The following is a 48,158-nucleotide window of genomic DNA, read 5'->3' on the forward strand; positions in this document are numbered from 1 at the left end:
CGGCCGGCAGGTCGCCGTCCGCGAAGACGTGGCCGAAGCTGACCACCGCGCCGGCCGCGTGCCCGCCGGGGCGGCCCTCAATCGTGAGGGAGCAGATGGCGCCGCCGGGCGTGGACTGCGGCGTGGGATTTGGCGTTGGAGCCGGCGCGGGCGCCTGCTCGATCGGAGCCGGGGTGGCGGGCTGGACAATGCCGGCCAGCAGCGCCTCGATCCGGTCCATGCGGCTGCCGAGCGCCTCGACGCCCGCAGCGGTGTCCTCGGCCAGCTTGCGGCTGGTGGGCTTGTACGTGGTCATGGATGTGCCCTCACGGCCTGGGACCGTGCCGGCCGCTTGGCCAGCCCGGTCAGACCTCTGTTGTTGATGTGCTGCAGGTCGGAAGGCCGCTACAGACGACGGTGGGTCAGCTTCTTCCGAGACGCGCCAAAGCCGCTTCCAGCTCGTCTACGAGCCTCTGATAAGCGGCGCGCTCGATAGGACAGGGGGTTGGTTCAGCCCCTCTACAACGCATCACTGTCAGGACCTTTGGTCCTTCCGACGCAAGGTCACTCGCCGACTGCAGGAGCGCTCGTGCCGCCTCTCGCCTACGAGCTCGCCGTTCGGGATTTTCACGCATGGAACCGACATTGCCGCGTGGAAAAACGGGCGGCCTCACAACCGTGTTCGGACTAGCGAAACCAACAACGGTCAGCTTTTCTAAATTTACGTCCTGGCCCTTTCCAGAAAGTTAATTTCGCATAATTGGCAAGAGAGACGTTAAGCCGAGGACGATGATGTGCCCTTCCTTCCCTTGCGCCGGGGAACAGGACTGGAGACAGGAACAGGACCAGCTACCCCAGTTGCTGGACGAGTTGGTCAGGCGCTTCAATCAAGGGGACCAACCACGAGCTCTGCTGCGGGACGTAGGACGCACCCTCATCCAGCACTTAGCCCCGCAAGAGACTTTTCATCTGCATTTAGCTGCCTGGAGTGCGCGGTTGGACGCGGCAGTTTGGCTGGAGGCCCAGCCCATGCACTGGGAAGGCTGGAAACGTCGAGCTTGAAGAGAGGACGACCGAATATAGGGAAGGCGCCTTGGTCCCTTAGGTTCGGGTCTACGACCAACCCCTTATGCCGTCGCGGACGGGCGTGGTCGCACAACCCCTCTTCCGGCACCCGGATCACCCACAGTCACCAGATGAGCGCCGTCCATTGGGGCGAGGACGCCTCGCTGGTTAGTCCCGTCCCTCCGCCGTGGCGAGCGCGTCGGCGAAGGCGGCGGACAGCCGTGCCCGGATCCGGCGAGCAACCTCGGGATCACCTGTTACGGGGGCCTTCGCCAAGCAGCGTTCCAGATCCGCTCGCAGGTTCAACAGGGCCCGAGCTCGGTCTTCGGGTGCGATCGAGGCAATGGTTCGCGCCACGGCGTCGCTCACCGCTCGGGCAAGGTCGATAGCCTCCTCGTCAACGTCCGAGGTGGTCGGCACAACAATCGCCTTTGTTGTCTTTAGCGTGGATAAACTGTCCATGGCGGCCCAGCCTTCGCGTCGTCGCCATCACCATCGCGCGAAATCGGCTCGCTTTCTACAACTTAGTTAAAAAATTCATAACACACGTCAGGGTTGCAGTCCTATCTTGTTGAGGTATGGACGGACAAGGAGTTCACCATGCCCCTTCGTGAAAAGGTTACGTCGCCCGGTGGGCGATCAAGTATCTCGATAGCGGATCGCGAGGTGGAGAATGAACTCTGCTCGCAGCTTGATGATCTAATCCAGCATGCACTGGGTGATCGCGGACAAGCAGCGGCCTTCCTTAAACAAGTCCGCGAGATTGTTACGCAAAACTCCTCAAATTAGAGGTCGTCCGACTACCATGATCGCCCAGGATGCATGGGCGCGCCGCTGTTGTGTTAAACACATTCAGCACTCTGGTCAATTTGGGGCCGCCACCCTGCTGAGCTGCCAGCCCCAGGCGAAGTCCTCCTGGGTTGGGTTGGCCTCCGTGATCTCAACGTAGCGGACCGACTGCTGCGCGGTGACCATCGCCACCAGCACCCGGTTGGCATCCGCCTTCCCGCGCTTCTGGATCAGAGAGGCGAGCGCCGCTCGGGTCATGGCACCACAGGCCCCGTCCACCACCAGGTCGCTGTAGAGGCTGGCCCGGCCGTTCAGGTGGTTCAGCGCGCGCTGCAGGAACCGGCCAGCAACAGCGGTCCCCATGTTCACGCCGATGTCGATCAGCTTGGCGCCGAGATCCGGCAGCACGTCATCGATCAGGTCGAAGCCGGGCTGGCGGATGTAGAACAGGGCGTAGATGTCCACCGCCGTCTGCCGCGGCATGGCGATCATTGGCCCCATGTAGCCGGCAGCGCGGGCCCGGGCGACCGTGATGCCCCACATGGTCTCCCCGCCCTTGTCGGAGGGGTGGTTCGAGTAGCGGCCCTCGCGGCCGATCACCCCGTCCGTCAGGGCTGCGATGCGAGCGGGGGTCACCGGATGCCTCCGATGACCCGGTCCAGGGTGGCCGCGCGTGCCGCGGAGCCGGCGCTGGAGCCGATGTGGTACCCGACCACGGCCGTGTTCCAGCCGATCACCGCCCCGAGGGCGATGTTGAACATGTCCCGGTTCTCGGGCGGGATCTGGATGAAGATCAGCGCCACCAGCATGAGGATGAGCAGCAGGGGCGAGACGACGGTGACGATGAGCTGCCCGATGCCCGGCCGGCCAGGAGGCACGACGGGATCGGCAGCCGGCGCAAGGGCGTCGGACATGGGATGCTCCAGATTGTCAGGGATGCCCGGCTGACCGGCCGGGCGCGGGTTTGTGGAGTGTAAGGGCGTTGAAAGGCGCAGCCGGTAGATACGACGCCGCATCAACCCGGGTTTGCCAGATGATCAACCTTCCCTCGGGATATGGTCGGGTTCTTCGCCTCGCGCCGATCATTGATTCAGGTGACGGCGTCCGACGGGTAGTAGTTGATATCGAGAGTGCCGACTGCTTCTCCATCGTCACCCTAAGTGCCGACCGCGCGGCCGAGCTTCGGCTCTACTCAGCCTTTACGGATGGCACACCAGTACCGCTTCCCATTCGATAAGCCATTGGCCACGGACGCATTGGCGGATGGCGAGACTGCTGGGAAACTTGTTGCGGGACGTGACCTACTGGCTGCGTTGCAGCTCCGGTAAGCGACCTCGATGGCGCGACCGCTGGCGCGATTGTGGCCGCGCCGGGCCTAGTCAATGTCCTTGAACACCGGCACCTCCGGCAGCGGCCGGCGGTCGCCCAGCACGATCAGCCGCTCGGCCGCGACGTGACGAATGTCCACCGCAGCCAGCACGACCTCGCTGATGAAGGTGCGGGCGTGGGCGAGCTGCCGCCGCAGCCGCCGGTTCTCCGCCTCCAGCTCCTCCTCGTCCTCCCTGTTGATGGTGTCCCGCCGAGAGCGGAGAGCACCGAAGGCGGTGAGCAGGCCGGCCAGGCCGGCGAAGAACATGGAGCCGATCGCGACGATCTGCTCCGGGGTGAGGCTAGGCATATCGGCGCCACAACCTCCACGAGAGGATGCCCGCGATCGTGGTGAGCGCGAGCAGCAGGGTGATGATGGGCGAGAACGGATCCAGGCTCATCGCGCCGACCGAGAGCGTGACGTGGAACAGGATGACGTAGCCCGCCGTCTGCACGAGCGCGCGCTGCCGCAGGCTCCCCGCCCGAAGAGCCCCGATCTGCCAGGGGAAGAGGAGGAACCCCACCCAGGGCCACAGCCACCCACCGAGGGCGTTGAGAATAGCAAGGCCCGGCCGCTCCGTCAGCGCGTCGGGCGAGAGCAGGTTGGCCACCGACCAGCTCAGCCAGGTGATGGCGAAGGTCGCCTCCAGCCATTGCGGGTAGCGGAAGGGGTCACGGAACCAGCCGGAGGTGGTCTCGGCCGCGGCCTCGGCCGCCACTCGCGCGGCGGCGCCCAGTGCGGCGTCGCTAGCGCCCGTGTTGCCCAGGGGGCGGAGGTTGGGGCTGCTGGGCATCAGAAGCCCCCCAGCCCACGGGCACCGAGGGCAGCGCGCAGGAACGCGGCCAGGGTGTCCGTCTGTTCAAGGCTGAACGGTGTCGGGAAACTCCCGACCGCCGCCACATCGCATTGCCCGAGCCGCGTGCCCGAGTAGTCGGAGCCGATCAGGAAGCTGCGCGAGGTGTTCGGCGTCGTCGTCTTGCCCACCAGCGAGAAGGCCGCCGTGGCCCCGAGCGTCTTGTCGTAGAGCCGCGCCTCCACCCCGGGGTTCCGCACGCCCACCGCCAGCCGCCAGGCCTGGATGTCCGGTACGTCGATCTGCGCGTGCTGCGCGGCCGACGGCACGGGCGTGCCAGACGAGGCGGTATTGCTGAAGGTCAGCAGGTCGAGATTGGCATGCGGCGCGCTCTGGCCGCTGGGCACCCCGTTGGTGGTGAGGTCCAGGCCGAAGTTGCCCGTGACGCTCTGCCCGGGCGAGGTGCCGAGGTTGCCGAGGAGGACGGGCTTGTCGGCATTGGCGTTCACGTTGGCCGACTTCGCCCGCGCGATCGCCCACCAGGTCCCGGCCGCGGTCTCGGCCAGCAGCGTGTCGAGGAAGGCGCTGTTGGCGGTGAAGGTCATGTAGTTGGCCGCCAGCACCGGCGAGCCCACCGGCGAGGCCGAGGTGAGCCCGATCGCCGCCAGGTTCCGGATCGAGGCCGCCATCGTGCCGCCGAGGTAGAAGATGCTCGTGGGCGCGCCGAGGCTGGCCGGCATGCGCACGCGCCGGATGTCGCGGGCCTGGGCGAAGTTCGCGCCCTGGCCCCTCAGGGTGGTTGCCATGCTGTGTCCTCTCAGGCGCGGGTGGCGGGCATGAAGAAGTGCGCGCACCAGTTGTGCAGCGGGTACGGCTTGCCGATCAGGGCCGGGATGTTGGCGCTGGCCGCCATGTGCGTGCCGGGCTTGAACACGTAGCTGTCGGCCGCCACGGTCGGGTCGCTGTCCCGCAGGCAGCCATTCCCGCCGCAGTCCACGCGCCGGCCGTAGCTGACCGACACGCTGCCGGCGAGGAGCCGGGAAGCCTTCAGGCGCACCGTGGCGTCGCCAACGATGTCCACCCCCAGGAGCCCGGCCCAGCCGCCGTCATCCCGCACCCCGAAGCCCTTGTTGGCGTAGTCGGTCGCGGTGTTCACGACATAGGGCAGGTCAAAGACCAGGGGCGGCGCCGGCACATGGAAGCCAATCAGCACCTCGTCGCCGCTCACTTCGATGGAGGTCGGGTGCAGCGGCAGCCAGGGACGGCCGAGGACGTGGGCGTGGAACAGCGCCTTGCCCATGTGGCAGCCGAGCCAGCGGTAGCCGTTGGCGTCGAGGTGCCCGCCGTAGAGGTCGGTCATCGGGTAGTCGGGCGCCGCCATCATGATCCGGTCCGGCCGCTCCAGCGCCGCCGCTAGCTGCGCCTGACCGATCCCCACCGGGTCGGAGAGGTCGTTCACGAAGTCGCCGCCGGTCTGGTAGGTCAGGATCAGCGGCGGCAGCGGCTGCGAGATGGCGGCCTGCGGTCCAGGCCCCGCGACATAGGTGGCGATGTCGTCGGAGAGCTGGAACTCGCGCCCCTTGTAGCCGGCCGAGGTCGTCGCGATCGGCACGCCGCTGTCGGCGGTGCCGCCCGAGTAGTTCGCCTCACCTTGGATCCAGGGCACGACGGAGACGCAGTAGGTGCCGGCCGCGTAGCCGTTGCTGCCGGCGTTCGCGAGGCTCTTGCCGAGAGTGGCGCAGGTGGTCAGGCGGTTGAAGAAGCCGGTGCTGGCGCCGTAGGACAGGTCCTCGATGCTCTTGCTGGACACGCCGCAGGACGAGGCGATCGGCCGGCGCCAGCTGTCGGGCTGCCCGAAATGGGCGAGCTGCATGGCGCGGAACTGGCGCCACATCGCCTCCACGGGGATGTCCCCGTCCACCCCCGTATCGGCCGGCAGGGCGTTGACCTGCGCCTCGGTTAGGATGGGCGCCTGGCCGATGCGAGCCGTGGCCACCATGGGCTGCAGCTGCGCCGTGCCGCCGGGCGTCCAGGGCGCGGTCCCGCCGGGGCTGCGCACGCTCTCGCCGATCATCAGGCAGCCGTAGAGGGGCGTGGTACCGAGGATGTAGTCGGCCGCCCCGCCCCGGGCGAGGCTCTGGCCGTAGCAGAGGCCGTGGTTGTAGTCGGCGGTCGGGCGCTGCGTCGTGGTGTGCACCTGGCGGGCGACCACGGCCGAGCGACCGAGAGCGCGGGCGTCGGTCTCGCGGATCCGGTCGGTGGTGAAGTACCCGGTCCCCGAGCCCCCGCCGCCGGCGCTGTCGGCCGCGGGCGAGATCACCCGCACGTTCCCGAAGGCGTCCTCGATGCCGAGGTCGTAATCGGTCGCGCTGTCCGTGCTGAGGGTCAGCCCGCCCACGGACACCCCACCGGCCGCGGGCAGGTCCACGAAGCTGCCGGAGCCGTCCGTGCGGGTCAGGCGCACCGTGCCGTCCGGCAGGGTGGCCGAAGTGAAGCCGGCGAACTCGACCCCCGTGCCGTCGGCGCGGATGCCGCCGATCGAGGCGCCGAAGTCATCGAAGAACTCGTGCGAGAAGTAGCCGGCGGGGTCTGCCGCCACCCCGTTCGCGCTCGTCTCGGCACTGGCTGCCGCCGCCTGCGCCAGAGCGGTCGCCAGTTGGGCGAGGATCCGCTGCGCTTCTGCCGTCGCGGCGTCCAGGGCCACCTGGGCCTGCTTGGCGGCCACGTCCTGCCGGGACTGCTCCGTCGCATCGGCGGCCGCCTTCAGGTTCTGGCCAAGGTCGGTGTCTTCCAGCCGGGCATAGCCGACGGGCGGGGTCGTCTCGGACATTCTGGCTCCGTCAGGCTGCGATGAGGAGGCCGGCCGGCGTCAGGCGCAGGTAGAGGCCGCTGTCGTCGGTGATGAAGGTCTGCGCGCGGGGCGGAGTGCCGGCGGGCAGCGCGTCGATGAAGAAGCCCTTCACGTCCACCGAGGCGGTCGGGCCGATGCAGCGGACAACCGCTTGCCAGGGGCCGACCAGCGACGGCGCGATGTAGGCGAGGTAGCGCCCCACCCCGGTCCGGATCACGAAGTCGGCCGGCGCAATGTCCGGGCTACCATCGGGTGGCAGAAGGGCGATGGAGGCACCGGTCACGTCGATCAGCGGCCCGCGGGCGCTGCCCTGGCGGAACTCGGCCAGCAGCGGCACGCTCTCATAGGCCCAGAAGCGCATGGGCCGGTTCGCGACGCCGCCGACAAACAGCGTCGTCACCACGTCCGCCGGGAGGGCGTCGGACATGCTGATCCTCCGGATTATGGGGGTGGTGAGGGCTAGAGGATCTTGATCGAGGCCACGCGCTTGGTCAGCGCGGTCAGCGAGGCCTGCAGTTCCAGGATCGCCTTACCCTGGTCCTGAATGGTCTTGGCCTGCGCCTGGATCGTCGCGACGACCAGCGGCATCAGTGCTCCGCGATCCATCGCCCACATGCGGAATTGTGGACCGCCCTGGCCGTCCACGTCGCTGTCGCCAGGCGTGACGGCCTCAGGGAATACGGCGTAGACCTCCTGGGCGAAGAAGCCGGTGGCCCGCTCGCCGTTGCTCTTCCAGCGGAAACGACGGGGACGCAGCTGGAGGAGCAGCGCCGGATCCACGTCACCGTCCTCATCCTTCAGCCGCCGGTCGGAGGTGGTGTTGTAGGAGGTCGCCGTGGCCGTGGTGGTGATGGTGCCGACGAGCGCGCCATAGCTGGTGAACAGCGCCGCGTTGCCGCCCGCGGTGAGGGCCACGTTGACGTTGAGTGGCGCGGCCGTCTTCGAGGAGAAGAAGCCCGACCCCCCCGGTATCATCGAGGCCCCCGTCTGGTCGCCGACACCCTGCGATCCCGGCGCGTCCTGGGTCGTACCCACGCGCATCACGCCGGCCACGGCCAGGCTGCCGTCCGTCTCGAAGATCGGCGTGCGGTCCGCGTGAACCGTCAGGTAGATGAAGCGCGTACCCGCCGGCCAGTTCACGGCCGAGGTGCCGTTGGACCCGCCCTTGATCTGCGCTCGGGTGATCGTGGCCGGACTTCCTGCCGTGTAGACGCCCTCCGCTTCCTCGTACATCGTTGGCGCCGTGAGGCTGTCCACCACCTCGATCATGACGCGGGAGCCAGATGCGATGCCTGCTTCCACCAAGGTGCGGAAGGTAGCCGCGGCCGCGCTGCCCGATAGCTGGTAGGTGCCCGTGCCGGTTGTCGTCGTCGTCACCAGGACGCGGTTACCGGTCCGCAGCGGCGTTCCCATTCAGAGGTCCTCCTGGAAGGTGATCTGCGCCTTGAAGACGCGGAGGTTCGGCTGCGCCGGCGCGGGCGGCGCGGTGAAGCGGCCGAACATCCCGTGGCGCAGGTCGTCGTTGAGCGGCGAGACGAAGCCCTGCCCCGTGGTGCCGAGGGCCAGTGCCACCTCATCCAGCATTAGAGCGTTCGCCGGGGTGAGCGTCGGCAGATCGAAGTTGAGGCTGCGGTAGACCGCGCCGCGCTGGGCGTTCAGCACGCCGGAGGCCGGCGCGCGCTCCACGGTCCCCGCGTCCCCGAAGCCTCGCCCCCAGCCGTAGCCGACGGCACGCGTCGTCACGAGCACATCGCCCGCCCAGATGCGGCCGAGCTGCAGGTAGGGATCGCCGGCGACCCCGCTGAAGAGGATGTTAACGTAGCGGGCTGACAGGGCCGCCGGCAGGAGGAGGCCCACGACGCCGCGGCGAAGGTCGAGAGACATCCCGCCCTGGTTCAGGATCTCGCTGTTTCCGGGGGCCACATTGCTGAGCCGGACCCGCCAGGCTGCGCCCGTCCCGGGCAGGACCCCATCCCGGGGCGCCCCCGCCGCGAAGAAGCGCAGCGGAACCTGCGCGCCGAAGTCGATGCCGACCGCATGGGTCACCGCCCCGCCTGTGTTGCTGCGCCACACCTCGCCGATCGTCGGCGTCAGGAGCGACTGCACGCCCAGGCCAGAGGCTTCCGAGGTCGCGGACAAGCTCACGCCCGCGACCTCCGCCGCGTTGCGCCACGCGATCACCGCCATACTTACCCCCAGAGATCCAGCGTGAGGCGGTCGCCGCGGGCCGAGATGCCCCGTAGGATCAGCGTCCGCCCACCGCGTAGCGCCGCGATGCCCGGCCAGGTCAGCCGGACAGGCTGGCCAGGCTCCATCACCGACCAGAAGCGCCAGGCCTGGTCCGGGCGGATCGCCACCCGCCAGGACCGCCGCGCCGTGCCGTGCAGGTCCATGAGCCGCACCGCGAAAGCCTGCGCGTCCGTCACGTCATCGAAGGCGCTGGCCACCAGCGGGCCGTCCTGTGCGCCCGGATAGACGGGCACGCTCCGTCGCCAGCGAGTGCTTGCTGTCCTTGGTGCCGGCGCGCCCCGCGGCCTGCTCCCGCAGATGGCGGATATAGGCGAGGCGGCACTCCCCGAGATCCAGGGCGCCGCGCTTGCCCTGTGGCAGGACACCGCGCTTCTGCAGCTCGCGGACGCTCCGATCGGTCAGGTCGAGGTGCTCGGCGACTTCGAGGGCCGTGGCCATGAACCGGAACCCCCTCCCGACGGCGATTATCCTGAACCGGAACCCCCGATGGCCCTTTCGGCGGCTTCGGAGCCGCTGGAACGCGCATTTGTTCCAGGAAAGACAGGCATTCCCGCCAAACCGGAACCGGAACCCCCTATAGAGACCCTGCGCCTAGAGAATGCGTGCGCTCTCGCCACCCGTATACGTTGCAGGCCCCCAGGGGCCCCGTCGGGGTGAGGGGGTCTATCCCGCCTCGACCTGCACCCACCGGCAGTCGGCGCCGCTCTCTCGCGCCACCTCGAACCACGTGGTCCGGTCATCCGGCTCCAGGTTCCAGCCGACTGCACAGACGCTGACCCCTGCTCGCAGGATCTCGCGGGCCATGGCGAAGGTGGTCAGCGTGACCAGCCATTCCTCGACGGGGTGCTGCAGCAGGCTCCGCACATGGTCCCGGGCGATCATCACCTGCCCGCGGTAGGCGACCAGCGCCTCGGCGATCAGGCTCTTCCCCGTGTCAGGGCCGCCAGCGATCACGGTCAGGACCGGCTTGATCATTGCACTCACATTTGATGACGTTGATGCAATGGCTCAAGCGCAAGCTATCGAGCCGCTCGAATTGTCGTGAGGCCAGGGACACTCCCACCAGCATGGCGAAGTACTTCTTCGACGCATTCGACGGAGTGGAGCACCACAGAGATGAATACGGATCCGAGCTCGATAGCCGCGAAGCGGCGCGTCTAAGCGCCCAAACTAGGTTGGGCGATATGTCGAACCGGGCTCTCCCGGACGGGCACAGGCGCGAGTTCATCGTAGACGTTAGGGATGCCCTCGGGATTTTAATCTACACGTGCAGACTGTCGTTTGTCGGCCGCTGGCTCGACTATACGGTCCCACCTCTGAATAACCGCGCCGGAGCAACTGAAAAATAGGTCGCCGCTGGTGTCACCGATCCTGCCACTGGCGCGCCGGCAGGCTGCCCGTGTCACGATCGGAGTGGGCCGCTTCGGCTCGGCATTGCACCTTCACCTCGAAGCGAAGATCGACGGAAATGAAAAGCCCCGCTCGGCAAACTGCCTGCGGGGCGCTGGACGCACGAATGGTGTTGCGAGAATAGGTAAGTTTTAGGCCCGCGCCCGTCAAGGCTTTTTGTCAGGGTCGAGCCGCCAATAGTCGGCCAGCTCGGCCGCGCCGTTCCGCAGCTTCTCCACCGCATTGAGGCCACCCGGGAATCGGTCACGCGCCACGTCCTCCACCACCGGGCGGACGCCCTGCGATAGATGGTCGGAGGCGTGGCAGAAGTCCGCCCAGGCCCTCGCCTGCGTGTCGGTCATCTCGCCATGGGCGCGGCCTCCGAACGACCGGCCGGTGCCCGGTGCGATGCCAGCGTGCGCATAGATCCAGGCCATCTTCTGCATCGCCTCCAGCCTCCGACCGCTGAGGATGCCCGCCCGGACGTAGTGGTCCAGCACTCCGTCGGGCACCACCACCACCGCAACCCGCTCAAGGCACGGCGCGTCGGGATCATCGAGCACGTCCACCAGCCTCTCCTCTACCTTGGGCTGCCGCGCCAGCATGGCCGGTCCCTGCGCTCCTCGGTCCGCCACCGCCTCGGGCCGGAAGTCGCCGGCAGCAGCGCGGCGCGCCTGCTCCATGGCCGCGGCCGCACGCTGCGCCCGGGCGATGGCGTTCTCCCGCTCCCAATAGCCGCCGGCGATCATGAACATCCGCTGGAGGCGCCCATACTGGCCAATCCGGTCCGCCTCCTCCTCGAATGGGTCAGGCAGGATCTTGCGGCGGTGCTCGACGGTGGCGGGCGGGAACACTGGCTCCTGCTGCGTCCGCGCCTTCCCGCTCCGGCGCGACGCACGCGGCTCCTGAATCTCGATGTGTGATCCAAGGAAGCTCACCGCTTGGTCTCCTCGGATCCCCGTTCAGCCTCGTCGTCCGGAGCGATCGGTATCGGGCGCCACTCCACCCGTTGCTGGCTCCACCCCATGCGGACGACGAACGCCTGCTCCAGAACCCCTCCTTTCCAGCGCAGATTTGGCGTGGCTTCCCAGATTTCGGTCGGCTCTCTTGGGACGAAGACCTCGTCACCCATACCGGTGACGTACCTGTCGAACACCTTCTGGGTCATGGACGGGTCATCCCGAACAGAGACCGTTCCGCCAGGACGCTGAGGAAGCACCAAGGCAGGACGGCTAGCGACCACCACAGCGAACTGCCGCCGTCACGCATAAGACCGAGCAGCAGGCCCATGGCCGCGCAGTCGAGGATGTTGATCCGGGGCCACAGGACGTAGCGAAGGATGATCATACCCGCGCCTCCGGCGGCTCGGTGAGCGCCTTTTCCATTGCCCGCATCTCGTCGCCCCACTCGCGCTTGCCGAGAAAGGCTTCAGCCTTCAGCAGCGCCAGCAGGTTCACAGCGGCGTCGGCCAGCCGTTCGTACTCCCGGCGCACGCTGTCCCGCTGAACGCGGTAGAGGAACGCGCGGGCCTCGTAGCTCTCGCGGGGTAGGTCCGTTTTGGTGGTCATGGGCGGGGCTCCGAGCAGGAAGGGGCGAAGCCGTCCTGTACAGACCGGTACCACTGGCCTGCCTTCTCCGGCTCGAACACCACGGTCATTGCGACGATGAAGAGGAGGAGGGCGAACATCTCCTTCATCGACCGGGCGTCCCCAGGCCGTTCCGCTTTTCCAGTGCCTGCAGGCGCAGCGCAGCCGCAGCTGCCATCGGGCCACCCGCCGCCACCGTCTTGCGATACTCGATGGCGAGCAGGGCCGGCGCGACATAACGAGGCGACACTGGCCGCCCTTCCGATCCCGCCTCCAGCTCTTGGCGCTGCGCCGCCATGTCCTTGCGCCACTGGGTCAGCGTTGCCGCCACCGCGTCGATCTCGCCCTGGGAGCGCGGCGTTCGGCCGGCGGGCTGCTCGGCCGCCAGCGCCACCGGCGCAGCGATCCGGTCCAGCGCGGCGATCTTTCCCCGGAGCCGCTGCTCGATCGGCTCCAGCACGGCCAGCACGTCGCCGGCGGCCGGGAAGAACCGCGTCTCCCCATAGAGCGCTCGGCGGCTCTCAGTGGTGAAGCACCCGGCCGGCAGGTGCCCGCAGTCCTGGGCGATGGCGTTGAGGCGCACCGTGAAGGCGTCCCGGTCCTGCGGGTTCCGGCAGCCCGCATTCACGGAGCCCAGCCAGGCGGCGAGCTGCGCCCGGGTGACAGGGGCGAGGAGCGCGCGGAACTGCTCGGCTGCCCACTCGGCCTCCTCCCGCTGGGCGGGGCTGACACTGCGCGGGTCGAAGTGCCGGAGGGCACGGGCCTCTCGGTCGGTGTCGGAGAGCCGGGCCACATCCAGCGCCAAGTCCCGGCTCATGAGCGGCTCGCGCAGCTCGGTGGTGGTGGCCGTCGCGATCGACAGGGCGCCGGACTGGATGGGCGCGAGATCGTTCATGCGTTGACCACCTCCTCGAAAGCGCCGGGCTGGTTCATCCAGTCCAGCGGGTTGCGCTTGCCGGCACCCGCCGGGGATCCGGAGCCGATCGGAGCGCCGCCGCGGCGCCGGCCCGCCACCTCACGGCAGCGATTGTGGAAGGTCGCGGACCAGTCGAGCTTCAGGGCCTTGGAGCCCGGCAGGGCGCACCAGAAGTCGCGGAACTCCTCCGCCACCGCGTCGGGGTCGAGGCCGAGGCTTCGGGCGAAAGCGCGATCCGCGTCGCCGGGCTGCCAGTCCGTCGGGAGGCGCGTGCCGCGCGCCGGGCTCGCCGAACGAAGTGAGGTGCTTTGTCCCTGTCCCTGTCCCTGTCCCTTGGGATCGCCCCGGGCATCCCCATGGGGATCGTTCGGGGATGCTCCGGCGATCCCCGCAGGAGCCTGCTGGGGAGGCTTCGGGGATGCTCCGGGCATCCCGTCGGCATGGGTCGCCGCATCCCCACGCGATCCCCAGCGCTTCTCATTGGCACGCTTGCTGCGTTCCCGCTGGAGAACCCGGAAGGACCACGCCTCACGCGCCTTTTCGGCGATGACGGGATGGTAGAGGCGTCCGTCGCTACACCTGACCCAGCCGCGTAGTGCGACCTCTCTCACCTTGGCCCAGCGCGTGCCGGCACCGGACAGATGGGCGAGGATCCGCGGATCATCAGGTAAACTCGCCGCCGGCACCTGCAGCCATGCTTTGCACCACAGCATGACAGCAGCTTTGAACTCCTCCCCCGTGGACAGCGCCACGAGGTCGCTATCGCCGAGACGCACCACGTCGAGAGGCATGAAGGGCAAGCCGCGCAGATCGCATTCTGCCGGCGTCATGGGGTCGGGTGGGGCCTGGCTCATGGCGCCACTGTCTCCTCTTCCCAGCCGCCGCCATCGCGTTGCGATCGGGGCAGGACGATCTTGAAGACGAAGGGGAAGGCGCGCGCCGCCACCTTCATCTTGACCTTGGCGTCATCGGTGATGATTGGCCGCGCACCCTTCACGTCCCGCATCTCCAGCACGCCGGAGGCAGGCAGGACGGCGAAGTCCACCGAGAGGTGGCAATCGTTCGCCAGACGCAGCTTGATGCCCTCGAACGACCACCACAGGACCTCGCCCGCGATGCGCTGCAGCTCGAGGTGCTGGGCGTACGAGGCCTCGGTCTTGTTCATCTCGCCGGCCGGCAGACGGCCGCGGGCCTGCATGCGCGAGACCGTCCCGACCTTCGCCTGAAGGCGAAGCAGATCAGCGGCGGACATGCGCTCCATCAGGCGGCGGTTCCAGCAGCCAGGCGCGCAGCACGGATGGCCGCAGCCCCCTCGCCCGCGACCCGCTGCACGTCCAGCATCTCGGCCTCGAGGCGCGCGCTGTCCTGTGCGCACAGGTGACCGTCAGCCAGTCCGAGCGCGGCGGCCTGCACGACCTCGGCAGCCTCTTTCGCCACCGCGGCCACGTGCTGCATTGCCTCGCCGCTCGCCACGGCGGAGAGACGCTCAATCCGGTACCCGCAGCGCCGTGCGACCTCCTCCAGCAGCTGCGGGTTGCCGGTCGCTTCGGTCAGGCAAATCAGCACGTCCAGCGGCATGAACTGGTCGTGGTTCAGGTTCTGGTAGGCGCCGAACTGCGTCTTCCCCACGCGGATCCCGTGGCAGGAGGCCGAGGCCTCCACGCCGCCGGCGTCCGCGATAAGGCCGCGGCTGAGGTGCTTCAGCTTCTTCTCGAGGTCGGAGAGCGGGCGGTCGCTCATGCGGAAGGGTTCCGGATGACGGGGGTGGAGCCGCAGGGCAGGGTCTCGGCATGGGACCCCATCGAGACAGGCACCGCGCCGGCGGCGCGACAGGAGGCCGGCGGCATCATTGCCGTGCCGGGCGCAGGCAGGCCGATCTGCTCCATCAGGCGATCCATGGCGTCGGGCCAGCGATCGGGACGGCCGTACTCAGCGGCGGTCATTCAGGCGTCCTCCTGCTGCTCGGCGCGCATGTCCGTGGTGAAGGCCCGGCGGCGATGCGCCTCGCACCAGGAGCAGGCGGGCACCGCCGGCGCGCCGCACTTCCGGGCGTCGCGCTTCGGGTCGCCATCGATCCACTGGCAGACCCGCGCGGCGGTGGCGCCGGCGACTGTGCGGGCCAGGGCGGGCATGGCCGGAGCATTGCGGAGCAGCGCGCGCTGGCCGCCCTCGAGGCGCCCGGCGGGCGTGAAGCTGGCGTGGCTCATCTACGCGGGCTCCATGGCTGCGGACCGGACGGCGGGACGCGGCAGACGGCGCACGGCGCGCGCATCGCCACGCAGGCGGGCGCGACGCACTACGGCGAGGACGGCGTTGCGCGTGACGGACATGCTGGCGGCGATCTCGCCGGCGGTGGGCTGCATCTCGCTGGCCCAGGCGTCCAGGATCGCGGCGTTCCGCGCGACGTCCTCCACCGGGAGACGATGCAGACGAAGGTGCTGGGGCCACTCGGCCTTCACTGCCGAGCGAAGGTAAGCCCGAAGTGGGGCCTGGTAGGACTGAGCGGGTGCCGACATCAGGCCGGCTCCTTCGCGGCAGCGCCGAACGCGGCAGCCAGGTCCGGACGAAGATCCGCGGCAGGTATGCCGGTCTCGTCCGCCACTGCCTGCAGGTGCTTGCTCGGCACCTCTCGCCACATGGCGACGGCGGCCCTGCTCAGGCCGAGGCGCGAGGCGACCCTCGCCATGAGGCCGCGTTTCGATCTCAGGAGGGTCATGCCGGACATGGCCCATGCTTAGCGCAACTGAGCAAACCATCTCAAGAGGATTGTTCAGTGTGACTGAGCATCCATCCTGGCACCTTCACAGGATGGAACTGAGCGACTTCGTTAGGACAGAAAGGACAAAGAAGGGTTGGACCCAGCGGCTGCTGGCCAAGACCCTCGGCGTCTCACCCAGCGCGGTCGCTCAATGGGAACTCGGGTCCACGAAGCCCAGCCCGGCCAACCTTATCGACCTCTGCAACGTGTTCGGCATCTCGGCTCAATCGTTCTTCGCGCCTGGCGCTCCGTACCACGGCCATGTTGTCCAGGACCCCGAAGAGCTCGCGTTGCTCACGGACTACCGGCGGCTTACGCCCCCGGAGCGGACGCTCTTTCGTCGGATGCTGAAGAACGCCGGGCCCGTCAGTGAGCGTGATGTGAACGAGCCGGAGCCTGCGCGGGAACGCAACTAGCTTACCCGTCCTCGCTAGCTCCCCTTCTGCCAAAACCACCCCCGAGACTCGGCCCTGTTCCTTGCATTGTGGGAGGAACGAAAAGAGAACGCCAAGGGTTTTCTAGGTCCATGGTCTTTTCCCTTTCCAGACTAGACCCGGCCTGAGCCGAAAGTCTGCTCAGCGTCGCTTAACTTTCTGCTTGCGCTCCTGCCGTTGCTCAGCATAACTGAGCAGGCAACTACGGAGCCGGGCATGCTTCCTCAGCCTACATCCCAACCTCATGGGCCCACACTCCGCGCCACCGCCATCAGCGGGCGCGAGCAGGGCTCGATCGCCTTCGGCAGTGCGCGCGATTGGCGCCGCAGCCTGACCGCCGAGGATGTCGCCCGGGCCTCCGCCGGTGCCGCCCCGATCTTCGAGGAGCGCGGCAGCTTCTGGCGCCTCGAGCTGCACCGCCCCGCCCGTCCGGCCGCCGTGCGAGACGCCGCGTGATGTGCGGGCCCTGGCCCTGGCCCCGCGGCGCGGCGCTCATCGCTGGCCTATCGGCCACCTTCTGGATCGGCTTCGCCCTTGCCGCGGCCGTGCGCAGAGAGCCGGTCCCCTCCCCCATTGAGACTCTGGAGTCCATCGCCATGGCCGCCACGCGCCCGGGCCGTGACCCTGCCGCCACGCTCGCCGCGATCGCGGAGACGGTGGGTGCCACCCAGCCGCTTTCCGACCAGGGGCGCATGCAGTTCGGCGCCGCGCTGTCCGACTTCGCCAAGATACGCGGCGGCGTCCTGCCCTACGCCGATCAGCAGGGCGCGGTGGCGCTGTTCCTGAACCGCCTCGCCGCCCACGGCCTGGTGCTGCGGGAGAAGGGCCGGTGAAGATCGCCGCCCTCATCCCCCTCGCCTGCCCCGGCATGACGGCGCTCGGCACGGACGCGCTGCCGGACAACCTGCGCCGGCGGATCCTCGTCTGCGAGGAGGTGCACCCGCGGCTGGGCTCGCCCTGCTGGATGTGGACAGGCCGGACCAACCGGAACGGCTACGGGCGCGCCTGGCATGGCGGCGCGGAGCCGGTGGCCCACCGCGCCGTCTACGAGGAGTTGGTGGGCGCGATCCCCACCGGCCTGATCCTGGATCACCTCTGCCGGTGGCGCCGCTGCTGCAATCCCGGCCACGTCGAGCCGGTGACGCCCCGCGAGAACGTCCTCCGCGGGGAGGCGATCCTCTTCGCCCCCGCCATCGCCTCCACCATCACCGAAGGAGCCCAGGCGCATGCCTGATGGGTCGATCCATGCCGAGGGCATGGCGCCGGGGGAGGTGCATGCCTCCAGCCCGCCACCGCGCGGCGCCCGGGTACTCGCCGGCCACCTCCGCGCCGCCGTGCGCGCCGCGGCGGCTGTGACCGAGCGGCGGAACACCATCCCCATCCTCGCCAACCTGCTGCTGCGCTCCGAGCGCGGCACGCTGACGGTGCGCGGCACGGACATGGAGATGTGCATCACCGCCACCGCCCCGGGGGTCGGTGACCTCGCCCAGGTGACGGCCCCGGCGCTGACCCTCGCCGCCCTCCTGGCCCGGCTGCCGGAGGCCGTGGAGGTGGACCTGGAGCCGGAGCCGGACCTCGGCGCGCTGCTGGTGAAGGCGCCCGGCCTGCGGGCCCGCCTGATCGCCCTCCCGGCCGCGGACTGGCCGCGGATGGTCGAGGCGAAAATGACCGCCAAGTTCGCCATCCCGGTCGCCTCGCTGCGGCGGCTGGTGACGCTGCCGGCGCACGCGATCTCGACGGAGGAGACCCGCTACTACCTCAACGGGATCTTCCTGGAGCGGAACCTGGACGCGGGCGGCCCCTGGCTCACCGCGGTGGCGACCGATGGCCACCGCCTCATGAAGGTGGACGAGCCGCTGCCACAGGGTGCGGAGACCCTGCCGGGCATCATCGTGCCCCGGAAGGCCGTCACCCGCCTGCGCGCGGCGCTGGAGGCCCGCGCCACCGGCGACGTGCAGGTGGAGGCTTCGGACACCCGGATGGTGTTCCGGGTGGGCACGCTGACGATCGAGACGAAGCTGATCGACGGCACCTTTCCCGACTACCGGCGAGTGATCCCACGAGAGGCCGTCGCCACCGGGAAGATGATCATCCATCAGCCTCGCGCCTTCCGCGAGGCGGTGGAGACCGCGGCCGCCATCAGCACCGAGCGCTCCCGCCCGGTGAAGTTCAGCGGAATGAAGGGGTCGATCGTCATCACCGCCGCAAGTCCTGACTTCGGCAGCGCGCAGGTGGACCTGCCGGAGGATGTGGCGAGCTGGGAGGGCCGGGACCGCGAGATTGGGTTCCAGTGCCGATACCTCGCTGCCCTCGCGAAGATCCTGCCCGAGGGCTTCACCGCCAGCATCGAGGACGGCTCCGCCCCGATGCGCATCGATTTCCCGCGCGGCATCGCCGTGCTCATGCCGATGAGGGTCTAGCCCATGCACAGCCCAGGATACCCCTTCCCCGTCGTCTCGGCCGCGCAGTCCTTCGCCGCGGAGGACCTGTCCACCGACGCCTACCTCTCCTTCCTCGCCGCGAAGGTGGTGAAGGCCGAGGACCAGGGCATCGAGATCTCGGCCGAGGCGCTGAACCCGATCCTCAAGCCCCACCAGGGCGACATCACCGGCTGGGCGGTCCGCAAGGGCCGGGCCGCCATCTTCGCCAGCTTCGGCCTGGGCAAGAGCGTCATGCAGCTGGAGTGGCTGCGCCTGGTGCTCGCCGCGGTTGGCCCCGCGGCGCGCGGGCTGATCGTCCTGCCTCTGGGCACCCGTCAGGAGCTGATCCGCGACGCCGGGATGCTCGGCATCCCCGTGAGATTCGTCCGGTCCAGCGCGGAGGTGGACGAGCCCGGGATCTACCTGACCAACTACGAGAGCGTGCGGGAGGGCAAGCTGGACCCGGCGCTCTTCGCCGCGATCAGCCTGGACGAGGCCGCCATCCTGCGCGGCTTCGGCGGCAGCAAGACCTTCCGGGAGCTGATGGCGCAGTTCGCGGTCACCCAGTACCGCCTCGTCGCCACCGCGACGCCCAGCCCGAACGACTACATCGAGCTGCTGGCCTATGCCGCCTTCCTGGCCGTTATGGAGGTGGCCGAGGCGAAGACCCGGTTCTTCAAGCGCGACAGCAGCAACGCCGACAAGCTGACCCTGCACCCGCACAAGGAGGCCGAGTTCTGGGAGTGGGTCTCGACCTGGGCGGTGTTCATCACCGAACCTGCGGACCTGGGCTACGACAACGCCGGCTACGAGCTGCCGCCGGTGGAGGTGCACTGGCACGAGGTGCAGACCGACCACGGCGAGGCCGGCGCCGAGCGCGACGGGCAGCTGAGGATGTTCCGGGAGGCGTCGATCGGCGTCAGCGAGGCGGCGTCCGAGAAGCGGTCCAGCCTGCCGGCCCGGATCGAGAAGATGACCGAGCTGCGGGCCCTGGACCCGGGGGCGCACCGGATCCTCTGGCACGACCTGGAGGACGAGCGGCGCGCCATCGAGGCCGCGGCGCCGGAGAGCACCTCCATCTATGGCTCCCAGGACCTGGACGAGCGCGAGGCCGCGGTGATCGCGTTCTCGGACGGGAAGATCCCGGAGCTGGCGGCGAAGCCCTCCATCGCCGGCACCGGCTGCAACTTCCAGCGCCACTGCGCCCACGCGATCTTCCTGGGCATCGGCCATAAATTCCACGACTTCATCCAGGCCTACCACCGGATCGTGCGCTTCGGGCAGGAGCACGACGTGCGGATCGACCTGATCTACACGGAGGCAGAGCGCGACATCCGGCGGAACCTGGAAGCGAAGTGGGCTCGGCACGTCGAGATGGTCGGGCGCATGCGCGAGATCGTCCGCCGCTACGGCCTGGCCAGCAACATCCAGCGCGAGACCCTGCAGCGATCCATGGGCGTGAGGCGGCAGGAGGCGAAGGGCGAGGCCTGGCGGCTGATCAACAACGACTGCGTGCTGGAGACGGCCGCCATGGCCGAGAACACCGTGGACCTGATCGTCACCAGCATCCCCTTCGCCACCCAGTACGAATACACGCCCACCTTCAACGACTTCGGCCACACCGACGACAACGGCCATTTCTGGCGGCAGATGGACTTCCTCTCCGCCCAGCTGCTGCGGGTCCTGCGCCCCGGGCGGGTCGCGGCGATTCACGTCAAGGACCGGATTGTCCCGGGCGGGCTGACCGGGCTCGGGTTCCAGACCCTGAGCCCATTCCACGCCGAGGCGATCTTCCACTACCAGCGCCACGGCTTCGCCTTCCTCGGCATGAAGACGATCACCACCGACGTGGTCCGGGAGAACAACCAGACCTATCGCCTGGGCTGGTCGGAGCAGTGCAAGGACGGGACCCGGATGGGCTGCGGGGTGCCGGAATACCTCCTCCTGTTCCGCAAGCCGCCCAGCGACCCCAGCCGCGGCTATGCGGACGTGCCGGTGGTGAAGGCCAAGCCCCACTGCACCGACAGCGAGGGCGTAGTCCGGCCCTTCGACAAGGAGGACAACTGGAAGCACCCGGTGCCCGGTACCGGCTACAGCCGCGCCGGCTGGCAGCTGGACGCGCACGGCTATGCCAGGTCCTCGGGGAACCGGCTCCTCTCCAGCGACGAGCTGCGGAACCTGCCGCACGAGCAGCTCTACAAGTGGTGGGAGGCGAGGCTCACCGGCGACCGGGTCTATGACTTCCGCGAGCACCTGGACCTGTCCGAGCGCCTGGACGAAATGGAGCGGCTGCCCAGCACCTTCATGCTCTGGCCGCCCCACTCCGTGCACCCTGACGTCTGGACCGACGTCACGCGCATGCGGACCCTGAACGCGGCGCAGTACCAGCGCGGCGCCGAGATGCACCTCTGCCCGCTGCAGTTCGACATCGTGGAGCGGGTCATCAACCAGTTCTCTATGCCGGGGGAGACGGTCTTCGACCCCTTCGCCGGCATCGGGACGGTGCCGCTGCTGGCGGTGCAGGCCGGGCGGAGAGGCCTCGGAACGGAGCTGTCTGCGCGGTACTGGCGCGACGCGGTGGCCTACCTCACCGCCGAGGACCAGGCCGCCGCCATCCCGGCGCTGTTCGACGCCGAGGCGCTCGCCACGCCGCACCCGGATCAGCCCCGGGCGCGCGAGATGGCTGGGGCCCAGGGCGGGGAGCGGGTGGCATGAGCCGCATCCTCTCCGCGCTCCGCCGGCGCGTCGCCGATCGCCGGCCGCCCGACTTCGTCATCGGGGGTGAGGAGCAGCCCTACCTGCGGCGCTGGTGGGTGATCCCGCGCAACCGCTTCTTCAACGTCTACCTGCACCACTTCCTGCGGTCCGACGACGATCGGGCGCTGCACGACCACCCCTGGTGGAACGTCTCCCTGCTGCTGGAGGGGAGCTACCTCGAGCACACCCCTGACGGCGTGTTCCTGCGCAAGCCGTGGGCCCTCTACTCCCGGCGTCCCGAGGCGCTCCACCGCGTGCAGCTGCTGGGGACCGCCCAGAGCGAGCGCCCGGTTTGGACGCTCTTCATCACCGGCCCGCGCGTGCGGGACTGGGGCTTCGCCTGCCCGAAGGGTTGGGTGCCCTGGCAGGTCTTCACCGCGGCCCGCGACGGGCGAAAGGGTGAACTCGGGCAGGGGTGCGGGGAATGAGGGGCCGCGAGACCCTGGCCTGGCTGGGCGCCTTCGCCGGCACCATCGCGGCGCCGCTCCTCTTCGCGGAGGTGTTCCTCAACCTGCAGGTGATCCTGCGCGCGCTGCTGCGGGGTGCCCTATGAGCGCCACCGCTACCGCGCCGCGGATCAAGAGCAACGCGGAGACCCGTGCGGACGAGATCGTGGCCGCCTACGAGCGCTGCACGAACGCCCAGCAGGTCCTCCTCACCATGGACCGGGCCGTGCGGTCCATGGACGCCCTCCGCCAGCTCGCCGACCAGACCCACTGGGAGCGCTGCGACGCCGCCCGCGCCGAGGCCTTCCGCCTGCACGTACCCCCGCCGGAGGACACCCCATGATCGGCAACGCCCGCCCGCCGGTGCCGCGTCTCCCGGTACCGAAGCGCGCCCCGGACGTGCCGGAGGTCATCCGCTGGGACGGCAAAGTCCCGGCCGAGCACCGGGGCGCCTTCGCCCACAAGATCATCACCGAGTTCGGCCAGCCGCTGGCGGCCCGCTGGAGCATCGACCAGATCTCGCCCGATGGCGGCTACTGGTGGATCGAGGGCAGGCAGACGGTGCTCTACCCCCGGCAGGTCTCGACCAACGGCTGGGCCTATGGCGGGCCGCTGCTCGATGAGCCTCACCGGGAGCTGAACGCCCGGGTGGAGCGCGAGGCCCACCAGCTCTTCCTGGCGGTGCAGGCCCTCAAGGAATCGCCGCTGGTCCGGCGCCTCATCCAGCTGCGGCGCACGCCGGAGTTCGGCGCCCTGCTCGACACCTGGATGAATACGAAGCGGGCGAAGGACGCGCGCGTGATCGCCGGGCACCCCGCCAGCGCAGAGATCGAGGAGACCTCCGGCAATGTCCGCTGACATGACCCGCGGCCTCCGGGTGTTCGGGGTGTTTCTGCCGCTGCCGGGTGGGAGGGGGTGGCTGTGATCCATCACCACGGCCTCCCCATCACGCCCCTGTCCGCGCTCTACGAACTGGCCGGACGGCACTTCTTTGTGTCGTTCGCCCGCCCGGATCAGGTCCGCCAGGCCCACAGCATCGGCCAGTCGGTCGCGCTGGACAACGGAGCCTTCAGCGCATGGAAGCGCGGCTACCAGCCCGACTGGGCAGGCTTCTACGCCTGGACCGATCAGTGGCTCGCCTACCCAACGACCTGGGCGGTCATCCCGGACGTGATCGATGCCGGCACCCAGGAGCAGGACGCGCTGCTGCGCGAGTGGCCGCACGGCAAGCGCCAAGCTGCCCCGGTCTGGCATCTGGACGAGCCGATCAGCCGCCTGCTGCGGCTCTGCGACGAGGGCTGGTCGCGGGTCTGCATGGGCAGCACCGCCGAATACGCCGACGTGCTGTCCGACGCATGGGAGCGGCGCATGGACGAGTGCTGGAACGAGATAGCCCGCACCTTCGCCCGCACGCCGCCAATTCACATGCTGCGTGGCCTACAGCTCAGCGGCAATCGGTGGCCCTTCGCGAGCGTGGACAGCACCGACATCGCCCGCAACCACAACCGGCCCGGCAACACGCCACGGGCCATGGCTGACCGCTGGGACGCCATGCAGTGCCCCGCCCGCTGGACGGTCCGTGCTGAGCAGGAGGAGTTGGTATGACCCCCGAGACAACCCCGCCCCCCACCACCCAGCCGGTTCGGCCCTCGCGCGAGGGGGTGTTCGAGCGCACCAGCGATGGTGAGATCGCGTGGGACCCCGCCTTCTTCGTGGAGGTGCGCCAAGCAATCCACGATGCGCGCTTCCTCCGTTGCGGACAGGAGCCGGCACGCATGGACAATAGCGACCAGCGATATGCCGACGCTCTGGCAAGTGCCGCCCTGGCCGTGATTGCTGAGCGTATCGCCACCCCCGCTCCGTCACAGAATCAGACGCGCGGCGCCAGTAACCTCGGATCAGCATGCCAGGGTGAATGCGCCGCGTCAGGTCAGGGAGGCGTGTCAGCAGCAGCGGTAGGCGCCTCCCTGACCGCCCCCGCTCCGCCGCTGGGCGAGGCGGCGATGCGGGCTGATGTGCTGGTGGAGGATGGTCTCGGGTCGCCTCTGAATATGGGGTCGCCCGATGCGGCAGCGCGCGATTTGGCGGAGAAGACAGCCGCCTACCGTGCACTGCGCCAGCCCATGATGGGCGATGTGAAGTCGCTCAAGAAGCGCGAGCGGCAGGAACGCGAGGCGCTGTTCCAACTTGGCGGCGCGGCCCTGCATTGGCTGTGGCACCGCGAGCACGACACCGCCCTCTCCCGCCCCAGCCCAGTCGCGCACGAGGATGGGGAGGTGGGGCGGCCATGATCCAAGCCGTGGTGAGTGAATTGCTGACACTTAAGCTGGCGACCGACGATCTGCTAATCCGCAAGGCGCAGATCGAGGCCACGCTGCGGACAGGCGAGGCAAACTACGAAACGTGTTGGGCGGCCCTTCGCAAGATCAACGCGACGCTACTCGCCCGCGCCGCCCTTCCCGGCTCCCCGTCATGACGGCGCAGAGCGAGGGTGCAGTGCTTCTGGAACTCGCCGCGCGTGTGGAGGCGCTGACGGGGGCGGATTTCGAGACTGACCGCGCAATCGACGTGGTGGTCAGGAAAGGCGGATACTGGTCGCCACCCGCCTACACCGCCAGCCTGGACGCCGCGCTGACGCTGGTGCCGGAAGACGAGCCGGTCACCCTTGGCATGCGCCAGACCAGCACGACGCTGCCCTGGGCTCGCATTGGGAAACCCTGGCATGGCGCCGACACCACAGCCGCCACCCCCGCCCTCGCCCTAACCGCCGCGTCCCTTCGCGCACGCGCCGCCCAGGTCCGCGGGGAGGAGGGGTAGATGAGCGATACTCCGAAGGGCGTTCTTCTTGTCCTGCTGGACGACAGCAGACGCGTGATCGCCAGTGTTAGCGACTTCGACACGAGCACCTACGGGGGCTTCACCCTCCAGCAAGGGCAGCGGATGCGGGCCAAGGACGCGCTGGCACGCGAGGCGGCGCACCGCTTGTGCAACAGCACCTTCGCCGCCGCACTCAGCACGCGCGACATCCAATCCGCGATTGACAAGCTCTGCCGCGCCCAGGGCTGGTCCGTGACTGACATCCCTATCGGCCACACGGAGAACCCCTGACATGGAGCCGACCACCCCCACCCGCGACGATCGCATCCGGCAGGCCCTCTATGGGGAGTGATCTTCGCGAGGCGGACCTCTACGCCCGCCTGAACGCCGCCATCGCCGCCGCGGGCTCCCAGGAAATCTGGTCCCGGGCCGCCGGCCTGCCGCCTACCTACGTGTCCGAGGTGCGCGGCGGGAAGAAGCCCTTCAGCGATCGCCTGCTGGCCGCGCTGCGGGTGCGGCGCGTGGTCTCCTTCGTGGAGCTGAGCCCGGCCGGGGACGCCGGCGACGCGGAGCGGCTGTTGAAGGCGCTCAGCCCCAAGGACCGGCGGACGCTCCTCTGGCTGCCGGCCGATGGCGGACAGCGCAGCCGCCTGGATGCGGTGGCGGGCGAGTGGCGGCCGCTGCTGGAGAACCTGAAGCGGCTGCAGGCCATGCGCCTGGCGGTGAAGACGGCCGAGAGGTGGTCCGCCACCGAGGACGGGCTGAGCCTGCGCGCGGCGCTGGCGGAGAAGGAGGGCACGGATGCCTGATGGGAGCACCTACCCGGCGGACCTGCTGCCATCCGGCTTGGCCGCCATGTCGGATCCATGGCTCAAGCTGCGGGAGGTGGAGCGCGAGGTCGGCCTAAGCCGCTCCGCGATCTACCGACGAATCGCGGCGGCCACCTTCCCGGCGCCTCGCCAGCTCGGTGGCGGAGTTGTCCGCTGGCCCAGCTCCGTCATCGCGGCCTGGAAGGCCGATCGGCCCGCCGAGGACGGCTCTACGCCGCCCGCCGCGCCCGTCGCTGAGGAGGAGCCGCCTCACCGCCGTCGAGGCCGGCCGCGCCGACATCCCGCAGCTTGAGCGGGCGTCGCGGCCCTTCCAGGAGGGTCGCCGCCGGCGCCATGCCTGCCATCAGCAGGCCGGCCCACTCGCAGGCGATCTCTCGCCGCCGCTCCATATGCAGCGCTCGGTTGTAGGCAGCTTCCACCTTGTCCTTCGACACATGGGCCAGCATCAGGTCGATGACCTTCCGGTCGTGCTCGTCCCGGTACCGCCCATTCATGATGGTGGAGAAGGAGGAGCGCCAGCCGTGCGGGACGTGGCGACTGTGGTAGCCGGCCCGGTTAAGCAGATAGCCCATGGCGTTCTCGCTCATCGGCCGGTGGGCGTGCCGCACGTTGGGGAAGAGCAGCGGCCCCCGCCCGGTAAGCCGGTGCACGGCCTGGATCACCTCCACCGCGGCCGGGGACAGCGGCACGACGTGCTCCCGCTTCATCTTCATCCGCTCGGCTGGGATGACCCACAGCGGCTCCGGACCGTCCAGGCCGGACATCTCATCGTAGCGTGCGCCTGACACCTCGCCAGGTCGGACGGCCGTCAGGGCAAGCAGGCGAAGCGCCAGCTTGGTGGTGGGGTGGGCCGCCTCGGCCTCGGCGTCCAGGAGGATCTGCCGAACTTCCGGCAGCGTGGTGAGCGAGGGCTGCCGGCCGCGCTCCACCGTGCGCAGGGCCTTCTTCACCACGGCCGCTGGATCGTCTTTCCCCTGCCCCGTGGCGATGGCGTGGACGAAGACGGCGGACATGCGCTGGCGCACCCGGTGCGCCGTCTCCACGGCCGGACGGCGCTCGATGCGCCGCAGGACCGACAGCACCATAGGGGTCGTAATCTGGCCGATCGGCAGCTTGCCGAGGGTGGGGAACACGTCCGCTTCCAGGCTGCCCAGCACGTCGGCCGCGTGGCGGGCGGTCCACTGGTCCTTGGTGTGATCGTGCCAGGCGCGCGCCACCGCTTCGAAGGTCACGCCCGCGGCCGAGACCGCGGCGACCCTTTCGAGGCGCTTCTGCACGCTGGGATCCCTGCCCTGCGCCACAGCCTTTCGCGCCTCATCCCGCGCTTCGCGCGCCGCCTTCGCGGTAACCGCCGGGTACATGCCGATCGACAGGGTCCGCTCCCGCCCCTCGATCTCGTACCGGTAGTGCCAGAGCTTCGACCCGGAGGGCATGACCTTGAGGTGCAGGCCGCCACCGTCAGGCAGGCGATAGGGCTTATCCGCCTTCTGCGCCGCCTTGATTTCCCGGTCCGTCAGCATGCCCGCCCTCCGTTACCCGGTCCGGCGATGCCGTTGCCCGGTCGCTTACCCGGTTCGTTCGCGCGCTTGGGTGGGACGGGATGGGAAAATCGAGGGCCCGCTAGAGCACCAAACGCGCCAGAGCAGCCCGGATTATAAGGGCTGGTGGGAAAATATGGGAATATAGCGGGAACGGAGAATGGCGGAGGGGATGGGATTCGAACCCACGATAGGACTTGACATCCTATAACGGTTTAGCAAACCGTTGATTCGACCACTTGAACTATAGAAGGCCCGTGTTTACTGGCGTTTTCGTGACGCGAGGAACGCGAACAGGTAGTGAACACGCACACAGGGGTGGCACAATAGGGGACACACGAATCGGGGTCTTCCTGTGCCTGATAGTCTCCCTCCCGTCTCCTACCCCCACCTCTACACCCCACCGCCTTGCTCCACCTGGCCGGCCGACCACCTGCACGCGGTGGGGCAAGCCTACCGCGATGCGGCTGGCCGCGGCCTGGACACGGTGGAGTGCCTGAACCTAGCACGCGCCGCCTACCGGGCCGCGGGCGGGGCCGGCGGCGACGAGACGATCACCGGCATGATTGCGTCCCTATCCGTCGAGCGCGGGGAGTGGCTGTGGGGGCCGATGGACGAGTGGTGGGCGAGGAACGTCGAGGCGCGGGTGAATGGGGTGGACCTGGGGTGACGTGGCCCACAACCACGCCCCCGAGCCGCAGCGGAACCACGTCCTCTCATCACCGCTGGAGAACTACCGCGAGTGCTTCCTAGGCGTCCGCTGCCCCGGCAAGACCTGCCCCGAGCTGCGCTGGCTCCCCCTCGCCCGCCTCGTCCGTGACCACGGCGACGCACGGATGGAGGAAGTGATCGGGCGGCTCCGGTGCGAGTTGTGCCACCAGCGGCCGGCGCGCGTGTCCATCCGGCGGGTTGGGGCGGACGGGGTGTTCCTGCAGTCGGATCTGGTGCTGGACCTGGTGGGGCCGGGGGTGCGGCGGTTTAGGTAGTCGGCTTCTTCTCGGCCTCGCGGCGTTCCACCTCGGCCACGATCAGCGCCTGGATGAAGGATGTCCGGCTTTCCCCCGCGTGCAGGACAGCATCCATCCGGTCGCGCAGCCCGGGCGGGAAGCGGAGCAGGACGGACTTGTCGTGATCGTTCAGCGGAGGGCGGCCCACCCCTGCCCGCCTATCGGATATCAGAATTCCCGTCAAAGGAGCCTCCATAACGGATATCAGCTATTGACGGCGTATAGCGGATATCCGATACTCCGTCCACCAGACAGGAGGCACCGATGCGGTTCATCGACATGACGGACGGGCAGAAGCGCGCAGTGTGGAACCGCCACTTTGCTTCTTCTGCCTATCTCGCTGGTGTCCGCGCCGAACTGACCGATGCCGAGGCTGCCGTTTCCGCCGCCCGCGCCCGTGTCGCGGCTCAGCCCGCCAGCCCCCTCGCGGCCTGCCACCTGCGCCTCGCCGAGGAGCGTCTGGCGCGCGCTCGGGAGGCCGCGCGGTGACCCTCTCCTGCGAAGCCCTCCGCTGCCTGCGGGTGAAGCACCTGCCCATCGGCGCTGACTTCGTGCGCTGCGTCCCGAAGCTGGAGGGGAACAAGCCCTACACCAGCGAGAAGGACAGGCTGAACGCCTGCCTCCGCATCGCCCACGAACTCGCCGAGGATGGGGTGTTCTGGACTTTCAGCGACGAGGTCGGCGGTGACTATGTCCGAGTGAACCGCGGCACCCGCGCCTTTCGCCTCATCTGCGAGATGAAGTCATGACCATCGCCCTGACGGTTCAGGATGCTGCTCGCGTCGTGCAGGAGCTTCTCTCGGCACAGGACGCATTCATGCTGTCACTGGCCAACCGACATCGGAAGGTAGAGGCCCATAGACTTGTTCGGGATCGTTTGCGGAAGGCTGAGGAGGCGGCCTCCGAGTTCGTTCAGAAAGCCTCGGAGCAATCCCATTTGCACGCTCAGAGGTGAGACCCCCTCAGTGTTCCATCAACCTCGTCTGCGCGGCGACAAAAGCCGGCAGCCGGAGCCCCCTGCCCCGCCTGCCGGCTGATGGATGCCCGATCGGAAGGTGGGGCGGGTCAACCTATGATAGGCCGACGCCTCACGCGTATTTTTCCGGGTAAGTCTGTGGACGTTGCGCGCTTGGTGTGGCGGGGGTGCAACTTGGGTGGTGGTGCGTGGCGCGGAACGTGGCCCAATTTAGCGGGTCAGCGCCTCTAGGACTGCATTGAGGCGACGCCGCATCTCCTCGTTCTCGCGCAGTGCCTCCTCGACACTGCCCTTCTGCGGGCCAACAAGAATGTCGTTCGGCGTGACGCCCAGCACTTGGCTGATGCGGACCAGCATCTCGAAGCGCGGCTCGCGCATCCCGAGTTCCCAGCTTGCGTAGGTGGTCTTGGGAACCACTAACTCGGCCGCCATGGACGCCTGGGAGTGCCCTGCGTCCTCGCGATATCCGCGCAGACGCTCAGACCATGAATTGTCTTTGGTGGCGATGACGACGGTCGGCATGAGCGCATAATGGCCGCGTAACGCGTCCGGCGCAAACACAAAAACAGCAAATAGGACGCATATTGTTGTTTACAGATACGCGTTTCGCGTTCATAGTCTCTTCACCGGCCAAGCTTCCCAGGCCGGAAACCCGGTAAGGAGACAGTGAAGATGAGCTTCACCATCACCTTTCGGACTAAGAAATGGGGGAAGGTGACCATCAAGATCACCCTCCACCTCGTCTGGTAGTCTGAACGGAGGGGGCCGGTGCAACGGCCCCCTCCACCGGGACCAAAATAGCCCTGTCGAGTGGAGGTTTCAACGATGTCCTACGCCGACACTGCCGCCCTGCCGCAAGCGCCGAAGCTGGGCTTTAAGATCGAGGTGAAGCGGTCGCCGCCCGAGCCGCCGGACCCGGAGGATCGTCGCCCTTGGTGGCGTCGGGTCTGGGAAGCGATCCGCGACTTCGTGCGGGTCGATGTGAGGTGAGCCCTGAACAGCAAAACGGCCGGCGCGGGAGGTCCCGGCCGGCCGTTTCGGTCCCATCGGGTCATCAGCTCGTACCGAGGTACGGACCTACCCGGGGGAGTATGCTGCGTGCCGGGCTTGATACCGGCTGGACTGCCCAACGAAGACGTGGCCCCGCCCCTACAGTCCTACTCAGTCGCACGTCCATCCGTGCCGCCGCAGCGGAACGAATTTAGCCCCTGGTGGCGGCCATTTCCAGCGCCTACGCGCAGCGCATCGCCTCCCGCATGTCGAGACGCGCGCCCAGCCGACGCCGGAAGCTGCCGATAGCCTCCGCCTCCACGCGATCCTTGCCGTGGCCGTTGACCTTCCAGCCCTTGCACATCTTGCAGCAGGCCCGCCGGTTTCGCGCCCGGCCGCGCTTGTGGTGGGCCATGGCGGCCTCCAGTTATAATTTCGGTTATAAATACAGGGGTGATGTTTACCTGTCGCCCGCCATTTCCAGCGCCTTCCCAGCCTTCCTGAACCGCTTCCAGTAGCCGCGCTTGATCCGCCGCAGCTCGCCGGGGCGCCAGTAGAGTAGCCGGCGGGAGACGCGGGTGAAGGCGTCGCGCTCGTCGCCAGAAATCGTGGGGATGCGGGTCATAGTGGCCTCTGCAAATCGTGCCGAGAATATACAGATCCTATTCAGCCCAGCGCTTTCAACGCCGCCTGATACAGCTTCCACCGCTCCTCGCCGCCGTTCAGCCCGCCGTTGATGCGCCGGGTGAGGCTGTCGAAGGCGATGCGCGAGGTGGCCTTGTCCGCCAGGGCATTGCACCCGGCCTGCTCCCACCACCAAGCGGCCGAGGTGACGGCACCCTCTCGCCCCTCCAGCCACGCGGGCAGCTCGTCCAGGGTCTTGCCTAGCGCCTTCGCGGCCTTGGTGTAGTTGGCCCGTCCAGTGACCTGGATGAGCCCCCGGCCCCGGAAGCGCGAGCCGTCACCGGGCTGGGTGTTGCCGAGGTCGATGCGCCCCTCGTAGCCGGCCTGCGCCTTGGTCGGGCCCCACACCTCCTTCGTGTAGAACCCCTTCAGGCTTTCGTGCCCAACCTGCGCGAGGAAGCACGCCATGCGCTGCCGCCCCGTGATGCCGTAGCGCGCACAGGCTGCATCCATGGCCGGCGCGTAGCCCACCGGATCGGTCCAGCCCAGGGCGCGCAGGACGGGCGAGGTGATGAGCGGGTCCGTCGCGGCCTGACCGGGGGTGTATAGCCCCGGCACCGGCTGCATCGGCGTCTCGGCGGCGGTGAGGACGGGGATGGGGGGCGGGTTTACATCGGCGCTCGAAACCGGGCTTTTGGCGGGTTGCGAGTTTACGTTTCGGCCGATTTGGTTGACATCCGGCGCGGTCTTGTTGGCGGCCGGAACCCCCAACACCGCCCCCGTCTCGCCCGGCTGGCGGTTGAACAGGTTTATGAGCGAGGACCAGAAGGTCATGGCGACACCCCCGCCGCCATGGCCACAGGGGACCGCAGCAGATCCACGCCCTGCCGCTCCATCATCAGCCGCGCCACCTCGCGCGCCACGCGGTCCCAGAAGTCGGGCGGGCATGGAGGTGAGGAGGCCGGCAGGAACGGAGTGGTCTGCGTTAGCGGCAGGCGGGGATCGGGCTGAGCAGCCGTCCCCATCTGCATCTTCGCAGCCAGTTCAGCGGCGCACACCGAGCACATCGCCGGCCCGCCACAGCGCGCCTTCACACCATCCGGTCGGGGCGTGACGTGCCCGTGGCCGACGTTCCCTGCCCCGCTCACGCCCCGCGCTCCCCAAGCCCGGACGGCTCCACCGCGTTCCGCAGCGTGTCTGCCATCCCCTTCACGGTCGCGGCCGTCTCCCGCACCGCCTCCGTCGCCAGGGCGGTCTGATCCAGCGCGCGGGTGACCTGCGGCGGGATGGAAGCCTGGGCCGCCTGCACCTGCGCGTCGGCCACCTGAGCGGCGCGGCGCTTGGCGAGGATGGACCAGACGAGGGCGATCAGCGTCACCAGGGCGCCGATCAACAGATTGGCGTCGTCGGCCGTCAGCCAGCCGCGCGCGATCATGGATCCCGCGACGACCTGCAGCAGGGCGCGCGCGACCGAAGACACGATGGTGTCCATGGTGGTCTCCAGATTTTCAGGGGTGCCCGGGTGCCGCCGGGCGCGGATCTCCGGAAGCTGCGACACGCTCCATGGTGCATTGCAGCAACCATGATCTCGGAGGAGACTTACGGCCCCGTTGATGCTTGGAGCCTGTGCATGTCCCAGTTTGGCGGCCGGACGGCCGAAACCATGCTCGCTGAGTTGGTCCACCACATGGCCGAGATGGTGAAGGCGCAGAAGGAGACGAATGCTCTCCTACATCAGCTCCTCCAGCGACCGACCAACAGGTAGGCCCGCGCAGGGCTACCTCGCTGATGAAGGCGCGAGCGTCGGCGAGCTGCCGCCGCGACCGCCGATTCTCCTCCTCCAGCTCCCCCTCGTTCTACCTGTCGAGGGTGTCCCGCCAAAAGCGGAGAGCACCGAAGGTGGGGAGCAGGGCGGCCAGGCCGGCCAGGCCGGCGAAGAACATGGAGTCGATCGCGACGATCTGCTCGGAGGTGAGGCTAGGCATGTCGGCGCCACAGTCACCTGCAGGCTGTGCATGAAGTCGGCGTTACGGTGTAGCCCCCAATCCACAAACGCTATGCGTGTGGAGCCTTCCGACATGCAGCGCGGGCGAGCAGTAGTTGCGGCACTGCGAACGCTGCGGGCACGCCAAGAGCCACCGGGACTTGCGTCCAGTCCTCCACGATAGGACATCCTTAATTTTAGTGATGCCCAACGACTTGTTGGGCGCGGAGTTAGGCGGCGGCAGCCTTGTTGCCGCTCAACATTCTAAAGACGGAAACTCATGACGAACGACGCTCGTATTGCGCTGATGCAGCGCCTATTAGTGATCGCTATGCGCAATGCATCCGTCGAAGCGATCTGCGAGGCAGCTGCTCTCTCAGAGGAAGCAGGTTCGCCCGAATTAGCAGCGGAACTCCGCGGCATCGTGGTGAACCGAGACGACGCAGAGTTAGGCCTGGGGTAGATGGCCGCACACCAGTGCTAGTTGTGCCGCGCGCTGGGCACGGCCCTACTCGGCGGTGACGCGCCCGCCTTCCTGCCGGCGAGCCATGCGGTCCATCTGCGCCACAAGCTGCTTCAGCGTGGCGTTCATCTCCGGGACCATGTTCGCGACGTGGTCCAGTTTCGTCTCGATCTTGCCCATGGCGAGGGTCAGTCGGCCCTCAACCTCCTTCACCTCCGTGCGAGACGCCATCTCCTTGAGGGCGTCGTTCAGTCCTCGCTGGAGTGTCGCGAGCGTCGCGGCCGTGGCGTTCTGCGCGTCGTGCCGGGACTTACTTTCCTTATCGACGGCAGAGCTCAGCTTGAGGTCAAAATTCTCCTTGAGCTGAGCGATGTCCTTGTTCAGCCCGTCGATCTTCGTCTGGAACTGCGCGTCGCGGTCGGCATTCTGCTTCCGCAAATAGGTATAGACGGTCCAGGCGGCCATGAAGCCGCCGAGGAAGAGGGTGGCGACGGGAAGGAAGATGGCGAGCCATAGGGGCAACGACGTCATCCCTTCCCCTCCCCGGACGGCAGCCAGGCTCGCGTGACCCACTGCATCATCGCCAGGCACAGGCCAATGCCAGCCGCGACGTTCCAAATACCGTTTCCCGAGATGATCCCGACCCGCAAACCGCCCACGATCATGCCGCCACCCCACAGAACCCAGAACAGGCCTGAGAGAGACGTGACGACGGCGCGACGAAGCAGATGGGGGCGAGAGGCGGCCCACAGGAGAGCGGCAGCATCCAACAGCATGAGAGCCCCCCATGCGTTTTCGGGGACCGGGATGCGGCTCAGGTATTGGAAAGTGGGCGCTTTCAGCATCACGTCCTCGGACGCGAGGATGGACGCGCCCGTGATGAGTGACCACAGCGCGAAGCCGGCAACCCAGGTGGTAGGGTCCAGGCGAAGTGCAGCGTTCAGCCGACGGCGCATCACGCCCTCCCTGTGCGAGCGCGGGACATCAGGCCGTGATGCCGACAGTGCCCAGAAACGGGCGGACGTTTCGCGTCAGGACCGCCGCCAGCTCTGCGTCCGTCAGGTAGTCGGAGTAACCGGCGAACATTGCCGCTTCAGATGTGCCCCCATAGTTTCCACTCAGCCCGTCACCGATCCGCTGAGTCCGCACGACCTGCACGAAGCGAGGGCGTGTGTCAGCCGTCACAGCCGAAAGCCCCGTGCTCTCGTTCCGGGCGTTCATGTCCACGCCGGAGCGCCAGCGAAGGCTGTAGATTGCCCAGGTGGCAGGAGTCTGCCCCGTGAGAGCCCCAGCCACGGCCGTAGTCGTGCCGCTGTTCACAACACCCACGTAGCCAACGATCGACGTGGCTGCCGTAGCCACGAGCTGCACGCCGCCGGAAGTGGTCCCGCCGCCCGTCGCATAGTGCCCAAAGAAGGCCGGCCGGGTAGCCGTAGCAGCCAGGGTGTCCAGCGTGCGAAATACCCCGATAATAGTGCCGTTCAGGGCGTCCGTCTGTTGGCGCAGCGACAGGTAGTTCACCCCCGACTGGAACTGGGTCCGGTCGGAGAGGAAGTTAGGGGCGCCCGTAACGAGAGCGTCGCCCACGGAACCATCGCCTCGCCACTGATTGCGGATGGCGGAGGCCTGCCCGCCGGTCATGAAATGCCAGGCACGCAGCCCGCGCGTGACCTCCGGCTCGAAACCGGCCGCGAAGGCGACATTGCCCGGGGAGGTGGGAGTGCTGAAGCTGACGCCGGCCATCGGAACCTCTCAGATGAACAGGGTGGGAGCGGCGGCGGTGAGGCCGGCGCCAATGGCGGCGTGGAGCGCCTCGGTGGGGTGCAGTCCGTCCGGCGGGGTGGCGCCCAGGTCCGTCCGCCAGAACCGCGGGTTCTGCGGGTTCGCGGCGAAGCTGGCCGCGTCGAAGATCGGGTTGCCGAAGGGCTTGGTCCGCAGCCAGTCGTTGTAGGCCAGGAGGGTGTCCACCGTGGTCTGGGTGTCGGTGTCGTAGAACCCATCATTCGTGGCGTTGGTGCGCGGGGTCAGCGTCGCCAGGATCAGCTTCATCCCGCGCTGCCGGAACATGCTGTTCAGCAGCGTGGCGCTCGCCTGGAGGCTGGAGAACGTGGCCCCGACCGTGAGGTCATTGGTGCCGTAGTTGCAGAAGGCATGGGTGCAGCCCTGGGAGCCGTAGAGGCGCCGGTATTGCTCGGACGGCGTGTCCCAATGGGTGAAGCGGTTGCCCGAACGGGAGGCGCGGGAGAAGCCGAAGTTCGCCGCCGCGATGCCCCGCGCGGGGTAGGCCCGATACGCGGCTGTGTTCCCGTCGCCCGTGCCCTCGCTGATGCTGTCGCCCGTGATGAAGATCCCGGCCACACCCTTCCCGGCACGCGGCCCGGACGGCACCAGGGCCGAGGTGGGCCGAGCCAGGATGGAAACCGGCGTGCGCGGCGCGTAGGTGGTGGCGCTGACCGTTGGCACGGTGCCGGTCAAGGTCTTGTCGGTCCCCGTGCCGAACTCAACAGCCCCCTGCTCCGCGACGGTCAGCCGCTCGAAGGAGGAAACCCACGTTCCGCCCGCGGGCACGGTGAGGTACTGCCGCAGCCGGAACGAGGCGCCGCCGGGGATGACGATGGGCAGCGGGTAGGTGCGCGCCAGCGCGCCGGGCTGCACCGTCATATCGCGCAGGCCGTTCTCCCAGATGAGCGGGATGGGCGGGCTGCCGATGGGGTATTCGATGGCATAGCGGCTGGTGAAGTCGTTGGGCCCGTCGAAGGCGAGGCTGTTCTGCCCGAAGTTCCCATCCACGATCACGATGTCGGTCCAGCCCTCGGCCTGGTCGCTGGCCGTCAGGGGGAGCCACATGTTGAAGTCGTTCGCCACCCCGGCCGTGGAGGGCGTGTTGGACGCGACGCCAGCGCGCGGCACGAACTGGGTAAGGCTGCGCGAGGGCACGGCCGTGACAGTGCCGCCCCCTCCCCCGCCAGACGCCGCAATCTGCTGGTCCGTGTAGGTCCGGGCAGAGGAAAGCGTTGCCGCATCGCCCGCGTCCACCGTGCCCTGGGTCGCCACAGCGCTGCCGGCCGCAGTCAGAGTGCCGTCGATGACCGCGTTCCCGGCCGGATCGACTGTTAGACCGCGGACCTGGAAGCCCTTAGCGTTGACCTTAAGGAAGACGAAACCGGCGTCATCCTTGAAGGAGACACCCGGCTCGCTGTTCGGCCCCATGGACCAGAACAGGTTCTCCATCTTCCCCGTGGTGATGTTGTACCGCCAGTACCAGTACCCCAGCGGGTCTTTCAGGGTCATGGCATCGTGGGCCGGGTCCCCGGCAACCCCGTTGTTGCTCCCGATGGCAGCGGTTGCCGCGTTCTGGGAAAGGATCGCGGCGGCATTTGAGGACGTGGAATTGGCAGCAGAAGCGGCTGCGTCGTTCGCGACCTGCGCCCGCTTCGTCTCAACTTCCCCAGCCTTTGCGACTACCGTCTCAGTATTGGTGACGACCTGCTGGACCTGGGGGGCGATGGCTGCCGTAGCTGCGGAGGCGGCGTCGGTTCGAATGCTCGGCAGGGTCGCCGTCACAGCCTCCGACACGGCAGGGGCAACCTTGGCGGCCACCTCGGTCGTCACTGCGGGCGGGACCTGAGCTGTGACTGCGGCTGGCACCTGCACAGCGATTGCAGCGGCAACCGCAGGCGCTCCGGACGCTGCGCCTGCGGCCGTAGCGGCGTCCACGACGGCCTGCCCCGTCACGTTCACGCTCTCTCCGCCCGAGGCCACAGCCGGGATCAGGTCGTCGGGCTCGAAGGCGGTCTTGGTCGGAAAGTCCGGGATGGTGGCGCCGGTGAGGTGCGTGCCCTGCAGGGATACAGCGGCGGTAGTCGGTCCCGTCAGCCACAGAGACTGCTGCGGCACCGGCCCGCCTGCTGGCTCAGCCACCACATCGAACAGCGCCCAATCGAGGATCGGGGCGTCGCTGCCCTTTCGAGCGCGCACTGCCCACCCAAACCCGGCGACTGGGGCTTGGTAGGAGCAGCGGAACAGACCCGGCTTGCCGGCAACCGCCACGCCCGCCAGCTCAACGACGATGTTGAAGGGCGAGCGCCACAGGAAGGTCACTTCCTCGGTGACGGCGACCTCGCGCCGTGCCTCGTCGTAGAACTGGATTTCGGCAACGGCCGAGGTGCCGATCCAAATGCGCGGGCGCACCAGGTCCGGGTCGGGCAGCAGCCCGAGGTCGGCCGAGACAGCAGGCATGCAGAGGACCTCGCAACAGGGATTGCCGCGCAGCCCGAAGGCGCACGGGACGTGGGTGGATGAGGGATGGGCCGGGTGGGTCCGGCGGCCCCGTCACGGCGGAGGGGGCAGCGAGTCCAATTTCCTTACGAATCCGGCGCCGTCAGGCAGGGGCTCGGTCCCAACCCGCTGAATCGGATGACTCATTCGTGATGGCACCTGGATTGCAGTCCGGCTCCGCCCAGGGGTGAGGAGGACTGTCCATGCGACATGCGATGATGCTGTGTGTGGTGCTGCTGGCGGGGCTGGCGAGTGGGGCGGCCCGGGCTGATGTGATCTTCAGCTTCGGCCAAGTGGGGCCGTTTCAATATCAGCCGGGGCCATTTGCGCCCGCTAACACTTCTTTCAGCGGCGAGTTAGTCGTTTCCGATGAGGCGGCTCAGGCGGGCTTCTCCTACCAAGTCGCCAATTCGGATCCAGGCACGGAAACTCCGGTCGTATCGGACCTTGCGGGCCTCGTGACGCTGCGCATTGCGGGCGGCAACCGCTATAACGCAACCGGTGGTTTCGGCTTTGTCACACTGGATGATTTCACACAGCCGCGGCCTCCCGGGAGTTCGGGCTTCATCAAGTCCCTCAGCCTAAGCGGCAGCACAGCAACCGGACTCTTTGGTACCGTGGGTTTCCGCGACACAGAAGCGGAGTTCTATCTGCAGTTCAGCGGGGCGGCCTTCACCGGGCAGTTCGGTGCCGACTATGGCGGAGCTTGCGGCCTCAACGCTGCGAGGTGCACCTTTTCCGGGACGGTAACAGCAGCCTCCGTGGCGGTTCCGGAGCCCGCCAGCCTCGCCCTGTTCGGGATCGGCTTACTCGGTCTCGGGTTCGTACGCCGGGCCCGGAAGTCTGCTACCAGCTAAAGCCGGCACTCACCAGTTTGGCCCCGGTCGGTTGGGTGACGCCCTGTGCTGCAACTGTGGGGTTGTCACCCGCAACAAAGGTCGGAGAACCAGTGAAGGTCAGGAGGCCATTGAAGCTCGTCAGGTTCCCGGCGAGTGTGGAGCCGTCATAGAAGCCGGCGATGTCGCGCGGGTTTTTCGTGCCCGCCCGGACGGCCAGGAAGTCGGCCTGGGAGACGGTTCCGCTATAGACGGAGATCCAGGCGAACTGCGTGCTGCCGTCGTTGTCGAATAGCTTGAGGGGCATGCCTCGGAAGTCCGGCGGCGCCGCAGAAAGGTCGGTGGTGCCGACGGGAGAGGCAATGGTGTCGACGAAGAACTGCCTGGACGAATTGGAATTGAGGCAAAGCATCCACCAGCACCAGTTCCCAGCGGTATAGAAGCTACTCATCTCCAGCCCAGGATCGACAGAAGCGTTCCCCGCGCTGCCATAGTTCCCGGAGCGGTCCTGATAGAGAACGGCGTAGCCGTAGTCGCCCGAGAGGATCGTCGAGCACTTCTCCCCGTTGGGGTCGGAGATGCTGAGGAACTGGCTGTTGGTCGGGTGGTTGTCCGCGGTTCGCTTGGTCGCCACCATGAGAGTGAGGGGGCGGTTGGCACTGGCGCTGTTCGGCAGGATCGCCGAGATGCCAGCGTTGCCGGGCTTAATGCTCATGCGGCGCTCCTACACTGCAATCAGGGGTCTGATATTGTCGGTGCTGTCGCTCTTCATGCTGTCCGGGGATGTGTATGGAGCCCCGTTGTTGAGCAGCTTCGCGATGGACGCCGTGGAATTGGTGTCGCGGAGCATCATGCGAATGAGCGAAAGAGACCGGATGGCCAGCATGGAATAGTCACCGGTATTGTCCCAATCAGACCCGTGGTCGGCGATAGCTCTCGCCCCGAGAGCGGCCCAAGTCTTAAAGGCCACGGGCTCCTCTATGATGGTGTTAATGTTGCCCATGTAGAGGTCGTACTGAGAACCCTTCTTGTAGAGGAACACGTTGTCGGCTTGCAGGAAGCGGCCGACCTGCCAGTTCTTCATGAAGGTGTCGACATAGGTGCGTGCTTCGGTGCAGCCCTGCATCCAGGCGCACCAAGTGCCAGCCATCCAGTGGTCCTGCATCCAGGGCTTCAGGACGAGGCGGTCATAAGGATTGCTGTAGGCCAGCCATCCATAGTGCTCCCCCTGGGCATCCTTCCAAGCATCCTGCACGCTGGCCAAATAGTCGTAGTTGAACTTGATGACCTGCGGCAGCAGAGCTTTGAAGGGGCTCGCGTCGTGGCAGATGAGCGCGCCCATGCTGATGTCGCGCATTCCCCAGCCGGCCTGTCTTGGCTGGTTCTCCTGGCAGGTCACCCAATCCTTGGTGACGCCAGCCACTGTTTTTTTGCGACCAGGGCCGTAGGTGTTGCCGAGCGTGAAAGTCGCCTGCCGCTCCATCATGTCCCAATACATGTGCTCGCCCGTGATCAGGTAAGCCGCGTAGGCGATGAGGGGCTGGTGCGCGCCATCCCAGTCACGATCCATACCGGGGTCATTCCACTGGATGTTCGTGATGACCGCGCCTTGGCGCATGTCGAACCACGTCTCGGGATATCCAATGGTCGGGAAGATATTGAGAGGGACGCCCTTCACGCTGTCCCAGTAGTTGATAGGGATTTCGAGGCCAGCCTCAGCCTGCGCCAGGACGATCGGCCTCAGCCTCGCATCCATGGTGCAGAAATAGGCGGCGTGCCAGCCGGGCAGCATCCCGATGTCCGAGCGCCCGCCAGTGCCGCCCATGCCTGGAGACTGATAACCATTCGTGCTGCCAGGAAGACGGAAGCCTGCGGCGTCGGCCACATTGCTCTTCATGGTGACGATGGATGTCTCGCTCAGCCCGGTGGAGAGATCGTAGGGCGGAAGCGAGCCGGCATGGATAAGGTAAGGGGTGTCAAACTGGACGTTGTGCTCCACGGGGGATGCGACCCCATTCAGCGCAGCGGACAAGTCAGTCCTGATCCACTTGGACTGGAAGCCCTGGGTCTGCCAGATGCGGAGGCTGTTGGTGGAGAACACGGTCGTGCCGCCCTGCTGGGCGGTCATGGAGATGTTCCACGAGGAGTAGTTCCCGGGGTTGGACCAGATGCAGTTATCCGCCGTGACCTGATATCGAACGGCGCAGGTCCCGTCCGAATAGACCCTGGCGTCCATAATCACGCGGAGAGCGTCGGACAGATAGCGCATGCAGCGCTTCTCAATGCAGCGGTCCCCGGCCAGCCAATTGCCCGAGACCGCGTAGCTCGCCAGCATGGTCGCCGGGTTCAGGTCATATGAGGTCCCGACCGCAGCGGGCACTCCGGTGTCGACCCACGCGCCGCCCTGGTTTGCGTCCTGGACGGTGTGCGGCACGCGGCTGACCACGGTTAGGCTTGCGGCTATGTTCGTGCTCGATGCCGGGGTGATCGCAAGCGTGGCCCCAGGCGCACTCGCGCCCTTGCGGATCATGGCCTGGATCGTCTGACCGGCGGACAGTGCGGGGTGCTGCGTCGTGATGGCGGCATGCTTCACCGAGCCATCGGAGTGCGTGGAAAGCACATCCATCTGGGCGGGATGCGCTGCCCCGGACCAGTAGAGGTCCAGCCGATCGGAAGCGAGGACATGACCCTTGCGGAAGAAGTGCCCGAAGGTCGCCATGCGAGCGGAAAGGGCGGTGCCGGCCGGCGCCTGGAAGTTCACCCCGACGACGTCATTGGTGGCCGAGGCCTGCTGGACTGCGGGGGCGTAGACCACGTCGGAGGCGCCGCTCCCAATCGCGGGCTTCTGCCACTGCGTAAAATCGTAGAGGTCGCCGCCGGGCGTGACAGGGGTAACGACCACCCCTGCCGCGGCCGATCCCAGGACGGCGATCCGGGCCGCACCCGCGAGGAGCACACGCCGGCCGCTGGTGCGAACGAAGGCCATGGTGCCCCCTTACGCCGTCTGCTCGACTTCGACGGAGACGCACCCGCCGGTCACAGTTCCCCCCGGCGAGGCGGTATGGGTGAAGGTGATGACGTCCCCCGCCGCGAAGGTATTGGCGGCCGTGGCTGCCACCAGCGTGCCGGCACCGCCCGCGCCGTAGGTCTGCGCGGCCAGCCCTGTCACCGCGGTGCCGTTGATGGCGACCGTGCCGGTGACCGTCGGGGTTGCCGTCCCTGCCGCCATGCCGCGCGCGCCCCGGACCACGCCGGCATAGGGGGCGATGGCCCGGTAGGCGTCGCCGCTCGCCGGGGCGCCGGAGAAGCCGAAGGCGGTCGCCTTCCGCAGCGTCAGGGCCTTCAGGTTGCCGGCCTGGTCGGTGCCGAGGGTCTGCCCCGCAGCAAGGTTCGTGCCCCCGCCGGAGACGATGAAGGTCGAGCCGCCGTCCGAGGTCTCCAGCGTGAGCCGGGTGACCGCGTTGGCCGTCGGGTCGATCGCGATGGTGGAGGGGCTGATGCCGGTGCCCAGCGTCAGGGTGCGCCCGCCCGTGCTGTCCTGCTTGACCAGGATCTCGACGCGCTGTGCCTTCCCGGTGGGGACGCCTGTGGGCTTATTCAGCGTGCGGCTGCCGCCGAGGGTCCAGGTGAAGACCGATGCGGGGGAGGTGAGGAGGGCGGCGTTCGGGGTGACCGTGGCGGCATCAGTGATAGCCACGGCGTCGCCATAGGGGGTGGCGGACCCGCTACCAGAGGGCAGCCCGATCGTGCCGGACGTGTCGTTGTAGGTCCCGCCGGCCCCGGCCACCATGGCGCCAACCACGTCTTGGGCAGCTTCCACAAAGTCGGAGATATCGGCGGAGGTGTGCGTGTGCGTGGCCGGGGCGAAGGCGCCCGTCGCCTGGGTGCTGGCCGTGCCGAGGCCCAGGGCGGTCCGACCTGCCGCCTGTGTTGCCGCCGACAGAAGGGCGCGGCCGGGCACGGTAACACCAAGCGCGGTGTCCAGCGACGCCATGCGGCTGGCCCATGAACTGCCGGTCTGCTCGGTAACCTCAATGAGGCCCGTTCCATCCGTCTTGGTGGCGGCGGGGAGGTTGCGGATCAGACTGTCGGACATCTCAGGTGCTCTCCAGGATGCGGCGAGCGCCGCTTTCGGTCGTGCGGATGGTCTTCCCGTCCTCAAGGAGGCGGGCGCGGGCGCTCGGGACGGGCGGGGGCTGGTCCAGCGGCGCCAGCACGGCGAGCCCGTTCACGACGACGATCTTCAGGCCGTTGGCCACGAGCCATTGCGGCGTCGGTGAGGTGCGCTTCGCCATCTCAGGTGGCCTCAAGCAGCCGCCGGCCGCCGCCCTCCAGGAGGCGGTAGCCACCGCCCTCCAGGAGGCGAAGGTTGCCGGAGGGCGTCGTGCCGCCACCGTTGCCGCCACCACCCCCAGCACCCAGCGTCACCCAAGTCGTCCCGGTGTCGAACTCCGGGAGCCCGAGGTCCGTGTTGCCGTAGAGCCGGCCGAAAATCCCTGGCGCCGGGCGCTGTGCCGTCGTGCCGGGCGGGATCTGGATGAAGGCGAAGGGAACGGGTGGAGGCGTGTCGTCGGATAGAACCGTTACATCCCCGTCAAGGGCGCGACGGATCCAATATTGGTTGCCCTCCACGAGACGCCCTTCGGGGGGCAGAAAGCCGCCCTGAACGGGATCGGGCACTTTAAGACCCGCCTTTGGCACGACGAACATCGGCACCACCTTTCAAGCGGAAGGGCCGCGATGCCCGTGGGCGCGCGGGTTGGACGAGACTGATTGTCGAGGGGGCTAGAGGGCGGCGGCGGCCCTGAAGAGATCGTCCACCTGCTGATCGGTCAGCGGGATGCCAGCCGCGAGGCGCTCCACCAGCGCGCCGTTCCTCTCCACGATGGTGGCGTACTCCCACTCCAGCTGCGCGGCGCGGCCGGCCGCGGCGACTGCCGCATCCACCTCGTCGAGCAGGCCAGCCTGCAGGAGGGCGAGGCGAGCCTGCCGGGGCGTGATCGATGTTGGGACAGGGTCCTCCGGAGCCTCGACGGGAGCCGGCGCGGTGAAGGTGCTGCCGTCGTAGAGCCACCCCTCCCCAATGCTCTGCGAGCCGGGACCGGACAGTTCCACGAAGGCTGGGATCAGGTCCGGGTGGTAGCGCTCCTCTAAGGGAGGGGTGTTGGCCGGGATCTTCACGATCTCGGCCACGATGCCATCCTGCACGCGAGCAAAGGTCTGCATCAGGCGTACTCCCGAACGATGATGATGCCTGAAGCGCCGCTCGCTCCTGGGCTGGAGGGCTGCGTGTCCCCGTACGAGCCGCCACCACCGGCGCCGTATCCTTTCCCGGCCTCCTGGACGAAGACTGTGCCGCCGCCAGTGGGGCTCGTTCGGCCAACACCGCCAGATCCATACGGGGTGGATCCGCCCGTTCCGCCGCGGATGCCGTCGCCCGAGGAAATGATCGAGCCTCCTCCGGCCTGGCCGCGGAATGAGATATCCGCGCCGGAGGCGTCGGCGGGCGAAGGCGTATCCCCGGCCAGGGCAACACCCGAACTTTTTGCCGAGCCGATGCTGGCCCCCGTGCCGCCAGGCATGGACAGGTACGGACCGAACGAGGTTGTGCCTCCGGAGCCGCCCTGGGCCCCTGCCACGCCCACACCGCCAAGGCCGACCGTCACTACGACCGGCCCCGTGATCCCGGTGATAGTGCGCCGCCCCCAGGTTCCGGCGGCGCCGCCGGGTGACGCCTGATAGGAACCGACAGCCTGGTTGACACCGCCACCACCCGCGCCGCCACCGCCAACACCCTCAACCTCCCAGCGCCGTGCGCCAGTCGTTGGCGTGAAGGTGGCGGAGGCCTTGAAGATCTGCACGTTGATGAGGCGGCCGAGCAAGGCCTGCTTCAGCTGCGCGCGGTTCGTGCCGGTGGCGTCCAGCGCGATGCCGACGTCCTCGATGACGCCGGCGATCTCCTCTTGAATGATGTTGTACTGGTCGGCGTCGAAGATGCTGGCCTCCTGGCCAGCCCCGGGGTTGCCGTTGGTGCCATATCCCGGCGATCCGACAGCCGCTGCCGGCGCTGGCAGGCTGTTGACCTGCGTCCCGTTCGCGAGGCGCCTCATGCGCGTCTCCTAGCTGTACTGGAAGAGGAGGATGGTGTGGGCCGGCGCACGGGCACGGAGCTCGCACTCCAGAACCTCGTTGCCCCAGCTGCGGAACCGCTCGCCGAGGCCGCTCATGCCCATGCGGAAGCTGGTAATCGTGGTGGTGGGAGCCCGGATCGCCCAGACATGGGCCCAGCGGGCGTCGAACATCCGATCGCCCAGGCGCATGTGGCCCAGGCGGGCCGGGCCGTAGTTCTTCACGGTCACGGCGTAGCCGAGCGCTGCGGCAACCTGGACGAAGTAGGGCGCGCTCTGGCCACCCGTGGCGGTTACCCGGGCCACCACCTGCGCGCGCCGCTGCTGGATCGACGGCGCCGGCCCCGCACACGGGTCAGGCAGCCGGAGGGAGCGTTCCCAGTCGGGGAGCAGCTCGTAGGTGGTGGACGGGAAGGCGTCCACGATCAGCTGCCCCGCCCGCTGGCGCAGTCGCGTAGCGGTCGTGGCGATACCGCTGCAAACTCGGCTGATGGCGCTGTCGTTATCGCGGGGCCAGACGGCGCCACGAGGCAGCAACGCCTTCATCGCGGCGAGGTGATCTTCTGCGTTCCGGTCAATGGGCTGGGGCATGACGTCAGGCCCAGGTGATCGTGCCGAGCGTCGGCAGGCGCCCAGCTGAGGCCGTCACCGAGGCCGAGGGGGACGTCAGGGTGAAGTGCTCGACGCCCGGCACGCCGTCGATCGCGGCGACTAGGTCCGACTGGTAGATGGTGCCGCCCGGCTCTCCTTGGCGGCGCAGCATGCCGCGCACCGCGGAGGCAATGGCGGCTCGGGTGGCCGTGGTGTCCTCGTCGAGGTCGGCAATCGTCAGGTTGATGGGCGACGCGACGGGGGCGACGACATAGACCAAAGCCGTGACCGGCTGGAGCGGGTAGAGATAGTCCGCAATCGTCAGCTGGTCGCCTGTGGCAGGCGCAGTCCGGGTCTCGGCGGCGGCGCCCCCGTCCGTCCCCTGTGGGAAGCCGCCATTGGCCGCCTGGGCCTCGTCCAGCATGGCATAGACAACCACGGTGCCGGCCCCTGCCCCGTTCGGCGTTGCCCAGGCCCGCGTGACCCCCGGAACCTCCTTGGCCCAGCGCACGTAGTCGCCCTGCGCGCCACCCTGGGGCGGCTCGCGGTAGCGCTCCAGCATCCGGGCGCGGAAATCGTCGTCGCCCTCGGCGTCTGCCCCCCCTGTGGCGGGCCCGACCATGGCGCCGGTCGAGTTGACTCCCGTCGCGGCCGAGGCCACCCGCAATGCGGAGCCGTCCACCGCATTCCCGGTCGCGCCTTCCTCAGCCGCGACGATCGCCACCGTCACCGTCCCGTCCGAGCTGACCGTACCGAGCCCGGTGGTGAGGTACAGCAGTCCGTCCGATGAGCGGGCCACCTGCGCACCGTCAGGTAGGATGGACCCGGGCGTGCCGGTGAAGGTGGCTGAGCCGGCCGCAGCGGCCGCGCTCTTGCGGGTGACGCCGACCAGCGCCGCCCACGCCTCCAGAAACTCCCCCTCAGCCGTCCAGGGGACCGCCATCCGGGCGATCCAGTCGAGGTAGCCGTAGAGCCCCTGCACCAGCCCGGCCGTAGCCTTGGCGAGAATGGCGAGCGGTGAGGACCGGAGCAGGACGTAGGACCCGGTCGCCTCGGCCACATCGGCGCTCGCCTGCTGCGCCAGGGCGCGCAGGGTGGGCCGCGAGAAGGGCATCGCTACACTCCCTGCCAGGCCCAGGAGGCCGTGACTGTTTCCTGCGTGCCATTGACGCGGTGGATGGTGATGACGGCGGCGATCCGGGAGCGGGTCTGCCACTCGGCCACGACGTCGACCTTGGCGGCGAGCTCGTCCTCGATCATCCAGGCCAAGGCCTCGCGGATGTAATCGCGGGCCCGCTTCAGGGTCTCGGGCAGGTGCTTCGCCCGCCGGAGGAGCCAGAGGCGCGACCCGATCGGCTTGTTGTCCAGCCCCTCGCCCCACCAGCCGCGGCGGTCTGTCTCGCCCGGCTCTAGGACATCGTCCGGCCCGGCCCGCCGGTCGGTGAACAGGGACACGTAGACCGCGGTCACCATTGGAGGCGCGAGCAGAAGGTTGCCCATCCCGGTGATCTGCCAATCGCCGCGGCCGGTCTCGCTGTCGAAGGTGATGGCGACGTCGGCGCTCATGGCGTGGGCGCGTCCGTCTGCGCGGCGGCGCGCTGCACCCCGCCATGAACATGGTTCTGCAGGCTGATGGTGCCAGCCTTCACGTCGCCGGCCGCCTCCATGCGCCCGGTCAGGGTCACCAGCGGCGCGTCGATCTCCAGCTTGGTGCCGGCCGTGATCTTCACCACGCGCCCGCGCTTAAGGTGCACGCTGTCGCCCTCATCGGAATGGATGGCGACCTCGCCCTCAGCCAAGTCGATCTGGTAACGCCGGTCATTCGTGGCGATGATGATGCCCTTGCTCCGGTTCCCTTCGACGAAGACAAGCACCGCGTCGGCCCCAGGCAGAGGGCGGGATGCCACCCCGTAGAGACAGATGAGAGGCGTTCCGTCTCGCACCTCCACGGCACTGAACCGCACCTGAGCCTGCCGCACGCCCTGCCCATCTGTGCCCTTGGTGGCAGTGATGGTGCCGAAGCCCAGCGCCGAGGTGAGGCGACCCCAAGCGCGGTCGAGTAGGTCGGCCATGGCGTCAGACCCCCGAACCGGTGCCGCTGGTGCGGAAAGCGCCGCCTGCTTCCAGCGCGCTCTGCTTCAGGGCGTCCGAAACCTGCCGGTCAAAGGGCTGCAGCACGATCGGCTCCGGTTCGTATGCCGCCGGTGGCATGAGGAGCAGCTCGGCGTGAGTGCCGTCCCGGCCCCGCACATAGGTTACCTCGCCGATCAGCCACTTCTGCTTCACGACCCGCAGCAAGGGCACGTTAACTGGCACCAAGTGGTTCGGCTCCCAAAGCTGCCCCGAGGTGTCCCGCCAACTGTCCGTGACGACACGGATGGAGGCGGACCGGCCATTGCGGCGGTTCCGTTCCCAGAGGGCACGACGCTGGGCGATATCGATCCCGTCTTGCTCTTGGTCCGAGACGATGACCCTGGGACGGAAACGCTCGCCCTTCTTCGGTTCCGCGCTACCCACGGTCTCGTCCAGCACCCACACCCGCCGGTTCGGATCGCGATCCCCGCCCAATGCGCCGGCGAGGTCGTTTAGGACGTCCATGGACTGCCAGACCACCTCGTAGAGGCTGTAGCGCTGGTCCATGGAGGCGTTGGCCGAGGCCTCCTCCACGTTCATCCCCTGCGCGAAGCCCGAGGCCATCTCCTCCTTGCCGGCGCGGGACAGGATCAGGTTCCCGTCCGCGGCCTCGTAGGCCAGGAAGCCCGAGTGCCGACAAACCCTGTCGATGATGTCCCAAGCCGTCTCGGTCAGGATCACGTTGAACTGCGGAACGATCTCGCCCTCGCCCGAGAGCGCCGTGACCGAGATGCCGTAGGCCTCGCAAAGCTTCTCGATAAGGGCTTTCGTGGTGACGTTGCTGACCTGATTAGCCTCCCGGCGCAGGTAGGCGGCGCAGTCAACCAAGTCCTGGCACCTGCCGCGGCCCGAAATGCGGACGGTATGGCTTCTGGGCGTGATCGTGGGCGTGTAGCGGTCGACATAGCCGGTGATGACGAGGTCGCCCTTGGACGTCCCATCACGCCGGATGCGGACTTGGCACGCCTGACCAGGGGCCACGACAAGGTCAGAGGTCCATTTGGCCAGCTTCGTAGGGGTCGGGTCCTTGTTGTCAGTGAAGCGCTCCGTAATGGCGATGTCGAAGTCGGAGGGGCAGCGCTCGACGCCCCGGGTGATCCGAATTTCCTGCCAGCCGGTGAGGGCCTTGCCGCCAACCACGAGTTCCAGGTCGCCGTCGTC

General features: G+C 68.1%; 75 protein-coding genes and 1 pseudogene (1 of these 76 running past the window's edge). 25 read left to right on the top strand and 51 right to left on the bottom strand.

Annotation, left to right across the window (positions count from 1 at the left end):
- The 13 genes from J5Y10_RS04770 to J5Y10_RS04830 form a co-directional block, all read right to left on the bottom strand.
- A partial coding sequence (locus J5Y10_RS04770) for a hypothetical protein (protein ID WP_209371295.1) occupies positions 1-295 on the bottom strand: 295 nt, incomplete at its 3' end.
- Between the two features lie 1,613 nt (positions 296-1,908).
- The gene (locus J5Y10_RS04775; RefSeq protein ID WP_209371297.1) at positions 1,909-2,469 is read right to left on the bottom strand and encodes a glycoside hydrolase family 108 protein; all 561 of its coding nucleotides are present in this window, start codon (positions 2,467-2,469) and stop codon (positions 1,909-1,911) included.
- Complete coding sequence (locus J5Y10_RS04780) at positions 2,466-2,747, bottom strand: hypothetical protein (RefSeq protein ID WP_209371299.1); 282 nt, start codon at positions 2,745-2,747, stop codon at positions 2,466-2,468. The genes J5Y10_RS04775 and J5Y10_RS04780 overlap by 4 nt, the downstream gene beginning before the upstream one ends.
- Positions 2,748-3,208: 461 nt before the next feature.
- Entirely contained in the window at positions 3,209-3,511 is a 303-nt protein-coding gene (locus tag J5Y10_RS04785; RefSeq protein WP_209371301.1) for a hypothetical protein, read from the bottom strand.
- Positions 3,504-3,995 carry a hypothetical protein gene (locus J5Y10_RS04790; RefSeq protein WP_209371303.1) on the bottom strand — a complete coding sequence of 164 codons (492 nt, stop codon included), beginning with the start codon at positions 3,993-3,995 and terminating at the stop codon, positions 3,504-3,506. Before J5Y10_RS04790 ends, J5Y10_RS04785 begins: the two co-directional genes overlap by 8 nt.
- Positions 3,995-4,801 carry a hypothetical protein gene (locus J5Y10_RS04795; RefSeq protein ID WP_209371306.1) on the bottom strand — a complete coding sequence of 269 codons (807 nt, stop codon included), beginning with the start codon at positions 4,799-4,801 and terminating at the stop codon, positions 3,995-3,997. The genes J5Y10_RS04790 and J5Y10_RS04795 overlap by 1 nt, the downstream gene beginning before the upstream one ends.
- Positions 4,802-4,812: 11 nt before the next feature.
- Complete coding sequence (locus tag J5Y10_RS04800) at positions 4,813-6,825, bottom strand: hypothetical protein (protein WP_209371308.1); 2,013 nt, start codon at positions 6,823-6,825, stop codon at positions 4,813-4,815.
- Between the two features lie 10 nt (positions 6,826-6,835).
- Positions 6,836-7,273 (bottom strand): hypothetical protein, encoded by a 438-nt coding sequence (locus J5Y10_RS04805; protein WP_209371310.1) that lies wholly within the window; start codon positions 7,271-7,273, stop codon positions 6,836-6,838.
- Between the two features lie 32 nt (positions 7,274-7,305).
- Positions 7,306-8,259, bottom strand: a complete 954-nt coding sequence (locus J5Y10_RS04810) for a tail fiber domain-containing protein (RefSeq protein WP_209371312.1) — start codon at positions 8,257-8,259, stop codon at positions 7,306-7,308.
- A complete protein-coding gene (locus J5Y10_RS04815) occupies positions 8,260-9,033 on the bottom strand; it encodes a hypothetical protein (protein WP_209371314.1) in 774 nt (257 codons plus the stop codon).
- A 2-nt stretch (positions 9,034-9,035) separates the two neighbouring features.
- On the bottom strand, positions 9,036-9,293 hold the full coding sequence (locus J5Y10_RS04820; RefSeq protein WP_209371316.1) for a hypothetical protein: 258 nt from the start codon (positions 9,291-9,293) through the stop codon (positions 9,036-9,038).
- Positions 9,274-9,534 carry a hypothetical protein gene (locus J5Y10_RS04825; RefSeq protein WP_209371318.1) on the bottom strand — a complete coding sequence of 87 codons (261 nt, stop codon included), beginning with the start codon at positions 9,532-9,534 and terminating at the stop codon, positions 9,274-9,276. The genes J5Y10_RS04820 and J5Y10_RS04825 overlap by 20 nt, the downstream gene beginning before the upstream one ends.
- Positions 9,535-9,759: 225 nt before the next feature.
- On the bottom strand, positions 9,760-10,071 hold the full coding sequence (locus tag J5Y10_RS04830; RefSeq protein ID WP_209371326.1) for an AAA family ATPase: 312 nt from the start codon (positions 10,069-10,071) through the stop codon (positions 9,760-9,762).
- Between the two features lie 92 nt (positions 10,072-10,163).
- On the opposite strand from J5Y10_RS04830, the gene J5Y10_RS28860 reads away from it, so the two are divergent.
- Positions 10,164-10,445 carry a DUF6894 family protein gene (locus J5Y10_RS28860; RefSeq protein ID WP_408901572.1) on the top strand — a complete coding sequence of 94 codons (282 nt, stop codon included), beginning with the start codon at positions 10,164-10,166 and terminating at the stop codon, positions 10,443-10,445.
- A 207-nt stretch (positions 10,446-10,652) separates the two neighbouring features.
- On the opposite strand, the gene J5Y10_RS04835 is transcribed toward J5Y10_RS28860, so the two are convergent.
- The 13 genes from J5Y10_RS04835 to J5Y10_RS04890 form a co-directional block, all read right to left on the bottom strand.
- On the bottom strand, positions 10,653-11,339 hold the full coding sequence (locus tag J5Y10_RS04835) for a hypothetical protein (protein ID WP_209371329.1): 687 nt from the start codon (positions 11,337-11,339) through the stop codon (positions 10,653-10,655).
- An 80-nt stretch (positions 11,340-11,419) separates the two neighbouring features.
- Positions 11,420-11,653 carry a hypothetical protein gene (locus tag J5Y10_RS04840; RefSeq protein WP_209371331.1) on the bottom strand — a complete coding sequence of 78 codons (234 nt, stop codon included), beginning with the start codon at positions 11,651-11,653 and terminating at the stop codon, positions 11,420-11,422.
- Positions 11,650-11,832 carry a hypothetical protein gene (locus tag J5Y10_RS04845; RefSeq protein ID WP_209371333.1) on the bottom strand — a complete coding sequence of 61 codons (183 nt, stop codon included), beginning with the start codon at positions 11,830-11,832 and terminating at the stop codon, positions 11,650-11,652. Before J5Y10_RS04845 ends, J5Y10_RS04840 begins: the two co-directional genes overlap by 4 nt.
- Complete coding sequence (locus J5Y10_RS04850; RefSeq protein ID WP_209371334.1) at positions 11,829-12,053, bottom strand: hypothetical protein; 225 nt, start codon at positions 12,051-12,053, stop codon at positions 11,829-11,831. Before J5Y10_RS04850 ends, J5Y10_RS04845 begins: the two co-directional genes overlap by 4 nt.
- The gene (locus J5Y10_RS28345; protein ID WP_280854881.1) at positions 12,050-12,181 is read right to left on the bottom strand and encodes a hypothetical protein; all 132 of its coding nucleotides are present in this window, start codon (positions 12,179-12,181) and stop codon (positions 12,050-12,052) included. Before J5Y10_RS28345 ends, J5Y10_RS04850 begins: the two co-directional genes overlap by 4 nt.
- Positions 12,178-12,966 carry a hypothetical protein gene (locus J5Y10_RS04855; RefSeq protein ID WP_209371335.1) on the bottom strand — a complete coding sequence of 263 codons (789 nt, stop codon included), beginning with the start codon at positions 12,964-12,966 and terminating at the stop codon, positions 12,178-12,180. Before J5Y10_RS04855 ends, J5Y10_RS28345 begins: the two co-directional genes overlap by 4 nt.
- On the bottom strand, positions 12,963-13,841 hold the full coding sequence (locus J5Y10_RS04860) for a DUF1376 domain-containing protein (protein WP_209371336.1): 879 nt from the start codon (positions 13,839-13,841) through the stop codon (positions 12,963-12,965). Before J5Y10_RS04860 ends, J5Y10_RS04855 begins: the two co-directional genes overlap by 4 nt.
- Positions 13,838-14,248 carry a hypothetical protein gene (locus J5Y10_RS04865; protein ID WP_209371337.1) on the bottom strand — a complete coding sequence of 137 codons (411 nt, stop codon included), beginning with the start codon at positions 14,246-14,248 and terminating at the stop codon, positions 13,838-13,840. The genes J5Y10_RS04860 and J5Y10_RS04865 overlap by 4 nt, the downstream gene beginning before the upstream one ends.
- Positions 14,248-14,727, bottom strand: a complete 480-nt coding sequence (locus J5Y10_RS04870) for a phage regulatory CII family protein (RefSeq protein ID WP_209371338.1) — start codon at positions 14,725-14,727, stop codon at positions 14,248-14,250. Before J5Y10_RS04870 ends, J5Y10_RS04865 begins: the two co-directional genes overlap by 1 nt.
- The gene (locus J5Y10_RS04875; RefSeq protein ID WP_209371339.1) at positions 14,724-14,930 is read right to left on the bottom strand and encodes a hypothetical protein; all 207 of its coding nucleotides are present in this window, start codon (positions 14,928-14,930) and stop codon (positions 14,724-14,726) included. Before J5Y10_RS04875 ends, J5Y10_RS04870 begins: the two co-directional genes overlap by 4 nt.
- Positions 14,931-15,194, bottom strand: coding sequence for a hypothetical protein (locus J5Y10_RS04880; protein WP_209371345.1), 264 nt, complete (start codon positions 15,192-15,194; stop codon positions 14,931-14,933).
- Positions 15,195-15,503: a hypothetical protein gene (locus J5Y10_RS04885; protein WP_209371351.1), complete on the bottom strand. Its 309-nt coding sequence runs from the start codon at positions 15,501-15,503 to the stop codon at positions 15,195-15,197.
- Positions 15,503-15,712 carry a hypothetical protein gene (locus J5Y10_RS04890; RefSeq protein WP_209371352.1) on the bottom strand — a complete coding sequence of 70 codons (210 nt, stop codon included), beginning with the start codon at positions 15,710-15,712 and terminating at the stop codon, positions 15,503-15,505. The genes J5Y10_RS04885 and J5Y10_RS04890 overlap by 1 nt, the downstream gene beginning before the upstream one ends.
- A gap of 83 nt (positions 15,713-15,795) precedes the next feature.
- Here J5Y10_RS04890 and J5Y10_RS04895 point away from each other — a divergent pair, with 83 nt between their 5' ends.
- The 17 genes from J5Y10_RS04895 to J5Y10_RS04970 all read left to right on the top strand — a co-directional run bounded on the left by J5Y10_RS04895 (position 15,796) and on the right by J5Y10_RS04970 (position 25,741).
- Positions 15,796-16,161, top strand: a complete 366-nt coding sequence (locus J5Y10_RS04895) for a helix-turn-helix domain-containing protein (protein ID WP_209371353.1) — start codon at positions 15,796-15,798, stop codon at positions 16,159-16,161.
- A gap of 234 nt (positions 16,162-16,395) precedes the next feature.
- Positions 16,396-16,635: a hypothetical protein gene (locus tag J5Y10_RS04900; protein ID WP_209371354.1), complete on the top strand. Its 240-nt coding sequence runs from the start codon at positions 16,396-16,398 to the stop codon at positions 16,633-16,635.
- Positions 16,635-17,012 carry a hypothetical protein gene (locus tag J5Y10_RS04905; RefSeq protein ID WP_209371355.1) on the top strand — a complete coding sequence of 126 codons (378 nt, stop codon included), beginning with the start codon at positions 16,635-16,637 and terminating at the stop codon, positions 17,010-17,012. Before J5Y10_RS04900 ends, J5Y10_RS04905 begins: the two co-directional genes overlap by 1 nt.
- Complete coding sequence (locus tag J5Y10_RS04910; protein WP_209371356.1) at positions 17,009-17,413, top strand: HNH endonuclease signature motif containing protein; 405 nt, start codon at positions 17,009-17,011, stop codon at positions 17,411-17,413. The genes J5Y10_RS04905 and J5Y10_RS04910 overlap by 4 nt, the downstream gene beginning before the upstream one ends.
- Entirely contained in the window at positions 17,406-18,599 is a 1,194-nt protein-coding gene (dnaN, locus tag J5Y10_RS04915) for a DNA polymerase III subunit beta (RefSeq protein WP_209371357.1), read from the top strand. The genes J5Y10_RS04910 and dnaN overlap by 8 nt, the downstream gene beginning before the upstream one ends.
- A 3-nt stretch (positions 18,600-18,602) precedes the next feature.
- Positions 18,603-21,314, top strand: a complete 2,712-nt coding sequence (locus J5Y10_RS04920) for a DNA methyltransferase (RefSeq protein ID WP_209371359.1) — start codon at positions 18,603-18,605, stop codon at positions 21,312-21,314.
- Positions 21,311-21,784, top strand: coding sequence for a hypothetical protein (locus J5Y10_RS04925; protein WP_209371362.1), 474 nt, complete (start codon positions 21,311-21,313; stop codon positions 21,782-21,784). Before J5Y10_RS04920 ends, J5Y10_RS04925 begins: the two co-directional genes overlap by 4 nt.
- Positions 21,781-21,909 carry a hypothetical protein gene (locus J5Y10_RS28350; protein WP_280854889.1) on the top strand — a complete coding sequence of 43 codons (129 nt, stop codon included), beginning with the start codon at positions 21,781-21,783 and terminating at the stop codon, positions 21,907-21,909. The genes J5Y10_RS04925 and J5Y10_RS28350 overlap by 4 nt, the downstream gene beginning before the upstream one ends.
- Positions 21,906-22,145: a hypothetical protein gene (locus J5Y10_RS04930; RefSeq protein WP_209371364.1), complete on the top strand. Its 240-nt coding sequence runs from the start codon at positions 21,906-21,908 to the stop codon at positions 22,143-22,145. Before J5Y10_RS28350 ends, J5Y10_RS04930 begins: the two co-directional genes overlap by 4 nt.
- Positions 22,142-22,660 carry a hypothetical protein gene (locus J5Y10_RS04935; RefSeq protein WP_209371366.1) on the top strand — a complete coding sequence of 173 codons (519 nt, stop codon included), beginning with the start codon at positions 22,142-22,144 and terminating at the stop codon, positions 22,658-22,660. Before J5Y10_RS04930 ends, J5Y10_RS04935 begins: the two co-directional genes overlap by 4 nt.
- A gap of 63 nt (positions 22,661-22,723) precedes the next feature.
- Entirely contained in the window at positions 22,724-23,407 is a 684-nt protein-coding gene (locus tag J5Y10_RS04940; protein ID WP_209371368.1) for a hypothetical protein, read from the top strand.
- Complete coding sequence (locus J5Y10_RS04945) at positions 23,404-24,093, top strand: hypothetical protein (RefSeq protein ID WP_209371370.1); 690 nt, start codon at positions 23,404-23,406, stop codon at positions 24,091-24,093. Before J5Y10_RS04940 ends, J5Y10_RS04945 begins: the two co-directional genes overlap by 4 nt.
- Entirely contained in the window at positions 24,090-24,278 is a 189-nt protein-coding gene (locus J5Y10_RS04950) for a hypothetical protein (protein WP_209371372.1), read from the top strand. The genes J5Y10_RS04945 and J5Y10_RS04950 overlap by 4 nt, the downstream gene beginning before the upstream one ends.
- Positions 24,275-24,619 (top strand): hypothetical protein, encoded by a 345-nt coding sequence (locus J5Y10_RS04955; RefSeq protein ID WP_209371374.1) that lies wholly within the window; start codon positions 24,275-24,277, stop codon positions 24,617-24,619. Before J5Y10_RS04950 ends, J5Y10_RS04955 begins: the two co-directional genes overlap by 4 nt.
- Positions 24,620-24,910, top strand: a complete 291-nt coding sequence (locus J5Y10_RS04960; protein ID WP_209371376.1) for a hypothetical protein — start codon at positions 24,620-24,622, stop codon at positions 24,908-24,910.
- 50 nt (positions 24,911-24,960) lie between these two features.
- Positions 24,961-25,428 carry a hypothetical protein gene (locus J5Y10_RS04965; RefSeq protein WP_209371378.1) on the top strand — a complete coding sequence of 156 codons (468 nt, stop codon included), beginning with the start codon at positions 24,961-24,963 and terminating at the stop codon, positions 25,426-25,428.
- 46 nt (positions 25,429-25,474) lie between these two features.
- Positions 25,475-25,741 carry a helix-turn-helix transcriptional regulator gene (locus J5Y10_RS04970; protein WP_209372219.1) on the top strand — a complete coding sequence of 89 codons (267 nt, stop codon included), beginning with the start codon at positions 25,475-25,477 and terminating at the stop codon, positions 25,739-25,741.
- Here J5Y10_RS04970 and J5Y10_RS04975 read toward each other — a convergent pair.
- The gene (locus J5Y10_RS04975; protein WP_209371381.1) at positions 25,659-26,969 is read right to left on the bottom strand and encodes a tyrosine-type recombinase/integrase; all 1,311 of its coding nucleotides are present in this window, start codon (positions 26,967-26,969) and stop codon (positions 25,659-25,661) included. The genes J5Y10_RS04970 and J5Y10_RS04975 overlap by 83 nt on opposite strands.
- Positions 26,970-27,342: 373 nt before the next feature.
- On the opposite strand from J5Y10_RS04975, the gene J5Y10_RS04980 reads away from it, so the two are divergent.
- Both J5Y10_RS04980 and J5Y10_RS04985 read left to right on the top strand, forming a co-directional pair.
- Positions 27,343-27,657, top strand: a complete 315-nt coding sequence (locus J5Y10_RS04980; RefSeq protein WP_209371383.1) for a hypothetical protein — start codon at positions 27,343-27,345, stop codon at positions 27,655-27,657.
- Positions 27,638-27,973, top strand: a complete 336-nt coding sequence (locus J5Y10_RS04985; RefSeq protein WP_209371385.1) for a hypothetical protein — start codon at positions 27,638-27,640, stop codon at positions 27,971-27,973. The genes J5Y10_RS04980 and J5Y10_RS04985 overlap by 20 nt, the downstream gene beginning before the upstream one ends.
- On the opposite strand, the gene J5Y10_RS04990 is transcribed toward J5Y10_RS04985, so the two are convergent.
- Positions 27,966-28,142, bottom strand: coding sequence for a YlcI/YnfO family protein (locus J5Y10_RS04990; protein WP_209371387.1), 177 nt, complete (start codon positions 28,140-28,142; stop codon positions 27,966-27,968). The two genes, J5Y10_RS04985 and J5Y10_RS04990, sit on opposite strands and share 8 nt — an antisense overlap.
- 116 nt (positions 28,143-28,258) lie before the next feature.
- Between J5Y10_RS04990 and J5Y10_RS04995 the strand changes: the two genes are divergently transcribed.
- Together J5Y10_RS04995 and J5Y10_RS05000 are read left to right on the top strand one after the other, a co-directional pair.
- Positions 28,259-28,483, top strand: a complete 225-nt coding sequence (locus J5Y10_RS04995; protein ID WP_209371389.1) for a hypothetical protein — start codon at positions 28,259-28,261, stop codon at positions 28,481-28,483.
- Positions 28,480-28,743 (top strand): hypothetical protein, encoded by a 264-nt coding sequence (locus tag J5Y10_RS05000; RefSeq protein ID WP_209371391.1) that lies wholly within the window; start codon positions 28,480-28,482, stop codon positions 28,741-28,743. The genes J5Y10_RS04995 and J5Y10_RS05000 overlap by 4 nt, the downstream gene beginning before the upstream one ends.
- Positions 28,744-29,180: 437 nt before the next feature.
- On the opposite strand, the gene J5Y10_RS05005 is transcribed toward J5Y10_RS05000, so the two are convergent.
- Positions 29,181-29,492, bottom strand: a complete 312-nt coding sequence (locus tag J5Y10_RS05005; protein WP_209371392.1) for a helix-turn-helix domain-containing protein — start codon at positions 29,490-29,492, stop codon at positions 29,181-29,183.
- A 303-nt stretch (positions 29,493-29,795) separates the two neighbouring features.
- Between J5Y10_RS05005 and J5Y10_RS05010 the strand changes: the two genes are divergently transcribed.
- Positions 29,796-29,960, top strand: a complete 165-nt coding sequence (locus J5Y10_RS05010) for a hypothetical protein (RefSeq protein ID WP_209371394.1) — start codon at positions 29,796-29,798, stop codon at positions 29,958-29,960.
- A 241-nt stretch (positions 29,961-30,201) separates the two neighbouring features.
- Here the strand turns inward: J5Y10_RS05010 and J5Y10_RS05015 are convergent, their stop codons facing one another.
- The 6 genes from J5Y10_RS05015 to J5Y10_RS28355 form a co-directional block, all read right to left on the bottom strand.
- Positions 30,202-30,375 (bottom strand): hypothetical protein, encoded by a 174-nt coding sequence (locus J5Y10_RS05015; protein WP_209371397.1) that lies wholly within the window; start codon positions 30,373-30,375, stop codon positions 30,202-30,204.
- Positions 30,376-30,420: 45 nt separating this feature from the next.
- The gene (locus J5Y10_RS05020; protein WP_209371399.1) at positions 30,421-30,585 is read right to left on the bottom strand and encodes a hypothetical protein; all 165 of its coding nucleotides are present in this window, start codon (positions 30,583-30,585) and stop codon (positions 30,421-30,423) included.
- A 41-nt stretch (positions 30,586-30,626) separates the two neighbouring features.
- Entirely contained in the window at positions 30,627-31,418 is a 792-nt protein-coding gene (locus tag J5Y10_RS05025; protein WP_209371401.1) for a glycoside hydrolase family 19 protein, read from the bottom strand.
- Complete coding sequence (locus J5Y10_RS05030) at positions 31,415-31,609, bottom strand: hypothetical protein (protein ID WP_209371403.1); 195 nt, start codon at positions 31,607-31,609, stop codon at positions 31,415-31,417. The genes J5Y10_RS05025 and J5Y10_RS05030 overlap by 4 nt, the downstream gene beginning before the upstream one ends.
- Before the next feature lie 119 nt (positions 31,610-31,728).
- Positions 31,729-32,076, bottom strand: coding sequence for a Pam3-gp28 family putative phage holin (locus J5Y10_RS05035; protein ID WP_209371406.1), 348 nt, complete (start codon positions 32,074-32,076; stop codon positions 31,729-31,731).
- A 364-nt stretch (positions 32,077-32,440) separates the two neighbouring features.
- Positions 32,441-32,569: a hypothetical protein gene (locus tag J5Y10_RS28355; protein ID WP_280854900.1), complete on the bottom strand. Its 129-nt coding sequence runs from the start codon at positions 32,567-32,569 to the stop codon at positions 32,441-32,443.
- A gap of 279 nt (positions 32,570-32,848) precedes the next feature.
- Between J5Y10_RS28355 and J5Y10_RS05040 the strand changes: the two genes are divergently transcribed.
- Positions 32,849-33,031, top strand: coding sequence for a hypothetical protein (locus J5Y10_RS05040; protein WP_209371409.1), 183 nt, complete (start codon positions 32,849-32,851; stop codon positions 33,029-33,031).
- A 45-nt stretch (positions 33,032-33,076) separates the two neighbouring features.
- On the opposite strand, the gene J5Y10_RS05045 is transcribed toward J5Y10_RS05040, so the two are convergent.
- From J5Y10_RS05045 to J5Y10_RS05060, 4 genes are read right to left on the bottom strand one after another with little or no spacing between them, the layout of a single operon-like run.
- Positions 33,077-33,562 carry a hypothetical protein gene (locus tag J5Y10_RS05045; protein WP_209371411.1) on the bottom strand — a complete coding sequence of 162 codons (486 nt, stop codon included), beginning with the start codon at positions 33,560-33,562 and terminating at the stop codon, positions 33,077-33,079.
- Complete coding sequence (locus J5Y10_RS05050; protein WP_209371413.1) at positions 33,559-33,987, bottom strand: hypothetical protein; 429 nt, start codon at positions 33,985-33,987, stop codon at positions 33,559-33,561. The genes J5Y10_RS05045 and J5Y10_RS05050 overlap by 4 nt, the downstream gene beginning before the upstream one ends.
- A 28-nt stretch (positions 33,988-34,015) precedes the next feature.
- Positions 34,016-34,774 carry a hypothetical protein gene (locus tag J5Y10_RS05055; protein ID WP_209371414.1) on the bottom strand — a complete coding sequence of 253 codons (759 nt, stop codon included), beginning with the start codon at positions 34,772-34,774 and terminating at the stop codon, positions 34,016-34,018.
- Between the two features lie 9 nt (positions 34,775-34,783).
- Positions 34,784-37,270, bottom strand: coding sequence for an SGNH/GDSL hydrolase family protein (locus J5Y10_RS05060; protein WP_209371416.1), 2,487 nt, complete (start codon positions 37,268-37,270; stop codon positions 34,784-34,786).
- Between the two features lie 803 nt (positions 37,271-38,073).
- Here J5Y10_RS05060 and J5Y10_RS28865 point away from each other — a divergent pair.
- A pseudogene (locus J5Y10_RS28865) lies at positions 38,074-38,166 on the top strand (PEP-CTERM sorting domain-containing protein); the annotation flags it as partial.
- Here J5Y10_RS28865 and J5Y10_RS05070 read toward each other — a convergent pair.
- From J5Y10_RS05070 to J5Y10_RS05125, 12 genes are all read right to left on the bottom strand, one after another.
- Positions 38,156-38,860, bottom strand: a complete 705-nt coding sequence (locus tag J5Y10_RS05070; protein WP_209371420.1) for a hypothetical protein — start codon at positions 38,858-38,860, stop codon at positions 38,156-38,158. The pseudogene J5Y10_RS28865 and the gene J5Y10_RS05070 overlap by 11 nt on opposite strands.
- A 9-nt stretch (positions 38,861-38,869) precedes the next feature.
- Positions 38,870-41,131: a hypothetical protein gene (locus J5Y10_RS05075; protein WP_209371423.1), complete on the bottom strand. Its 2,262-nt coding sequence runs from the start codon at positions 41,129-41,131 to the stop codon at positions 38,870-38,872.
- 9 nt (positions 41,132-41,140) lie between these two features.
- Entirely contained in the window at positions 41,141-42,241 is a 1,101-nt protein-coding gene (locus J5Y10_RS05080) for a hypothetical protein (RefSeq protein WP_209371434.1), read from the bottom strand.
- A gap of 1 nt (position 42,242) precedes the next feature.
- Complete coding sequence (locus J5Y10_RS05085) at positions 42,243-42,440, bottom strand: hypothetical protein (RefSeq protein ID WP_209371435.1); 198 nt, start codon at positions 42,438-42,440, stop codon at positions 42,243-42,245.
- A 1-nt stretch (position 42,441) separates the two neighbouring features.
- Positions 42,442-42,855 (bottom strand): DUF2635 domain-containing protein, encoded by a 414-nt coding sequence (locus J5Y10_RS05090; protein ID WP_209371437.1) that lies wholly within the window; start codon positions 42,853-42,855, stop codon positions 42,442-42,444.
- Positions 42,856-42,930: 75 nt separating this feature from the next.
- Positions 42,931-43,371: a hypothetical protein gene (locus tag J5Y10_RS05095; protein ID WP_209371447.1), complete on the bottom strand. Its 441-nt coding sequence runs from the start codon at positions 43,369-43,371 to the stop codon at positions 42,931-42,933.
- Positions 43,371-44,255: a glycine-rich domain-containing protein gene (locus J5Y10_RS05100; protein WP_209371450.1), complete on the bottom strand. Its 885-nt coding sequence runs from the start codon at positions 44,253-44,255 to the stop codon at positions 43,371-43,373. The genes J5Y10_RS05095 and J5Y10_RS05100 overlap by 1 nt, the downstream gene beginning before the upstream one ends.
- 9 nt (positions 44,256-44,264) lie before the next feature.
- Positions 44,265-44,864 carry a YmfQ family protein gene (locus J5Y10_RS05105; protein WP_209371453.1) on the bottom strand — a complete coding sequence of 200 codons (600 nt, stop codon included), beginning with the start codon at positions 44,862-44,864 and terminating at the stop codon, positions 44,265-44,267.
- Between the two features lie 4 nt (positions 44,865-44,868).
- Positions 44,869-45,978 carry a baseplate J/gp47 family protein gene (locus J5Y10_RS05110; protein WP_209371456.1) on the bottom strand — a complete coding sequence of 370 codons (1,110 nt, stop codon included), beginning with the start codon at positions 45,976-45,978 and terminating at the stop codon, positions 44,869-44,871.
- 2 nt (positions 45,979-45,980) lie between these two features.
- Positions 45,981-46,430: a phage GP46 family protein gene (locus tag J5Y10_RS05115; protein ID WP_209371459.1), complete on the bottom strand. Its 450-nt coding sequence runs from the start codon at positions 46,428-46,430 to the stop codon at positions 45,981-45,983.
- Entirely contained in the window at positions 46,427-46,936 is a 510-nt protein-coding gene (locus J5Y10_RS05120; RefSeq protein WP_209371461.1) for a phage baseplate assembly protein, read from the bottom strand. Before J5Y10_RS05120 ends, J5Y10_RS05115 begins: the two co-directional genes overlap by 4 nt.
- Positions 46,937-46,940: 4 nt before the next feature.
- Positions 46,941-48,158 carry the 3' portion of a phage baseplate assembly protein gene (locus tag J5Y10_RS05125; protein ID WP_209371463.1) on the bottom strand. The gene runs 6 nt beyond the window's last position, so the window shows 1,218 of its 1,224 coding nt (coding positions 7-1,224); the start codon falls outside the window, past its right edge; it ends in the stop codon at positions 46,941-46,943.

It is taken from the genome of Roseomonas indoligenes (assembly GCF_017813365.1).
GTDB lineage: Bacteria > Pseudomonadota > Alphaproteobacteria > Acetobacterales > Acetobacteraceae > Roseomonas > Roseomonas indoligenes.

What these genes read in the sequence shown, in the direction of transcription:
- J5Y10_RS04805 (WP_209371310.1), bottom strand. Translation starts at nt 7,273, where the DNA reads ATGTCCGACGCCCTCCCGGCGGACGTGGTGACGACGCTGTTTGTCGGC.
- J5Y10_RS04825 (WP_209371318.1), bottom strand. Translation starts at nt 9,534, where the DNA reads ATGGCCACGGCCCTCGAAGTCGCCGAGCACCTCGACCTGACCGATCGG.
- J5Y10_RS04955 (WP_209371374.1), top strand. Translation starts at nt 24,275, where the DNA reads ATGACGGCGCAGAGCGAGGGTGCAGTGCTTCTGGAACTCGCCGCGCGT.
- J5Y10_RS05105 (WP_209371453.1), bottom strand. Translation starts at nt 44,864, where the DNA reads ATGCCCCAGCCCATTGACCGGAACGCAGAAGATCACCTCGCCGCGATG.
- J5Y10_RS05095 (WP_209371447.1), bottom strand. Translation starts at nt 43,371, where the DNA reads ATGCAGACCTTTGCTCGCGTGCAGGATGGCATCGTGGCCGAGATCGTG.
- J5Y10_RS05100 (WP_209371450.1), bottom strand. Translation starts at nt 44,255, where the DNA reads ATGAGGCGCCTCGCGAACGGGACGCAGGTCAACAGCCTGCCAGCGCCG.
- J5Y10_RS04795 (WP_209371306.1), bottom strand. Translation starts at nt 4,801, where the DNA reads ATGGCAACCACCCTGAGGGGCCAGGGCGCGAACTTCGCCCAGGCCCGC.
- J5Y10_RS05050 (WP_209371413.1), bottom strand. Translation starts at nt 33,987, where the DNA reads ATGCGCCGTCGGCTGAACGCTGCACTTCGCCTGGACCCTACCACCTGG.
- J5Y10_RS04780 (WP_209371299.1), bottom strand. Translation starts at nt 2,747, where the DNA reads ATGTCCGACGCCCTTGCGCCGGCTGCCGATCCCGTCGTGCCTCCTGGC.
- J5Y10_RS05025 (WP_209371401.1), bottom strand. Translation starts at nt 31,418, where the DNA reads ATGACCTTCTGGTCCTCGCTCATAAACCTGTTCAACCGCCAGCCGGGC.
- J5Y10_RS05085 (WP_209371435.1), bottom strand. Translation starts at nt 42,440, where the DNA reads ATGGCGAAGCGCACCTCACCGACGCCGCAATGGCTCGTGGCCAACGGC.
- J5Y10_RS04905 (WP_209371355.1), top strand. Translation starts at nt 16,635, where the DNA reads ATGTGCGGGCCCTGGCCCTGGCCCCGCGGCGCGGCGCTCATCGCTGGC.
- J5Y10_RS04970 (WP_209372219.1), top strand. Translation starts at nt 25,475, where the DNA reads ATGTCGGATCCATGGCTCAAGCTGCGGGAGGTGGAGCGCGAGGTCGGC.
- J5Y10_RS04960 (WP_209371376.1), top strand. Translation starts at nt 24,620, where the DNA reads ATGAGCGATACTCCGAAGGGCGTTCTTCTTGTCCTGCTGGACGACAGC.
- J5Y10_RS05045 (WP_209371411.1), bottom strand. Translation starts at nt 33,562, where the DNA reads ATGACGTCGTTGCCCCTATGGCTCGCCATCTTCCTTCCCGTCGCCACC.
- J5Y10_RS04800 (WP_209371308.1), bottom strand. Translation starts at nt 6,825, where the DNA reads ATGTCCGAGACGACCCCGCCCGTCGGCTATGCCCGGCTGGAAGACACC.
- J5Y10_RS05075 (WP_209371423.1), bottom strand. Translation starts at nt 41,131, where the DNA reads ATGGCCTTCGTTCGCACCAGCGGCCGGCGTGTGCTCCTCGCGGGTGCG.
- J5Y10_RS28860 (WP_408901572.1), top strand. Translation starts at nt 10,164, where the DNA reads ATGGCGAAGTACTTCTTCGACGCATTCGACGGAGTGGAGCACCACAGA.
- J5Y10_RS04790 (WP_209371303.1), bottom strand. Translation starts at nt 3,995, where the DNA reads ATGCCCAGCAGCCCCAACCTCCGCCCCCTGGGCAACACGGGCGCTAGC.
- J5Y10_RS04885 (WP_209371351.1), bottom strand. Translation starts at nt 15,503, where the DNA reads ATGTCGGCACCCGCTCAGTCCTACCAGGCCCCACTTCGGGCTTACCTT.
- J5Y10_RS04865 (WP_209371337.1), bottom strand. Translation starts at nt 14,248, where the DNA reads ATGGAGCGCATGTCCGCCGCTGATCTGCTTCGCCTTCAGGCGAAGGTC.
- J5Y10_RS04975 (WP_209371381.1), bottom strand. Translation starts at nt 26,969, where the DNA reads ATGCTGACGGACCGGGAAATCAAGGCGGCGCAGAAGGCGGATAAGCCC.
- J5Y10_RS05120 (WP_209371461.1), bottom strand. Translation starts at nt 46,936, where the DNA reads ATGGCCGACCTACTCGACCGCGCTTGGGGTCGCCTCACCTCGGCGCTG.
- J5Y10_RS05015 (WP_209371397.1), bottom strand. Translation starts at nt 30,375, where the DNA reads ATGGCCCACCACAAGCGCGGCCGGGCGCGAAACCGGCGGGCCTGCTGC.
- J5Y10_RS05040 (WP_209371409.1), top strand. Translation starts at nt 32,849, where the DNA reads ATGACGAACGACGCTCGTATTGCGCTGATGCAGCGCCTATTAGTGATC.
- J5Y10_RS04875 (WP_209371339.1), bottom strand. Translation starts at nt 14,930, where the DNA reads ATGACCGCCGCTGAGTACGGCCGTCCCGATCGCTGGCCCGACGCCATG.
- J5Y10_RS04930 (WP_209371364.1), top strand. Translation starts at nt 21,906, where the DNA reads ATGAGCGCCACCGCTACCGCGCCGCGGATCAAGAGCAACGCGGAGACC.
- J5Y10_RS04840 (WP_209371331.1), bottom strand. Translation starts at nt 11,653, where the DNA reads ATGACCCAGAAGGTGTTCGACAGGTACGTCACCGGTATGGGTGACGAG.
- J5Y10_RS04880 (WP_209371345.1), bottom strand. Translation starts at nt 15,194, where the DNA reads ATGAGCCACGCCAGCTTCACGCCCGCCGGGCGCCTCGAGGGCGGCCAG.
- J5Y10_RS28345 (WP_280854881.1), bottom strand. Translation starts at nt 12,181, where the DNA reads ATGAAGGAGATGTTCGCCCTCCTCCTCTTCATCGTCGCAATGACCGTG.
- J5Y10_RS04920 (WP_209371359.1), top strand. Translation starts at nt 18,603, where the DNA reads ATGCACAGCCCAGGATACCCCTTCCCCGTCGTCTCGGCCGCGCAGTCC.
- J5Y10_RS04850 (WP_209371334.1), bottom strand. Translation starts at nt 12,053, where the DNA reads ATGACCACCAAAACGGACCTACCCCGCGAGAGCTACGAGGCCCGCGCG.
- J5Y10_RS05090 (WP_209371437.1), bottom strand. Translation starts at nt 42,855, where the DNA reads ATGTTCGTCGTGCCAAAGGCGGGTCTTAAAGTGCCCGATCCCGTTCAG.
- dnaN (WP_209371357.1), top strand. Translation starts at nt 17,406, where the DNA reads ATGCCTGATGGGTCGATCCATGCCGAGGGCATGGCGCCGGGGGAGGTG.
- J5Y10_RS05035 (WP_209371406.1), bottom strand. Translation starts at nt 32,076, where the DNA reads ATGGACACCATCGTGTCTTCGGTCGCGCGCGCCCTGCTGCAGGTCGTC.
- J5Y10_RS04895 (WP_209371353.1), top strand. Translation starts at nt 15,796, where the DNA reads ATGGAACTGAGCGACTTCGTTAGGACAGAAAGGACAAAGAAGGGTTGG.
- J5Y10_RS04965 (WP_209371378.1), top strand. Translation starts at nt 24,961, where the DNA reads ATGGGGAGTGATCTTCGCGAGGCGGACCTCTACGCCCGCCTGAACGCC.
- J5Y10_RS04830 (WP_209371326.1), bottom strand. Translation starts at nt 10,071, where the DNA reads ATGATCAAGCCGGTCCTGACCGTGATCGCTGGCGGCCCTGACACGGGG.
- J5Y10_RS05110 (WP_209371456.1), bottom strand. Translation starts at nt 45,978, where the DNA reads ATGCCCTTCTCGCGGCCCACCCTGCGCGCCCTGGCGCAGCAGGCGAGC.
- J5Y10_RS04815 (WP_209371314.1), bottom strand. Translation starts at nt 9,033, where the DNA reads ATGGCGGTGATCGCGTGGCGCAACGCGGCGGAGGTCGCGGGCGTGAGC.
- J5Y10_RS04935 (WP_209371366.1), top strand. Translation starts at nt 22,142, where the DNA reads ATGATCGGCAACGCCCGCCCGCCGGTGCCGCGTCTCCCGGTACCGAAG.
- J5Y10_RS05010 (WP_209371394.1), top strand. Translation starts at nt 29,796, where the DNA reads ATGTCCTACGCCGACACTGCCGCCCTGCCGCAAGCGCCGAAGCTGGGC.
- J5Y10_RS04855 (WP_209371335.1), bottom strand. Translation starts at nt 12,966, where the DNA reads ATGAACGATCTCGCGCCCATCCAGTCCGGCGCCCTGTCGATCGCGACG.
- J5Y10_RS04785 (WP_209371301.1), bottom strand. Translation starts at nt 3,511, where the DNA reads ATGCCTAGCCTCACCCCGGAGCAGATCGTCGCGATCGGCTCCATGTTC.
- J5Y10_RS05055 (WP_209371414.1), bottom strand. Translation starts at nt 34,774, where the DNA reads ATGGCCGGCGTCAGCTTCAGCACTCCCACCTCCCCGGGCAATGTCGCC.
- J5Y10_RS04890 (WP_209371352.1), bottom strand. Translation starts at nt 15,712, where the DNA reads ATGTCCGGCATGACCCTCCTGAGATCGAAACGCGGCCTCATGGCGAGG.
- J5Y10_RS28350 (WP_280854889.1), top strand. Translation starts at nt 21,781, where the DNA reads ATGAGGGGCCGCGAGACCCTGGCCTGGCTGGGCGCCTTCGCCGGCACC.
- J5Y10_RS04995 (WP_209371389.1), top strand. Translation starts at nt 28,259, where the DNA reads ATGCGGTTCATCGACATGACGGACGGGCAGAAGCGCGCAGTGTGGAAC.
- J5Y10_RS05080 (WP_209371434.1), bottom strand. Translation starts at nt 42,241, where the DNA reads ATGTCCGACAGTCTGATCCGCAACCTCCCCGCCGCCACCAAGACGGAT.
- J5Y10_RS04985 (WP_209371385.1), top strand. Translation starts at nt 27,638, where the DNA reads ATGGGGTGGACCTGGGGTGACGTGGCCCACAACCACGCCCCCGAGCCG.
- J5Y10_RS05115 (WP_209371459.1), bottom strand. Translation starts at nt 46,430, where the DNA reads ATGAGCGCCGACGTCGCCATCACCTTCGACAGCGAGACCGGCCGCGGC.
- J5Y10_RS04900 (WP_209371354.1), top strand. Translation starts at nt 16,396, where the DNA reads ATGCTTCCTCAGCCTACATCCCAACCTCATGGGCCCACACTCCGCGCC.
- J5Y10_RS05030 (WP_209371403.1), bottom strand. Translation starts at nt 31,609, where the DNA reads ATGGGGACGGCTGCTCAGCCCGATCCCCGCCTGCCGCTAACGCAGACC.
- J5Y10_RS05060 (WP_209371416.1), bottom strand. Translation starts at nt 37,270, where the DNA reads ATGCCTGCTGTCTCGGCCGACCTCGGGCTGCTGCCCGACCCGGACCTG.
- J5Y10_RS05020 (WP_209371399.1), bottom strand. Translation starts at nt 30,585, where the DNA reads ATGACCCGCATCCCCACGATTTCTGGCGACGAGCGCGACGCCTTCACC.
- J5Y10_RS04945 (WP_209371370.1), top strand. Translation starts at nt 23,404, where the DNA reads ATGACCCCCGAGACAACCCCGCCCCCCACCACCCAGCCGGTTCGGCCC.
- J5Y10_RS04860 (WP_209371336.1), bottom strand. Translation starts at nt 13,841, where the DNA reads ATGAGCCAGGCCCCACCCGACCCCATGACGCCGGCAGAATGCGATCTG.
- J5Y10_RS05070 (WP_209371420.1), bottom strand. Translation starts at nt 38,860, where the DNA reads ATGAGCATTAAGCCCGGCAACGCTGGCATCTCGGCGATCCTGCCGAAC.
- J5Y10_RS04810 (WP_209371312.1), bottom strand. Translation starts at nt 8,259, where the DNA reads ATGGGAACGCCGCTGCGGACCGGTAACCGCGTCCTGGTGACGACGACG.
- J5Y10_RS04870 (WP_209371338.1), bottom strand. Translation starts at nt 14,727, where the DNA reads ATGAGCGACCGCCCGCTCTCCGACCTCGAGAAGAAGCTGAAGCACCTC.
- J5Y10_RS04845 (WP_209371333.1), bottom strand. Translation starts at nt 11,832, where the DNA reads ATGATCATCCTTCGCTACGTCCTGTGGCCCCGGATCAACATCCTCGAC.
- J5Y10_RS04950 (WP_209371372.1), top strand. Translation starts at nt 24,090, where the DNA reads ATGATCCAAGCCGTGGTGAGTGAATTGCTGACACTTAAGCTGGCGACC.
- J5Y10_RS05005 (WP_209371392.1), bottom strand. Translation starts at nt 29,492, where the DNA reads ATGCCGACCGTCGTCATCGCCACCAAAGACAATTCATGGTCTGAGCGT.
- J5Y10_RS04925 (WP_209371362.1), top strand. Translation starts at nt 21,311, where the DNA reads ATGAGCCGCATCCTCTCCGCGCTCCGCCGGCGCGTCGCCGATCGCCGG.
- J5Y10_RS28355 (WP_280854900.1), bottom strand. Translation starts at nt 32,569, where the DNA reads ATGCCTAGCCTCACCTCCGAGCAGATCGTCGCGATCGACTCCATGTTC.